59 protein-coding genes and 1 tRNA gene (1 of these 60 cut by a window edge) are annotated in these 57,107 nt (G+C 48.0%); 34 read left to right on the top strand and 26 right to left on the bottom strand.

The window, feature by feature from the left end; translation table 11 throughout:
- The first annotated feature begins 213 nt into the window (after positions 1 to 213).
- The 3 genes from CDA54_RS01060 (at position 214) to CDA54_RS01050 (ending at position 3,621) form a co-directional block, all read left to right on the top strand.
- Positions 214 to 1,878 (top strand): response regulator, encoded by a 1,665-nt coding sequence (locus CDA54_RS01060; protein ID WP_099033138.1) that lies wholly within the window; start codon positions 214 to 216, stop codon positions 1,876 to 1,878.
- A 64-nt stretch (positions 1,879 to 1,942) separates the two neighbouring features.
- Entirely contained in the window at positions 1,943 to 2,746 is an 804-nt protein-coding gene (locus CDA54_RS01055) for an acyl-CoA thioesterase (protein ID WP_099033137.1), read from the top strand.
- A 125-nt stretch (positions 2,747 to 2,871) separates the two neighbouring features.
- Positions 2,872 to 3,621 (top strand): metallophosphoesterase, encoded by a 750-nt coding sequence (locus CDA54_RS01050; RefSeq protein WP_099033136.1) that lies wholly within the window; start codon positions 2,872 to 2,874, stop codon positions 3,619 to 3,621.
- Here CDA54_RS01050 and CDA54_RS01045 read toward each other — a convergent pair.
- Together CDA54_RS01045 and CDA54_RS01040 are read right to left on the bottom strand one after the other, a co-directional pair.
- Positions 3,611 to 4,141 (bottom strand): DUF2937 family protein, encoded by a 531-nt coding sequence (locus CDA54_RS01045; protein WP_099033135.1) that lies wholly within the window; start codon positions 4,139 to 4,141, stop codon positions 3,611 to 3,613. The genes CDA54_RS01050 and CDA54_RS01045 overlap by 11 nt on opposite strands.
- On the bottom strand, positions 4,138 to 4,530 hold the full coding sequence (locus CDA54_RS01040) for an MAPEG family protein (protein ID WP_099033134.1): 393 nt from the start codon (positions 4,528 to 4,530) through the stop codon (positions 4,138 to 4,140). The genes CDA54_RS01045 and CDA54_RS01040 overlap by 4 nt, the downstream gene beginning before the upstream one ends.
- A gap of 289 nt (positions 4,531 to 4,819) precedes the next feature.
- On the opposite strand from CDA54_RS01040, the gene xthA reads away from it, so the two are divergent.
- From xthA to CDA54_RS01020, 4 genes are all read left to right on the top strand, one after another.
- Positions 4,820 to 5,626 (top strand): exodeoxyribonuclease III, encoded by an 807-nt coding sequence (gene xthA / locus CDA54_RS01035; protein ID WP_099033133.1) that lies wholly within the window; start codon positions 4,820 to 4,822, stop codon positions 5,624 to 5,626.
- Positions 5,627 to 5,641: 15 nt separating this feature from the next.
- Positions 5,642 to 6,301, top strand: a complete 660-nt coding sequence (locus CDA54_RS01030; protein WP_099033132.1) for an energy-coupling factor ABC transporter permease — start codon at positions 5,642 to 5,644, stop codon at positions 6,299 to 6,301.
- Between the two features lie 10 nt (positions 6,302 to 6,311).
- The gene (locus CDA54_RS01025) at positions 6,312 to 7,640 is read left to right on the top strand and encodes a hypothetical protein (RefSeq protein WP_099033131.1); all 1,329 of its coding nucleotides are present in this window, start codon (positions 6,312 to 6,314) and stop codon (positions 7,638 to 7,640) included.
- Between the two features lie 63 nt (positions 7,641 to 7,703).
- On the top strand, positions 7,704 to 8,924 hold the full coding sequence (locus CDA54_RS01020) for a GGDEF domain-containing protein (protein ID WP_099033130.1): 1,221 nt from the start codon (positions 7,704 to 7,706) through the stop codon (positions 8,922 to 8,924).
- Between the two features lie 15 nt (positions 8,925 to 8,939).
- Here CDA54_RS01020 and CDA54_RS01015 read toward each other — a convergent pair whose 3' ends face one another.
- The 5 genes from CDA54_RS01015 to CDA54_RS00995 form a co-directional block, all read right to left on the bottom strand.
- Positions 8,940 to 9,878 (bottom strand): glutaminase, encoded by a 939-nt coding sequence (locus CDA54_RS01015; protein WP_099033129.1) that lies wholly within the window; start codon positions 9,876 to 9,878, stop codon positions 8,940 to 8,942.
- On the bottom strand, positions 9,878 to 10,927 hold the full coding sequence (locus tag CDA54_RS01010; RefSeq protein WP_099033128.1) for a CNNM domain-containing protein: 1,050 nt from the start codon (positions 10,925 to 10,927) through the stop codon (positions 9,878 to 9,880). The genes CDA54_RS01015 and CDA54_RS01010 overlap by 1 nt, the downstream gene beginning before the upstream one ends.
- Positions 10,928 to 11,009: 82 nt before the next feature.
- The gene (locus tag CDA54_RS01005; protein ID WP_099033127.1) at positions 11,010 to 13,052 is read right to left on the bottom strand and encodes a S9 family peptidase; all 2,043 of its coding nucleotides are present in this window, start codon (positions 13,050 to 13,052) and stop codon (positions 11,010 to 11,012) included.
- 99 nt (positions 13,053 to 13,151) lie between these two features.
- Positions 13,152 to 13,598: a terminus macrodomain insulation protein YfbV gene (gene yfbV, locus CDA54_RS01000; RefSeq protein WP_099033126.1), complete on the bottom strand. Its 447-nt coding sequence runs from the start codon at positions 13,596 to 13,598 to the stop codon at positions 13,152 to 13,154.
- A gap of 172 nt (positions 13,599 to 13,770) precedes the next feature.
- Entirely contained in the window at positions 13,771 to 14,874 is a 1,104-nt protein-coding gene (locus CDA54_RS00995; protein ID WP_218962356.1) for a GNAT family N-acetyltransferase/peptidase C39 family protein, read from the bottom strand.
- Between the two features lie 171 nt (positions 14,875 to 15,045).
- Between CDA54_RS00995 and CDA54_RS00990 the strand changes: the two genes are divergently transcribed.
- From CDA54_RS00990 to infA, 5 genes are all read left to right on the top strand, one after another.
- Positions 15,046 to 16,512, top strand: coding sequence for a RimK family protein (locus tag CDA54_RS00990; RefSeq protein WP_099033124.1), 1,467 nt, complete (start codon positions 15,046 to 15,048; stop codon positions 16,510 to 16,512).
- Between the two features lie 73 nt (positions 16,513 to 16,585).
- Positions 16,586 to 17,539: a thioredoxin-disulfide reductase gene (gene trxB / locus CDA54_RS00985; protein ID WP_099033123.1), complete on the top strand. Its 954-nt coding sequence runs from the start codon at positions 16,586 to 16,588 to the stop codon at positions 17,537 to 17,539.
- A gap of 39 nt (positions 17,540 to 17,578) precedes the next feature.
- The gene (aat, locus tag CDA54_RS00980; protein WP_099033122.1) at positions 17,579 to 18,295 is read left to right on the top strand and encodes a leucyl/phenylalanyl-tRNA--protein transferase; all 717 of its coding nucleotides are present in this window, start codon (positions 17,579 to 17,581) and stop codon (positions 18,293 to 18,295) included.
- Positions 18,292 to 18,969, top strand: coding sequence for an arginyltransferase (locus tag CDA54_RS00975; RefSeq protein WP_099033121.1), 678 nt, complete (start codon positions 18,292 to 18,294; stop codon positions 18,967 to 18,969). Before aat ends, CDA54_RS00975 begins: the two co-directional genes overlap by 4 nt.
- A gap of 251 nt (positions 18,970 to 19,220) precedes the next feature.
- Positions 19,221 to 19,439 carry a translation initiation factor IF-1 gene (gene infA / locus CDA54_RS00970; protein ID WP_062479992.1) on the top strand — a complete coding sequence of 73 codons (219 nt, stop codon included), beginning with the start codon at positions 19,221 to 19,223 and terminating at the stop codon, positions 19,437 to 19,439.
- 74 nt (positions 19,440 to 19,513) lie between these two features.
- Here infA and clpA read toward each other — a convergent pair whose 3' ends face one another.
- Complete coding sequence (gene clpA, locus CDA54_RS00965; RefSeq protein WP_099033120.1) at positions 19,514 to 21,778, bottom strand: ATP-dependent Clp protease ATP-binding subunit ClpA; 2,265 nt, start codon at positions 21,776 to 21,778, stop codon at positions 19,514 to 19,516.
- A gap of 31 nt (positions 21,779 to 21,809) precedes the next feature.
- Positions 21,810 to 22,127, bottom strand: a complete 318-nt coding sequence (gene clpS / locus CDA54_RS00960; protein WP_099033333.1) for an ATP-dependent Clp protease adapter ClpS — start codon at positions 22,125 to 22,127, stop codon at positions 21,810 to 21,812.
- Positions 22,128 to 22,329: 202 nt separating this feature from the next.
- Between clpS and cspD the strand changes: the two genes are divergently transcribed.
- A complete protein-coding gene (gene cspD / locus CDA54_RS00955) occupies positions 22,330 to 22,548 on the top strand; it encodes a cold shock domain-containing protein CspD (RefSeq protein ID WP_088328783.1) in 219 nt (72 codons plus the stop codon).
- Positions 22,549 to 22,684: 136 nt separating this feature from the next.
- Here the strand turns inward: cspD and CDA54_RS00950 are convergent, their stop codons facing one another.
- Positions 22,685 to 24,925, bottom strand: coding sequence for an NADP-dependent isocitrate dehydrogenase (locus CDA54_RS00950; protein ID WP_099033119.1), 2,241 nt, complete (start codon positions 24,923 to 24,925; stop codon positions 22,685 to 22,687).
- A 264-nt stretch (positions 24,926 to 25,189) separates the two neighbouring features.
- Here CDA54_RS00950 and CDA54_RS00945 point away from each other — a divergent pair, with 264 nt between their 5' ends.
- From CDA54_RS00945 to CDA54_RS00920, 6 genes are all read left to right on the top strand, one after another.
- On the top strand, positions 25,190 to 25,729 hold the full coding sequence (locus CDA54_RS00945; RefSeq protein ID WP_229748050.1) for a pseudouridine synthase: 540 nt from the start codon (positions 25,190 to 25,192) through the stop codon (positions 25,727 to 25,729).
- Positions 25,730 to 25,826: 97 nt separating this feature from the next.
- On the top strand, positions 25,827 to 26,945 hold the full coding sequence (gene mnmA / locus CDA54_RS00940; protein ID WP_099033117.1) for a tRNA 2-thiouridine(34) synthase MnmA: 1,119 nt from the start codon (positions 25,827 to 25,829) through the stop codon (positions 26,943 to 26,945).
- 12 nt (positions 26,946 to 26,957) lie between these two features.
- Positions 26,958 to 27,596 (top strand): high frequency lysogenization protein HflD, encoded by a 639-nt coding sequence (hflD, locus tag CDA54_RS00935; protein WP_099033116.1) that lies wholly within the window; start codon positions 26,958 to 26,960, stop codon positions 27,594 to 27,596.
- A gap of 3 nt (positions 27,597 to 27,599) precedes the next feature.
- Entirely contained in the window at positions 27,600 to 28,973 is a 1,374-nt protein-coding gene (purB, locus tag CDA54_RS00930) for an adenylosuccinate lyase (RefSeq protein ID WP_099033115.1), read from the top strand.
- 70 nt (positions 28,974 to 29,043) lie between these two features.
- Positions 29,044 to 30,315, top strand: coding sequence for an adenylate/guanylate cyclase domain-containing protein (locus CDA54_RS00925; RefSeq protein ID WP_099033114.1), 1,272 nt, complete (start codon positions 29,044 to 29,046; stop codon positions 30,313 to 30,315).
- A gap of 73 nt (positions 30,316 to 30,388) precedes the next feature.
- Positions 30,389 to 30,847: a GNAT family N-acetyltransferase gene (locus CDA54_RS00920; protein ID WP_099033113.1), complete on the top strand. Its 459-nt coding sequence runs from the start codon at positions 30,389 to 30,391 to the stop codon at positions 30,845 to 30,847.
- Positions 30,848 to 30,912: 65 nt separating this feature from the next.
- On the opposite strand, the gene CDA54_RS00915 is transcribed toward CDA54_RS00920, so the two are convergent.
- On the bottom strand, positions 30,913 to 31,332 hold the full coding sequence (locus CDA54_RS00915; protein ID WP_099033112.1) for a DUF4826 family protein: 420 nt from the start codon (positions 31,330 to 31,332) through the stop codon (positions 30,913 to 30,915).
- Between the two features lie 5 nt (positions 31,333 to 31,337).
- Entirely contained in the window at positions 31,338 to 34,364 is a 3,027-nt protein-coding gene (gene ydiJ / locus CDA54_RS00910; RefSeq protein WP_099033332.1) for a D-2-hydroxyglutarate dehydrogenase YdiJ, read from the bottom strand.
- Positions 34,365 to 34,548: 184 nt separating this feature from the next.
- On the opposite strand from ydiJ, the gene CDA54_RS00905 reads away from it, so the two are divergent.
- Complete coding sequence (locus CDA54_RS00905; protein WP_180237076.1) at positions 34,549 to 34,791, top strand: tellurium resistance protein TerC; 243 nt, start codon at positions 34,549 to 34,551, stop codon at positions 34,789 to 34,791.
- A 396-nt stretch (positions 34,792 to 35,187) separates the two neighbouring features.
- A tRNA-Val gene (locus CDA54_RS00900) sits at positions 35,188 to 35,264 on the top strand.
- Between the two features lie 94 nt (positions 35,265 to 35,358).
- On the opposite strand, the gene CDA54_RS00895 is transcribed toward CDA54_RS00900, so the two are convergent.
- The 5 genes from CDA54_RS00895 to CDA54_RS00875 form a co-directional block, all read right to left on the bottom strand.
- Positions 35,359 to 35,586 carry a hypothetical protein gene (locus CDA54_RS00895; RefSeq protein WP_099033111.1) on the bottom strand — a complete coding sequence of 76 codons (228 nt, stop codon included), beginning with the start codon at positions 35,584 to 35,586 and terminating at the stop codon, positions 35,359 to 35,361.
- On the bottom strand, positions 35,583 to 35,780 hold the full coding sequence (locus CDA54_RS00890; protein WP_099033110.1) for a type II toxin-antitoxin system HicA family toxin: 198 nt from the start codon (positions 35,778 to 35,780) through the stop codon (positions 35,583 to 35,585). The genes CDA54_RS00895 and CDA54_RS00890 overlap by 4 nt, the downstream gene beginning before the upstream one ends.
- A gap of 140 nt (positions 35,781 to 35,920) precedes the next feature.
- A complete protein-coding gene (locus CDA54_RS00885; RefSeq protein WP_099033109.1) occupies positions 35,921 to 36,724 on the bottom strand; it encodes a GIY-YIG nuclease family protein in 804 nt (267 codons plus the stop codon).
- Positions 36,725 to 36,810: 86 nt separating this feature from the next.
- Positions 36,811 to 37,230: a hypothetical protein gene (locus CDA54_RS00880; RefSeq protein ID WP_099033108.1), complete on the bottom strand. Its 420-nt coding sequence runs from the start codon at positions 37,228 to 37,230 to the stop codon at positions 36,811 to 36,813.
- 353 nt (positions 37,231 to 37,583) lie between these two features.
- On the bottom strand, positions 37,584 to 38,648 hold the full coding sequence (locus CDA54_RS00875) for a hypothetical protein (protein WP_099033107.1): 1,065 nt from the start codon (positions 38,646 to 38,648) through the stop codon (positions 37,584 to 37,586).
- Between the two features lie 257 nt (positions 38,649 to 38,905).
- Between CDA54_RS00875 and CDA54_RS00870 the strand changes: the two genes are divergently transcribed.
- The 7 genes from CDA54_RS00870 (at position 38,906) to CDA54_RS00840 (ending at position 42,638) form a co-directional block, all read left to right on the top strand.
- The gene (locus tag CDA54_RS00870; protein ID WP_099033106.1) at positions 38,906 to 39,424 is read left to right on the top strand and encodes a PTS sugar transporter subunit IIA; all 519 of its coding nucleotides are present in this window, start codon (positions 38,906 to 38,908) and stop codon (positions 39,422 to 39,424) included.
- A gap of 106 nt (positions 39,425 to 39,530) precedes the next feature.
- The gene (locus CDA54_RS00865; protein ID WP_180237075.1) at positions 39,531 to 39,890 is read left to right on the top strand and encodes an ArsC family reductase; all 360 of its coding nucleotides are present in this window, start codon (positions 39,531 to 39,533) and stop codon (positions 39,888 to 39,890) included.
- Positions 39,880 to 41,010 (top strand): succinyl-diaminopimelate desuccinylase, encoded by a 1,131-nt coding sequence (dapE, locus tag CDA54_RS00860; protein WP_099033104.1) that lies wholly within the window; start codon positions 39,880 to 39,882, stop codon positions 41,008 to 41,010. Before CDA54_RS00865 ends, dapE begins: the two co-directional genes overlap by 11 nt.
- Positions 41,004 to 41,675 carry a M15 family metallopeptidase gene (locus CDA54_RS00855; protein WP_099033103.1) on the top strand — a complete coding sequence of 224 codons (672 nt, stop codon included), beginning with the start codon at positions 41,004 to 41,006 and terminating at the stop codon, positions 41,673 to 41,675. The genes dapE and CDA54_RS00855 overlap by 7 nt, the downstream gene beginning before the upstream one ends.
- A 42-nt stretch (positions 41,676 to 41,717) precedes the next feature.
- Positions 41,718 to 41,912 carry a DUF2897 family protein gene (locus tag CDA54_RS00850; protein WP_099033102.1) on the top strand — a complete coding sequence of 65 codons (195 nt, stop codon included), beginning with the start codon at positions 41,718 to 41,720 and terminating at the stop codon, positions 41,910 to 41,912.
- Positions 41,913 to 42,075: 163 nt separating this feature from the next.
- Positions 42,076 to 42,339: a YlcI/YnfO family protein gene (locus CDA54_RS00845; protein WP_099033101.1), complete on the top strand. Its 264-nt coding sequence runs from the start codon at positions 42,076 to 42,078 to the stop codon at positions 42,337 to 42,339.
- Positions 42,339 to 42,638, top strand: coding sequence for a type II toxin-antitoxin system RelE/ParE family toxin (locus CDA54_RS00840; RefSeq protein ID WP_099033100.1), 300 nt, complete (start codon positions 42,339 to 42,341; stop codon positions 42,636 to 42,638). Before CDA54_RS00845 ends, CDA54_RS00840 begins: the two co-directional genes overlap by 1 nt.
- 3 nt (positions 42,639 to 42,641) lie before the next feature.
- Here the strand turns inward: CDA54_RS00840 and CDA54_RS00835 are convergent, their stop codons facing one another.
- Entirely contained in the window at positions 42,642 to 42,965 is a 324-nt protein-coding gene (locus tag CDA54_RS00835) for a heavy metal-binding domain-containing protein (protein WP_099033099.1), read from the bottom strand.
- Complete coding sequence (locus tag CDA54_RS00830) at positions 42,962 to 43,381, bottom strand: HIT domain-containing protein (RefSeq protein WP_099033098.1); 420 nt, start codon at positions 43,379 to 43,381, stop codon at positions 42,962 to 42,964. Before CDA54_RS00830 ends, CDA54_RS00835 begins: the two co-directional genes overlap by 4 nt.
- Positions 43,382 to 43,461: 80 nt before the next feature.
- Here CDA54_RS00830 and CDA54_RS00825 point away from each other — a divergent pair, with 80 nt between their 5' ends.
- A complete protein-coding gene (locus tag CDA54_RS00825; protein ID WP_180237074.1) occupies positions 43,462 to 44,181 on the top strand; it encodes a substrate-binding periplasmic protein in 720 nt (239 codons plus the stop codon).
- Between the two features lie 6 nt (positions 44,182 to 44,187).
- Here CDA54_RS00825 and astE read toward each other — a convergent pair whose 3' ends face one another.
- The 5 genes from astE to seqA all read right to left on the bottom strand — a co-directional run bounded on the left by astE (position 44,188) and on the right by seqA (position 51,819).
- Positions 44,188 to 45,228 carry a succinylglutamate desuccinylase gene (gene astE, locus CDA54_RS00820; RefSeq protein ID WP_099033096.1) on the bottom strand — a complete coding sequence of 347 codons (1,041 nt, stop codon included), beginning with the start codon at positions 45,226 to 45,228 and terminating at the stop codon, positions 44,188 to 44,190.
- A 61-nt stretch (positions 45,229 to 45,289) separates the two neighbouring features.
- Positions 45,290 to 46,603 (bottom strand): putative bifunctional diguanylate cyclase/phosphodiesterase, encoded by a 1,314-nt coding sequence (locus tag CDA54_RS00815; protein WP_099033095.1) that lies wholly within the window; start codon positions 46,601 to 46,603, stop codon positions 45,290 to 45,292.
- Between the two features lie 281 nt (positions 46,604 to 46,884).
- A complete protein-coding gene (locus CDA54_RS00810) occupies positions 46,885 to 49,377 on the bottom strand; it encodes a glycogen/starch/alpha-glucan phosphorylase (protein ID WP_099033094.1) in 2,493 nt (830 codons plus the stop codon).
- Between the two features lie 229 nt (positions 49,378 to 49,606).
- Complete coding sequence (gene pgm / locus CDA54_RS00805) at positions 49,607 to 51,250, bottom strand: phosphoglucomutase (alpha-D-glucose-1,6-bisphosphate-dependent) (protein ID WP_099033093.1); 1,644 nt, start codon at positions 51,248 to 51,250, stop codon at positions 49,607 to 49,609.
- A gap of 26 nt (positions 51,251 to 51,276) precedes the next feature.
- Positions 51,277 to 51,819 carry a replication initiation negative regulator SeqA gene (gene seqA / locus CDA54_RS00800; protein ID WP_099033092.1) on the bottom strand — a complete coding sequence of 181 codons (543 nt, stop codon included), beginning with the start codon at positions 51,817 to 51,819 and terminating at the stop codon, positions 51,277 to 51,279.
- 108 nt (positions 51,820 to 51,927) lie between these two features.
- On the opposite strand from seqA, the gene CDA54_RS00795 reads away from it, so the two are divergent.
- From CDA54_RS00795 to fldA, 3 genes are all read left to right on the top strand, one after another.
- Positions 51,928 to 52,692, top strand: a complete 765-nt coding sequence (locus CDA54_RS00795; protein WP_099033091.1) for an alpha/beta fold hydrolase — start codon at positions 51,928 to 51,930, stop codon at positions 52,690 to 52,692.
- Between the two features lie 68 nt (positions 52,693 to 52,760).
- On the top strand, positions 52,761 to 52,982 hold the full coding sequence (locus CDA54_RS00790; RefSeq protein WP_099033090.1) for a DUF2788 domain-containing protein: 222 nt from the start codon (positions 52,761 to 52,763) through the stop codon (positions 52,980 to 52,982).
- Between the two features lie 27 nt (positions 52,983 to 53,009).
- The gene (gene fldA, locus CDA54_RS00785) at positions 53,010 to 53,534 is read left to right on the top strand and encodes a flavodoxin FldA (protein ID WP_099033089.1); all 525 of its coding nucleotides are present in this window, start codon (positions 53,010 to 53,012) and stop codon (positions 53,532 to 53,534) included.
- Between the two features lie 70 nt (positions 53,535 to 53,604).
- On the opposite strand, the gene cysB is transcribed toward fldA, so the two are convergent.
- A complete protein-coding gene (cysB, locus tag CDA54_RS00780) occupies positions 53,605 to 54,579 on the bottom strand; it encodes an HTH-type transcriptional regulator CysB (protein ID WP_099033088.1) in 975 nt (324 codons plus the stop codon).
- Between the two features lie 227 nt (positions 54,580 to 54,806).
- Here cysB and CDA54_RS00775 point away from each other — a divergent pair, with 227 nt between their 5' ends.
- Both CDA54_RS00775 and CDA54_RS00770 read left to right on the top strand, forming a co-directional pair.
- Positions 54,807 to 55,499, top strand: a complete 693-nt coding sequence (locus CDA54_RS00775; protein ID WP_099033087.1) for a sensor histidine kinase — start codon at positions 54,807 to 54,809, stop codon at positions 55,497 to 55,499.
- 44 nt (positions 55,500 to 55,543) lie between these two features.
- Positions 55,544 to 56,308 carry a hypothetical protein gene (locus tag CDA54_RS00770; protein WP_099033086.1) on the top strand — a complete coding sequence of 255 codons (765 nt, stop codon included), beginning with the start codon at positions 55,544 to 55,546 and terminating at the stop codon, positions 56,306 to 56,308.
- On the opposite strand, the gene CDA54_RS00765 is transcribed toward CDA54_RS00770, so the two are convergent.
- Positions 56,309 to 57,107, bottom strand: the 3' portion of a protein-coding gene (locus CDA54_RS00765; protein WP_099033085.1) for a LysR family transcriptional regulator. 155 nt of this gene lie beyond the right edge of the window; the window shows 799 of its 954 coding nt (coding positions 156–954); its start codon lies off the right edge, out of view — the gene reads right to left on this strand; it ends in the stop codon at positions 56,309 to 56,311.

Raw genomic sequence — 57,107 nt, 5'->3', positions numbered from 1 at the left:
AATTAAAGTCGAAAATTCTCTTTTCTGTCAGGTCAGGGTTAACGCTATCCTGCTATATGCCCTGGCTTCAGATCAGACTCACTAACACTTCATCATTAAGTTTATCCAGCGGAAATATGGGTTCAACCTACGTGAATATCTATTAAGTTCGTTTGGTATAAGCCGATTGATTGCTATGCTAGAGCTTGTTGCAATTGAGAATGGCCTTTACCTTTGGATAGAAACAAAATCAATATTGCGGTGGTAGAAGATAACGGCGTTGCCCGTATCAATCTGCGCAACCATCTTCTGGAAATGGGGTTTTCTGATATTGGTTGTTACAGTCAGGGTAGAGAACTCAAACCTGCTCTCAAACAGCGTCACTTTCACCTTCTGCTTATGGACTTTCATCTCGGGTTATATAAAAACGGCGTAGAAGTGATCAACGAAATGCAAAAAGAAGGTTTGCTCAAGCCCTCCACCTGCATTGTCTTTGTCACCTCAGATCGGGTTCCCATGATAGTCGGTCAGATTATGGATGTGCATCCTGATGCACTGGTGCTTAAGCCCTACACTATCCGAAACCTGGAAAAGACCCTTTTATCTTGTATGCGGTTCCATCATTTTATGAAGCCGGTAATGCAATTGATGGATAAAGATGATTACTCCAGAGCGCTGGAAAGTCTTGAACTGCTGATGAAAAGCAACAAAGAGCCAAAATATCGCACCAATATGATCAAACTTAAGGCCAGGATCCTGACCAAGTTGAAGCGCTATAAGGAAAGCGCCGAAATTTATCAGGAGGTACTTAAAACGTCGGATAAGATTATCTGGGCAAAATGGGGGCTGATTCAAAGTACTCATCTTATGGGGGAAACCGAGGAAAGTGAAAAAATGCTTGGAGCGATGCTCAACACGCACCTTACCAGCGATAAAGCCTGTGAATGGCTGGCCAGAATCAATATCGATAAAGAAGATTATGATAAAGCCCAGACCTACATGGACAGAATAAAAGACGGTGAACTGTCTCTCTCTGCAGCGCGTCTTAAAGCCTATCTTTACCAAACACAGGATCAAATGGATGAAGCCATTAATCTTCTTGAAAAAAAGCGCGAGTCCAACCGCAATATCCGTGAGCGATTTACTGAATTATCTCTGGACCTGGCACGTTGCTATCTGACAAAAGCCCGTGATACGCCAATCAATGAACGTGGTAAACATTTGCAAGTGGCCCGCTATTTAATTGGTGGTGCAGGTCGCAATATGCAGGGAAGTGACATTGACATTAAGCGCAACTATATGACCGCACTGGCCGCAGTGCTTGAAGATGACAAAGCCAGGGCCCGTGAGCTTTTGTCACAGGAAGGCCTCGAAGATACGGAGTTTATGGACATTCCAACTCTTTCGGACGCAGTCAGCACCTGGCACGATCTCGGCGAAAAAGGCAAAGCCTCCGAAATGCTGCACGAACTGGAACAGAAACTGGCCAATCTGCCAGATGAAAATGAACGGACGGTTTCCAGTCTGATGATGCGGAAAAATGAACAGGCTCTGGGCGATAAAAAATCGCGTTCGCTGGAGTTTAACAAGCGCGGGCTGGCATTTTACGTAAAAGATAACTTCAGTGACGCCATCGACCTGTTTTATCAAGCGTATATACTTTTCCCCAGCGAACCCGCTTTTAGTCTCAACTTATTACAATCCATGGTCGAGGCAAAAAAACTGGTGCATAAAAAAATCAGTATTGCCGCACTGCAACAGGAGCTTACCGACCAGCCCCTTTCCTCTGCTAACGCCAAACGCTTTGACGGAATTGTACAAAAAATCAAAAAAGATCAACTAGATACTCTGTCAATTGAGGAAGTAGCTTCTTCCGACAACGCTGAGTCAGACGAATAGACCTACTTTACTCATCTCATCTGACCAGTTAGGCTTGGTATTTTTATACTGAGTGAAAAGTACCATGCATATAGACCAGCTTTTGCAGCAAATACGCGAGAATTCGATTGACGGAAACTGTCTGCTGACGGTACCCAAAAGCTGGGCTCAGGGCAGAACCGTATTCGGTGGTTTATCTGCGGCCCTCCTTTACGAGGCGATAAAAAATACGGTTAAACCGGATAGGGTTCTGAGGTCACTAACCACCAATTTTGTCGGCCCTCTGAATGCCGGAGCCGAACTTGAAATTCAGGTACAGGTACTGCGCGAAGGAAAAAATGTGACTCAGGTAACAGCCCGCGCATTACAGAATGACCAGGTCGCAGTATTCTGCCAGGCCTGCTTTGGTACTCACAGAGACTCCAAAGTGCGGGTCGACAATCAGACACAACACAATATGGCGCTGCCTGAAAAGGCAAAATTTATCCCGCAAATCCCCAAAGTCACCCCTAAATTTTTAAAACATATAGATCTTTTCCTGGTTGAGGGTGGCCTGCCCTTTACCGGTAAAAAAACGGCAAGAACCTGCGGCTGGATGCGGTTTACTGACACGCCGGAACAGGTCAGCGATGCCCACCTGATCGCGCTGATTGATGCCTGGCCACCGACCATATTACAGATGCTGCGCTGGCCTGCACCGGCAAGCACCATGAGCTGGAACCTGGAGTTTATCCATCCCCATCAGCCCGTAGCAGCCGATGACTGGTTTGCTTATCAGGCAGATACCCGCCAGGCCGCCGATGGCTATTGCCACAGCGAGGCCAACATCTGGGATGCCAGAGGGGATTTGGTGGCCATCAGTCGCCAGATTATCGCTGTATTCGATTAACGCAAAATCTGGCCTGAGATTGTGAAGCCTGGATGAATTATTTGTGACCAGTGTTAATCCTGTCTGTTCAAGACCGGGCGTATATTTTATGGTCATGATGCGTTTTTCCGATTTATGGATTCGTCATGCAACAAGCGTCACTGCAAAGGCTGCTATCCGGTATTTGCCGTCTGAAAATAGTCGCCGAAAATCAATGTGGTAAAGACTATTTTGTCGGGGATATCTGCGGACAGTTCGACGCACTGCAACGGGCATTGACTAAGGCCGGGTTTGATCCTCGCTGTGATCGGCTATTCTGCACCGGAAACCTGATTAACTATGGTAAAGACAGCCTCAAAGTACTGCACTTATTGTCATCGCATTGGTTTTTCCCGGTGATAGGCCCCAACGAACTGTATATGCTCGAAGCACTGCAACGGAAGCATTACCTGAATTGGTATACCCATGGAGGAGATTGGGCTTTCGATGCAAAGTTACAATTAAAGGAAGACCTGTCACAGTTCAGTGACAGTCTCGCTAAAGTACCCATTGCTTTTCGCATTCAGCAACAATCTTATGCGGATGTTGGTGTTACCAACGGTTTGCCCTTATTGCCTTTTACACCCGAAAGGTATCAGCAAGCCAGTATGAACGAACTTTGTGACTGTCTGCAAACAGGTATATCACAGGAAAGCAAAGCGGTAGTTTACCCACCAATGAGCTGTATCGTAACTGCAGGTGAGCCCGCTCAGAAAATTTGGGTTAAAGGCAATACTGTAGCCATAAATCAGGGAGCCAGATTTCTGCCAGGCAAAGGCAGGTTGAAATTATGGAAGCTAAAAAAGCTGCTTAAAACGGTGCAAAAGCAAACCCGTTTTCAACCCGTTATTGGTTGATCATAAATGGTCGGCGACGGAAAGGTAATGTACAGAGTGCAGAGAGCAAATCAAACAACACCATCACCAGCAGACCACTTACCAGTCCCCAGCCAATTGCCGTTGCGTTAAGCACAATCTGATAGTCGTAATGTTCTCTTGCCTCGGCGAAAAGCCGTGGATCGGTATCAAAAAGCCCGTGCCAGATACGGTGCCATTGTGATGCCTGCAATCTCATTGCCAGTTCTTCCAGGTAATCACGACGCTTCACCAGGGTATTCACACTGATACCGCCAGCGCGCACCGCGGCGTCAGCGTTTTGCCGATAACGTTGAATAAGCTTGTTCAGGTCACCATCCGTATGGACTCTGGCATCCGCTATAAACGGTTGCAGACTCTGGCGTGCCTCACTCAGGTGTGCCAAAACGGTATTTTCATAATGCAAAATAAACGCTGGGAGCTGCAGGCCCGCCAGTAACGCGGCCATAAAAAGGGTTATGCGGAAATAGCCGTGGCAGGTTCTCAGCAGGCCTTTAATCATATTAACAGGCCTAACCGGGGCAAGGCGTAGCCAATTGCGATTCCGGCTGCGGCGAGTAACACCAGAAATGTCAGTAACATCCCCACCACCCTTAGACGCAGGTTTTTCGCCGGGATAGCATAAGCATGAACCAGCCGGCCAACCAGCAAAATCAGACAAAGAACCTGAATGATGAGCGGGGACAGCCCGGCAGCTTCGATCATAAAGATCAACAGCAATGTCAGAGGCAGATACTCTAACGCATTACCCTGTGCCCGAATGGCAAGTTGTAACTCGGTATTGCCACCGTCACCTATGGCAACCTTATGCTTGTTTCTCAGCACGATGACTCTGGCAGAGAGAAATACCACCAACAAGGCTAATAATCCAGTGTAAAAAAGAGTGTTCATAGCGATCCTTATCCATTTTCAGTTCTGTTCATAACAGCCGCAAAGCTAACTGATAGTTAAAATTATGCTAACCGTGATGGTTAATGTAATAGGTATTACTTATTAAGTAAAAAATCTTAACTTTCAGTGGGATACAAATTGTATGTTGTGGATTTCTATTCACTGTAAATACATCAGCGTTTGGCATAGCTTTGAGTATAGCGTTCATAAAACTATTCGCTCTAAACAGGGTTACTGCTACCAGCTGGATTTGCTAACATAGTTCAACTTTTCAGAAACAGCGAACATCATGAAGTTTATTTCCTTTAATATCAATGGACTAAGAGCCAGGCTGCACCAACTTCAGGCACTGATTGATAAGCATCAACCGTATGTGATTGGCTTGCAGGAAACCAAAGTACATGACGATATGTTTCCATTGGCCGATGTCCAGGCGATGGGCTATGAAGTGCACTACCATGGCCAGAAAGGTCACTATGGTGTAGCCCTTTTGTCTAAACACGCCCCTTCGTCAGTTCAGTGTGGCTACCCGGGCGATGACCCTGAAGCCCAGCGCCGTATGATTATGGCCAGCTATACTATGCCTGATGGCCAGTCTGTACGCGTTCTCAATGGTTATTTCCCACAGGGGGAAAATCAGGAACACGAGACCAAATTCCCCGCCAAACGCAAGTTTTACGCTGATCTGATGAATTACCTGAACAATCATCATAGCCCGGATGAAAACCTGGTCGTTATGGGCGATGTGAATATTTCTCATCAGGATCAGGATATCGGTATTGGCGAAGCTAACAGGCTGCGCTGGCTGAAAACAGGCAAATGCAGTTTTCTCCCCGAAGAACGGGTCTGGCTGAATACCTTGCTTGATTGGGGCCTGAAGGACAGCTTTCGTAGCTTGCACCCGGACACCGAAGATCAATACAGTTGGTTTGATTATCGTTCACGTGGTTTTGATGATAACCGCGGTTTACGTATCGACCTGATTCTTGCGACGCAACCATTACACCAACGACTGGTGGATGCTGGTATTGATTACCAGCTCAGGGGTATCGAAAAACCTTCAGATCATGCCCCGATCTGGGCTGAGTATCAGTAACAGGACACATAATCTTTGTTTGAGACTATAACGCTGCTTCAGGGGCTCTCATGGTTTTTTTATCTGGCTGTATTGTTCGTTGCAGTCAGAACCATACCGGTTCAGATCCTGATAGAGAACAGAAAACTCCAGCATTTACTGTTCGGATCGGCGGCTTGTTTATTTGTACTTTGGTTATTCCGGGCCGGAATCTATACTGGCCTGAATGTTCATTTCTTGTGGTTGACTGCACTGACACTGGTTATGGGCTTTCGGGGGGCAATGTTAAGTGCATCACTTGCACTACTGGGTGTTACCCTGGTTGGAAAAGAAAGTTGGAACCTGTTTGGTATCAATGGGTTATTGGGTATATTTTTGCCAATAGGCCTGAGTTACTGCTGTTACAATCTCGCCTTTCATAAACTTCCCCGGCACTTCTTTATTTATATTTTTGTCTGCGCATTTCTGCCGGGGGCTCTGATGATTGCCTTAAAAATGTTCGCCCTGGGCGGATATTACTGGCTGGAAGGTATTCACGACTGGACGATTATTCAGGAAAATTATCTGATTTTGATTCCCCTGTTGCTGTTCCCCGAAGCCATGCTGAATGGCATGACCATGACCCTGTTGGTGATGTATAAACCCAGTTGGGTTTACACTTTTTATGACAAGTTTTATTTGGATAAAAATCCCTGAGAGTATAAGAATGAATAACAGATACAGAGCACTATGCAGTTTTTTCTTGTTAAGCGGGGTTTCGCAGGTTGCCGCTCAGACACCTTCAGACAATGCCCAGCAACGCGTTGAAGCCAGATTGCAGGATGCACCTTTTTATCAGAATGTGCTAAAAGCCTCTGCACTGCTGCCTGAAAATATGCAGCAGAGATCGATTAGCTGTACGCTTGCACAATCTGAAAAAAACAACCCGGAATATAAATCATCACGACAAAGCCGGTTAAATGAACCGGGATGGGAACAACGCATCAGCGCTGACTGGGACTACTTTGGCGAAACCGAGCCAGACACTAAAGTACTGGTTATTGACCACCGCCAGCAGGGCGACGAAATGGCTTACCGTTACCTTGCCAACGGACATAGTCAGGATACGCTCTATGAGCCCTGGAGCACGTCAAAGGTAATGGCCATTACCGGCGCAATCAGCAAAGCCAGATCGCAGGGGGTTGGCGCCAGGAGCCTTGCCGGGGGCTACGTGCCCGTGGCAGACCTAATTACCAGCATTCACACCTATCAGCCCTTTGGAAAGGCTAACGGTAACTCTAATGCCATCGCAACGTACATGGTAAATGCTGCCGGCCGTGATTACATCACCGGCCTGTTTCAGGGTAACTGGCTAAAACTGTCGAATTCCACTGTTGGCTTGCGGGGGGGCTACTATGTGGAAATTTTTAATCCCGGGGCACCATTTTGGCTCGATACAGAATCCGAAAAACAAGCCGCGATGCCCATACTGACAGCCAATACCGCAGATCCTGGCTATCGAAGCTACCGCTGTGAAACCTGCGGTCTGACCGGTAACAAGCCGATGACGACACTGGCGCAGGCAGAGTGGCTAAAACGGCTTGCAGTTCACGAACGAGATAAAATGACCCGCCATCCTAATCTTACCGGGGAAGATGTTCAGACACTGTTTTATGGCGATGGTCACTCTGATAGTGAACATCCTCATGGTGGAATGATCATGGGCATTTCCCGCCTCATCCCTCATGCGCTCAGTCGGGCGCTGGGAGGTAACGTCAGTAGTGCCAAAAACGTGCTTGATCAGCACAATGAAGGAAACTGGCGAATTTTTCAAAAAATTGGCTGGGGACCCAGTGAGACCCGTGGAAAATCAGAAATGGCCATGCTCGCACACCTGTGTCTTCCAGGTGTAATGGGAGGTCGGGAGTTTACTCTGGCAGCTCACACTGGCGTAGAAGGCGACGCTGAAGTCCGGGTCAATGACGCGGCGAAAAAAATGCAGCGTTTGCTTGATCTGACCATGAAAACGCTGCTGACAATGTCGCAGGACAAATAATACTGCTGGATTCTTTATTGTTGTCTTTTTACCGCTTTTTTAGCTACTGAGGTCTTTTTTTAGATGCTGTTAAGACTACAGAGTTTAGCCAGCCGTTTATTGCCCGCAATTGTTTTACTGGCGCTGGTCCAGTGGCTGGCACAAAGCAACCATTCCTTGTTGTTCCGGTGGTCTGCTCAACTCAGTTATGTACCCTTAGTAGCCATTCTCTTTGCGATGTTGGTGGCATTAAAATTCGGCCGCAGCCGTATGGTCATCGCCTGTATACTTCTGGCGTATCTGTGTGTTCAGGGCCTCTGGCCTGCACTGGTGCATACTGCAATCAGCAGCAAGCTGACTACTCCGGGTCTGATGGCCCTGTTGTGTGTACTTCTATGGGATAAAGACCGGGGATTCGCCCTGTTCAATATGGGGCTAGCCGTTGTCTGGATGTTAGTGACCCTTCTGGCCACCTATTTATTGTATGAGTACTTTCCAGATGAGTGGCAGCACTGGCTTGTCCCTGTGCATGATCTGTTACCTTCTCCTCTGGACGGTGCGCTATCACCTATGGACTGGTGTTTTTATCTCTTAGTGACCTTACTGGCACTTTTGAAGTTGTTGCTGAATGCCAGCCACAGCCACTGCATGCTCTTTGCCAGCATGTTGGTATTACCGGTGCTGGATTACCAAAACCAGTTTGTTACCACACAGCTTACGGTGTTTACGTTGGCGCTGGTGTTTTTAACTGCCGTTATTATCGACAGTCATAATATGGCTTTCAGAGATGAGTTGACGGGTATCCCCTCTCGCCGTGCGCTGATGCAGTATACACAGACTCTTGGAAGTCGCTATGTGGTGGTAATGGCCGACATTGATCACTTTAAATCCTTTAATGATACCTACGGCCATGATGTAGGCGATCAGGTACTCAAACTGGTCGCCAGTAAGCTGCAAAAAGTCACCGGCGGGGGGAAAGCTTTTCGCTATGGTGGAGAAGAATTCACTCTGGTTTTTGCACGAAAATCCGGGCAACAGGTGTTGCCTCATATCGAATCATTACGGGAACAAATTGCCGGTTACCAGATGGTGATCCGGGCTCATGACAGACCAGTGAAAAAAACGGCAAAGAAAACCAATCCTCATCGACGCACATCAACGCAAAAGCAGGTGGGTGTCACCTGTAGTTTCGGAGTTGCCACCAAATCCCGCAAGCACAGTCAATTCAGTGAAGTGCTTAAACAAGCCGATCAGGCACTTTATGATGCTAAAAAAGCAGGCAGAAATTGTGTAAAAAGCAGATAGACCCACCCGATAATACTAATAGACAGACAAACCCAATTGCTCCGCCAGACCCGTGATCATATGCATTCCCAGGCAGGAGTTACCAAAGTGGTTGAGTCTCGGGCTCCAGGCACAAATCACACCGTAGCCCGGTACAATAGCAACAATGCCGCCGCCTACCCCACTTTTTGCAGGCAGACCAACTGTAAAAGCAAATTCACCTGACTGGTCATACATCCCGCTGGTAGAGAGGATGGCATTCACCCGATGCGCATCGCGACGTGAACAAATCACGCGTTGCGTCACGGGCTGAAGCCCCCGATTGGCGAGGAAAGTAAGGCTTGAGGCTAATTGCTCGCAAGTCATGTTTACCGAGCACTGGTAAAAATAATGATCCAATACCCGGTCTACGTCGCCCTCTACATTACCAAAACTCTTCATCAGGTAGGCCATTGCAGCATTCCGGCTGCCATGTTGTTTTTCAGACTGAAGTACATCTTCGTCAACAAAGATCTGATCACTTCCGGCCAACTTTCGAATGAAACTGATAAATGCCTGACGACTGGCCGAGTAATGACTGGCCAGCACGTCAGCGATCAGAATAGCACCAGCATTAATAAAGGGGTTACGCGGAATACCGTGCTCATACTCAAGTTGAACAATAGAATTAAAGGGTAAACCTGAAGGCTCCATATGCACCCGTTGCCAAAGACTGTCGCCAATTCTGTTCATCGCCATGACCAGGCCCAGTATCTTTGACAAACTCTGAATCGAGAACTCCGTTGTTGAATCACCTGCTGAATAGAGCTTCCCTTCAACCGTGGCCAGCGCCAATCCAACCTTATCAGGGTTTACCTGCGCTAAGGCGGGAATATAGTCAGCTACTTTGCCGCTCACCGGCAAGGCTCTAGCCTCACCCACTAATTGCTGCAAAAAAGGCTCAATCTCAAATCCCTGTTTTACCGTCCAGTCCATTAATCGTCCTTATGGATCATCATTTCGGACTCCCGTCGCCGACTCATCAGATGAGCCAGTTTCTTCATGCTGATATTTTTGTCTTTCTCATCGACAATCTCCATACCCAGCATGGCTTCCAACAGATCTTCAAGGGTCAGGATCCCCTCCAGACCACCATATTCATCGACCACCAATAAGATGTGGGCGCGGTTATCCAGAAAGTAGTCAAAAGTCCGCACCAGTGGCATGCTACTTAACATGGTCACCATATCCTTCCGATATTCTTTTAGCTGACGTTTGCCGTTGCCCCGGGCCTGAGCCAGTAACAAATCGGTTTTCATTACAAAACCCGATACCTGTTCAGGTTCATCTTCGTATACCGGAATGCGGGAGAAGGATGTGCTGTCGTGTTTATGGAAAAAGGTTTCAACGGTCATACTCTCGGGCACAGAGAACACCACAGTTCTGTGAGTCATGGCTTCCCGGATAGACAACTGGTGCAGGTTCAGCAGGTTCTGCATAATATGCGCTTCGCGCATAGCCAGTTGACCTTCGTCTTTTGACAACTCCGCCATTGCCAGCAACTCTGCTCGATTGAGGCCTTTTAGTGGACTATCTTCGGTAAAGTGACGGGTCAGCCAGTTGGACATTTTCACAAAGGGATACATAAAATAAATCAGGTATCTGAGAAAGTAAGCTGTGGCCGGAGCCAGCTTTCGCCAGTAGGTGGCACCAATTGTCTTAGGGATAATTTCAGAGAAAATCAGGATCAACAAGGTCAGTATTACAGAAGCCAGCCCCAGCCAGGCATTACCAAACACTACTGCAGCCTGAGCGCCTGCGCCTGCCGCACCAAAAGTATGAGCAAACGTATTCAGGGTCAGAATCGCTGACAAGGGCCGGTTTATATCGCTGGTTTGTTCCCGCAATAGTTTGCCGCTGGCCTTTCCTTGTTCTTCCTGCACCGAAATATAGGCAGAAGATATACTCAGGATCACCGCCTCGGCCACAGAACATAAAAACGAAAAGACCAGTGCAATAAACACATAGAGCAAAAGCAATAGCATAATGCAGAATCCGGGTTACTAAATAAAAAACAGGCTCCATCATAAATGGAGCCTGCTTTGTATCAAAATTCCTGTTTAAAGGCTAATTTTTAACCGGCCTTTCATCCCGATACTGTTCAAACCACCAGAGAATATACTCCACTTTACTCATCAGGTTACTGGGACGCTTGTAAATACCGTGAGGGGCATCCGGTATCCTCACCATGGCCGTTTCAACGCCCTGTAGCTTAAGCGCCTGGTAGTATTGCTCAGACTCTGAAATAGGCGTCCGATAATCAGCTTCACCCGTTAACAACATTGTTGGTGTAGTCACATTACCCACATAACTGATCGGTGAGCGCTGCATATAACCTTCAAGATCTTCCCAGGGTTTAGCGGCAAACCAGTATTTATAAAAGTACGGATAGAAATCTGATGTCAATACAAAGCTGTACCAGTTTATAACCGGCTTAGCCACCACTGCCGCTTTAAATCTGTCAGTGTGACCAACAATCCAGGCGCTCAGTACTCCCCCACCAGAACCACCGGTAACAAAAAGCTCACGTTCATCAATAAAGCCCTTGTCAATTACCGTATCAACTGCCGACATCAGATCGTCGTAATCCTGGCTTGGGTAATTCAGGTGAATAGTCTGCGCAAATTCCTCTCCATAGCTGGAACTGCCCCTTGGATTTATATACACCACCACGTATCCGGCAGCAGCATAAAGCTGAATTTCAGCAGCGAAATGCGGACCATAGGCGGTTACCGGACCTCCATGGATCTCCAGCACCATAGGGTACTTTTTATCCTTATCAAAGCCCGGGGGGTAAGCAATCCATCCCTGAATATCGCGACCATCTGCTGACGACTTAAACCAAAATTCTTCAACTTTGGCCAGAGTCTTATGCCCCAGCGCGTCGTCATTCAGGTGCGTAAGTTGAATATCCTTGCCACCTGTATGCAGACCTACGTCCGCGGGACGATCTGGTGCCGAATAAGTAAAGGTGACGGTACCGTCACTGGCAACATCGAATTCACTGCTGGTGTAAGGCCTTCCATACGACTGACCACCAAGTTTATCGGTAAGCTGTTTAGCTTTACCTTTCAGTGGCTGATAAGCAACACGTGTCTTGCCCTGGTCATCATACTGAATGTAAAGTCCGCGGCTGCTGCCATCCCAGTGCAGACTATCAACGCTACGATCCAGGTCGGCCGTCAGAGACTGTGTCTTACCCGATGACAAATCGCGTACATAAACCTGAGTATTTTCATAGTTGGTACCTCTATCGTCATATCCCAGATAGGCCAGATAACGGCCGTCAGGAGAGACAGATGGCTGGTTGTCCGGTCCATTTCGATCTGTCACAGCGGATATTTCTCCGCTAGCCAGTTCATAACGGTAAATATCAGTATTCACTGGCTCCAGGCGAAAATTCTGATGACGGTTAGCAGAAAAGTAAAGCTGCTTACCATCCTGACTCCAGCTCATTGCACCATTATTATTAAATTCATCAAAGGTCAGTTGCCTGGGTGTGCCCCCTTGTGCACTGAGCAGAAATATTTGTGTATATCCCGGTTTGGTATAACCACCACCATCAAAACGGTAATAAACATCATCTATATAAATAGCAGGCTCTGCCCACTCGGCACCTTCTGGTTTGCCTGGTAGCGATACCGGTGGGGTGGCCTTTTCAGGCACAAACATCTGGAATGCCAGATATTTACCATCCGCAGACCAGGTGAGTCTGGACGGAGCAGTGGTGAGGTTTGTCATCTGACCGGTGGCGCCGGTTTCCAGCCATTGCATATGGATCTGAGGATTTCCGGACTCTGAAGAGATATAGGCGAGGCGCTTATTATCAGGAGACAACGCCATACCATATTGCTGATGTTTACCCGTAGTAACAGGTGTCAACTCACCATTTTGCGTTACTTTCCAGATATTACCCAGCTTCTTGTCACTGTGAATATCCATGTAATGACGGATAAAATAAACCTCGCTGCCATCATTGGTAATATTAAGATCGGCAGCATATTCAAGATCAAACACATCCTGAGACTGAAGCGTTTCTGACAACTCTGTGGCGAATAGTGTTGAGGAGCAAAGCAGTGCAGATGCACCTAAAGCAGATATTCTTTTCATTATTGGATCTCTGATTATTTGTCCGTAACTAGTGTTGCATCGCTGTATCAACATGTCACCCGAACTTTATCGCAAAAAATCAGGTGTTGGACACAATACCTAGAACCATTGACGGGTAAATACTCTATCCAGTTCTTTGAAAGCTTTACTAAGAAGATTGGCCAACTCTTTATATCGTGGCCGCGCTTTCACACTGTGTAGCTGGCAACCCTGTTGTCGCATCTTCTGATGAATATCCCGGTACCAGCTGGCCATAGCGGGGGGCAACGGTTGATTGGAGCGATGACCCAACCATAGCAACCCTTGCATTGGCAGGCTGATAAAAAATGCGGCAAGCGCGATGGCTTGTGGCAGCGCGCTCTGGCCCATCGTTCCCAGATGTACAAATGCGACAAGGATAGCAAGTGGCGGCATATAACGAATGCTGAAGCGGGTGGCAGCAATCACACGGCACTCCGGAAACAGACCATAAAGCTCCTTTTTCATTGGCCAGGTTTGCAAATAATCCTGACCATCCCTGAATAAAGCTGGAATTGACTGTGCCATAACTGCCTCTCATGATGACTGCCTGATATCGTACTCAGATGACCGATGCTGAGCACGAAAGGTTACTCTTAAGTGTATCAGCTATCTGCCTGTTATCTGCAGAATTTACCAGTCTGGTGCAATAAGATTCAGATTTATAAAATGATTTATACGTATGGCGCGCATAGATAGGTCATTTGCGATTTTGTATTACCAATGTGCTGGTGAGCCTTTCCCTGCCGAACAACGCCATTTTAATAAACTCTTCACGGCTTACCGGCACGTCAATAAAATCAAGCTCTGTCTGCCAGGGCTCCTTATCCATTTCAGGATCGGTTACCGAAACACAGTAGCTATCGGCTGCCGACACCAAAACCCAATGAGGGGCTTTGGTGCGTGTCAGCCGCCAAACACTGATCAGGCTCACTAACACGGCCCCTTCAGCCAGATACTGATCAAGTTGTGGTAACGACAACGGCATATAATGTTGAGTGATATCGGTATGTTTAGCTTCACTGAGAAAATGTTGATGAACCCGTTCCATGACCTCTTTTTTTTGTGGGTCGCGTACTGAATTCAGAAAAGGCACTGACGTCTGACTGACGTACAAATCTACTTTGAATCCCCTGCGCCAGGCACTTAGTGCCAGCCCTAAACCGCTACAACCACCATGGCCTGAAGTCATATAAATCGTGGTGGCTTCACGCCAGATCTGGATCTCTTCCTGCGCCGACATGGAATAGCTTGGCTCGAGCTTATGCATGGCCATCATCAGGCTCGCCGGACCACAGGTAAAATCAAGTGTCTGCTGATACCGGTCTGTAGAAGGCTGATTCAACGACGCCGAACCTAAACTCTTTTCCATCTGCAGAGCATCGCTACCATCCTCATAATAGCCTTTGACCATACCGATACGGTGATAACCCAATTTGCGATAGAGGCCGATGGCAGGCTCATTATCGATGCGTACTTCAAGGCGCATAAACAGGCAAAGTTGTTTAGCAGCAAGCCTTTGAACCTCAGGTAACAAGCTGTTGGCGACGCCTTTGCCGCGAAACTCATCTGCCACAGCAATAGAGTAAAGTCGGGCGAGTTGTGTGCCTTTGCGGTACAGCACCAACGCGTAGCCCGCCAGCCTTTCATCCTGAATCGCCAGAAGCAGACAGCAGTGCCCTTTGCGAATAAAGTAACTGAAACTGCGCCGGGAAATTTTATCAGTACTGAAACTCTGTTTTTCCAACGCCACAAGGGCAGGAATATCAGCAGTTGTGGCGGAACGTAAATGAAGGTTAATCAAGAAGATGACCTGAACAAAAACCAGGCTGCAGTGTATTGGTTCCAGAAAAAAAAACAACATATCAAAAGTGATTTTTCTAATCGATTTATTCCATTATTCAATGTTGTAAATTCCTGTACCTTAGCGCTCATTATCTACACTGATATTGTTTCAGTATTTCTGAGGAAAAATATGTCTGGATATTATGTGGTTGTTGACGATCTTGATGACTGGAGTCCATATTTCCCCAGCCGGGAAATCATTTCCTTTGACCAGTATCTGGCAAAAACAGATGTCAAATCTGAGCGCACTGTACGCATACTGAACCTGTGCCGTAACAAGCGTTCACTGGGACGTGGATACTACTGTTCACTGCTCGCAGAGGCGCGCGGTCACAAAGTGATTCCGGACATCAATACCATCAACGATTTACGTCGGAAAAAGCTTTACAGCTTAAGGCTCGAAGAAATTGCCAAATCTCTTAATAAGCTCCAGACAGAAGATAATAGTAACAAGCTGACAGTTAGGGTCTTTCTTGGTGAAACCCGTTCAAAAGATTTCACAGAACTGGGCAAAGCCGTATTTGAACGTTTTCCAACACCAATTCTGGAAATCGTACTGGTAAAGAATCGTCATTGGTCACTGGATAAAATTCAGCCGCTTTCGCTGCAGGATATCCACAGTGATGAAGAGCAGGAATTCCTGGCCAATACCCTGGAGCGTTTCAGCAACAGATTGTGGCGTAAACCCAAAGCCCGGAAGCACTACCGTTACGATGTGGCAATGCTATGTGATGATCAGGAAGCGATGCCGCCAAGTGACAAAAAGGCTCTGAATCATTTTGTTAAAGCAGCGGATAAATTAGGGATAAATCTTGAACCAATTAACAAGAAAGATTACGTAAGACTGGCTGAATACGATGGGCTGTTTATCCGGGAAACCACCTCTATCGATCATCATACCTATCGTTTTGCCAAAAAAGCCGAAGCAGAAGGCATGGTGGTGATAGATGATCCCAGATCCATTTTACGTTGTACTAACAAAGTGTATCTGGCTGATTTACTGCGTACCAATAAAGTTCCCACGCCAAAAACCTTATTGCTCAGTCATACCGATAAACAGAGCCTTAAATATGCAATCGAGTATCTGGGCTTTCCCATTGTGCTGAAAATTCCCGATGGCGCCTTCTCCAGGGGGATGTTTAAAGCCACTGATATGGATGAGCTGGTTGATGCAATGAAACAATTAACTCGCACTTCGGCCTTGGTTTTAGCTCAGGAGTTCTTATATACCGACTATGACTGGCGAATCGGTGTTCTGAATAACAAACCTTTGTATGCCTGTCGTTATTTTATGGTTAAAGGTCATTGGCAAATCTACCGCCATGATGATGCGAAAAATGTAGCCACTGGTGGTTTTGAAACGATGCCAACCTATGAGGTACCGCCCAAAGTTCTGGATGCTGCTCTGCGGGCCTGCAAACTCATCGGTGATGGTTTTTATGGTGTCGATATCAAGCAGACCGCTGAAGGAAAGGTCGCGGTTATAGAAGTGAATGACAACCCAAGTATAGATTCTGGTGTAGAAGATAAATTTCTCGGCCAAGCTCTGTATCATGAAGTGATGGCAGAATTTTTGCGCCGGATGGAGTTACAATAGAGAGTCTGATTAACGCCGATTCCATTGCGGTACAAGATCAAATAGATAAAACCTTAAACAAGTTGGAGTAATTATGGCTGAATCAAGACATAGCCGCCTGATGATATTGGGCTCTGGCCCCGCTGGCTACACGGCTGCTGTTTACGCGGCGCGGGCAAACCTTAACCCTGTATTGATCACGGGTATGCAACAGGGTGGACAGTTAACCACCACTACGGATGTCGAGAATTGGCCGGGTGATGCTGAAGGCCTTCAAGGCCCTGATCTGATGGTCAGAATGCAAAAACACGCCGAGCGTTTCGATACGGAAATTCTCTTTGATCACATCAATGAAGTAGACTTTACCAAACGCCCCTTCACACTCAAAGGTGACAGCGGCTCTTATACCTGTGACGCGCTGATCATTTCTACAGGCGCATCGGCTAAATATCTCGGCCTCGAGAGCGAACAGGCATTTATGGGCAAAGGTGTATCCGCCTGCGCGACCTGCGATGGCTTTTTCTATCGCAATCAGAAAGTCGCCGTTGTCGGTGGTGGTAATACTGCCGTCGAAGAGGCACTGTACCTGTCTAATATCGCCTCAGAGGTGCATGTGATTCACCGTCGTGAATTCTTTCGCAGTGAAAAAATTCTTTCCGATCGACTGATGGAGAAAGCGAAAAACGGTAATGTCGTACTGCATCTGAATAAAACTCTGGATGAAGTACTGGGTGATGATATGGGTGTTAACAAGATACGCATTCGCGATACTCAGAACGATAATACAGAAGAGCTGGATGTCACCGGTGTGTTTATTGCCATAGGTCATAAACCTAACACCGACATGTTTGAAGGCCAGCTGTCGATGAAAGACGGCTATATAAAGATTAAAAGTGGTCTGGACGGCGGCGCCACAGCCACCAGTGTTGAAGGAGTATTTGCTTCCGGTGATGTGTGTGACCATGTTTACAGACAGGCAATCACCTCAGCAGGAACTGGCTGCATGGCGGCTCTGGATGCAGAAAAGTATCTTGATGGTCTGGAATAATCCGGTAACAGGCCCACTGAGGGCCTGTTTCTTCCTGCTATGAATCTCACATTACCTAAGTTAGATCATCGCCTCGAATTCCCCTCTCCTCAACACGCTTTGGTGGATCCTGACGGACTGCTTGCCTTTGGCGGAGATTTGTCAGTAGATCGTTTGTGCCTGGCTTACAGTAATGGCATTTTTCCCTGGTTCAGCGAGGGCGAACCCTTACTGTGGTGGTCGCCGGCTGTCCGCGGAATACTGGAGCTGGATAATTTTGTCTGTCATAAAAGTCTGAGTAAGCTGGCTCGTTCAGGTCGCTATCGGGTGACCCTCAATCATGCCTTTGAAGCTGTAATCCACAGTTGCGCCAAAATTCCGCGAACAGATCAGGGAACCTGGATCACCGACGCCATGATAGCTGCCTATATCAGGCTTCATAAACAGGGTTACAGTCACTCTGTGGAAGTCTGGGAAAAGGATAAACTAGTAGGCGGATTATATGGTGTGAGTATTGGCAGGGTGTTTTGTGGAGAATCCATGTTTCACCTTAAAAATAATACCTCTAAACTCGCGTTCTACTATTTGGTTTTGTGGTTGAAGAAGCACCGTTTCGATTTTATCGATTGCCAGTTACCCAACCCTCATCTGAACAGCCTGGGCTGCAGCACCCTGCCCCGGCCGACTTTTTTACAGCGCCTGACACAAGCCTGTGCCCAAAGTGTTGAACCGCAATGCTGGCAGTCAACAACCGTATCAGATGCACTTCAACCATGAGGTTTGGGCTGACCGAGGCTTTCCCCTGCAGTTATCTGCCTGAACAGCAGGAACAGGTTCTGCTGCATCTGAATGACGAACCTGTCAGCAATGAGGTTTACGCAAAACTCCTACAGAATGGTTTCCGGCGCAGTGCCGATAGTATTTACCGGCCCTATTGCCCGGCCTGCAATGCGTGCCAGTCACTGCGTATTGACGTGGAGCATTTCAGACCAACCCGGAACCAGCGGAAAGTTATAAACAGGAATAAAGATCTAGATTTTTCTCTGAGTACTCAGGATAAAGAACAGTACTACGCATTATATGAGCGTTATATAAACACCAGGCATGCCAACGGTAGTATGTATCCGCCGAGCCCGGAACAGTATCGCCATTTTATTTCCAGCCTATGGGCAGAAACACAATTTATGGAGATCAGGCTCAATCAACAGCTGATCGGCGTTGCTATAACCGACAGCATCGATGATGGTCTGTCTGCCTTTTATACATTCTTTGAGCCGGAACTGGAGAAACGCTCATTAGGGACGCTGGCTATACTTAAACAAATCGAACTGACCCGGCAACAGTGCAAGCGCTATCTTTATCTGGGATATCAAATTGATGACTGTAGTAAAATGAATTATAAAGCCCGGTTTGGTCCTCATCAGCGCTTTATTGATAATAAATGGCAGTAATTCTCTGATTATGAATAAAAAAGCGGGCTTTAGCTTTACACTGGCGCCGATATTGGGCAAAATCTGCGCGGCATTTTTATATAAAGCTGATTCCGCGTTATAGGTAACTCAGCGAACTACTTCACAAGGAAAGCGTTCAGACCGGCAGCGATCCGGATTTATCTCTGAGGCAGAAGTATATAAATAACGTTCTGGCAGGCAGGATAACCTGTTGCAGATGACTCTGAATTAAAAAAAGGTAATATTTTTAGATGGCGAAAGAAGACTGTATTGAAATGGAAGGCACGGTTTTGGATACCCTTCCAAATACTATGTTTCGTGTTGAGTTGGAAAATGGTCATGTGGTTACCGCACACATCTCCGGTAAGATGCGTAAGAACTACATCCGAATTCTCACCGGTGATAAAGTCACGGTAGAACTGACACCTTATGACCTCACCAAGGGCCGTATTGTTTATCGCGCCCGTTAGTCTTCAGTCAGAAATAAAAAAAGCCCAACCATAAGTTGGGCTTTTTTCGTTTCAGGAGCTGATATCAAGCAGCACTAGGCCTCCACCTCACTATCGTCAGTGGCGTAGTCGAAATGCAACTTGTCATTCAGCAAATCTATCCTCACGTTTCCGCCGGATAATAGCTCTCCAAACAGTAACTGATTGGCCAGCTCTTTTTTGATTTTCTCCTGAATGAGACGAGCCATTGGCCGTGCACCCATTGTCTTGTCATAACCTTGTTCCGCCAACCACGCCCTGGCCGCAGTAGAGACTTCCAGCGATACACCTTTAGCGTCAAGCTGTACCTGAAGCTCAACAATGAACTTATCCACCACTTGAAGGATCACTTCTGATTCAAGGTGATTAAACCAGATGATACCATCCAGCCGGTTTCTGAACTCAGGACTAAATACCCGGTTTATTTCATCCATGGCGTCATAGCTATGATCCTGCTGCTTAAATCCGATGGATTTACGGACCGTCTCCTGTACACCAGCATTGGTGGTCATCACCAGTACAACATTGCGGAAATCAACTTTGCGGCCATTGTTATCCGTCAGGGTGCCGTGGTCCATCACCTGCAGCAAAATATTATAAATATCACTGTGCGCTTTTTCGATTTCATCCAGCAGCACCACTGAATAAGGATGTTTAATTACAGCGTCTGTGAGCAAGCCACCCTGATCAAAGCCTACATAGCCGGGAGGCGCACCAATCAGACGACTGACCGCATGACGCTCCATATACTCAGACATGTCGAAACGCTGTAGTTCTACGCCCATAATTTTTGCTAGTTGTTGGGTTACTTCAGTCTTACCGACTCCGGTTGGGCCAGCAAAAAGGAAACTACCGATGGGCTTGGTTTCATTACCAAGTCCAGAACGGGACAAGCGAATGGCATCAGTCAGAGTGCTGATTGCATTGTCCTGGCCAAATACCACCATTTTAAGATCTCTGTCCAGACTCTTAAGTACTTCCTTGTCGGAAGCCGATACCGACTTTTCCGGAATCCGAGCCATCTTGGCAATGATGTGCTCAATCTCGTTGACACCGATTGTTTTCTTGCGTTTTGACACCGGCAGCAATCGCTGACTGGCACCGGCTTCGTCCATCACATCGATAGCCTTATCCGGCAAATGGCGTTCATTGATGTATTTAGCAGAGAGCTCTGCCGCAGCCTTGACGGCTTTTTGAGTAAAACGTACACCATGATGCGCTTCGTAACGGGATTTCAGCCCCATTAAAATCTTGGTGGTATCCTCTACACTTGGCTCATTCACATCAATTTTCTGGAAGCGACGGGCCAGCGCGCGGTCCTTTTCAAAAATGCCCTGGTACTCCTGATAGGTCGTAGAGCCTATACAGCGCAACTCACCACTGGAGAGCTTGGGCTTAAGCAGGTTCGAGGCATCCATCACCCCGCCGGATGCCGCACCTGCACCAATAATCGTGTGAATTTCATCAATAAACAGAATGGCATGCTCGTCTTTCTCCAAATCCCGGAGTATAGACTTCAGACGTTTCTCAAAATCTCCACGATATTTGGTACCAGCCAGCAACCCGCCCAGATCCAGTGAGTAAACGGTTGCCTGAGAAATGACTTCCGGGACTTCCTCATTAACGATCCGGTAAGCCAGCCCTTCAGCAATAGCCGTCTTACCCACGCCGGCCTCACCTACCAATAGCGGATTATTTTTACGACGGCGACACAGAATCTGGATGGTTCGCTCGAGTTCCAGATTGCGGCCAATAAGCGGGTCAACTTTGCCTTCTTTTACCATCAGATTAAGATTACTGGCATACTTTTCCAGTGTAGTGCTACCTTCCTCTGCCTCCTGAACATCCTCTTCCCGATCTGTTTGGGGGGCATTCTCGTCTTCAGACTTGGTGACGCCATGTGAAATATAGTTGACCACATCAAGGCGGGTCACATCAGCCTTTTTGAGGATATATACGGCCTGCGACTCCTGTTCACTAAAAATAGCCACCAGAACATTGGCGCCGGATACTTCATCCTTACCGGATGACTGGACATGAAAAACTGCCCGCTGGAGTACCCGCTGAAAGCCCAATGTGGGTTGGGTTTCTCTGTCAGATTCAGGACCATCAAGGATTAAAGGCGTGGTATCTTTTACAAAGTCTGTTAACTCAGACTTCAGCGAGTCAATATTCGCCCCACACGCCCTGAGTGCATCACGAGCGGATATATTATCCAGCAGCGCAAGCAGCAGATGTTCTACCGTCATAAACTCATGACGATGCTCTCTGGCAAACACAAATGCCTGATTTAATGTCTGCTCCAAGTCTTTATTTAACATACCCGACCCTCTTACTACTGACGATGCGCGTCTACGCCTGCTCCATAAAACACATCAGCGGATGCTGGTGCTTTCTGGAGAACTGATTAACCTGCATAACTTTGGTTTCGGCAACTTCAGCAGTAAAAACACCACAGATTGCTTTTCCATCATAATGCACTGTTAACATTAACTGGTTTGCCTTTTCGGCACTCATATTGAAAAAACGCATCAACACTTCAACGACAAAGTCCATTGGCGTGTAATCATCGTTATTGAGCAACACCTTATACATTGGTGGAGGCTGTAGCTTTTTCTTTACTGCCTCTAGCTGCTTATCATGACTGATGATGCTGCTGTCTTTACCCATACAGAAATAATAGCCGTTGTTTGCCAAATCCATCAGTGGATCTGTGATTTTTTAATGAAATATAGAAATTAGCCTTGACATAAACAGGTTAAAAAATCTACATTTTTGACTGCACCCGAAAATTGTTGGGTGTTTTTAGTCCCATACACTCATTGTGGGGGCTAAATCAGGACAGTTCAAGGGATTAAGAGGAAGCAGAAGTATGACAGTTGGTAAGGTCAAATGGTTCAATAACGCAAAAGGGTTTGGATTTATCGTCCCTGAAGATGGTGGCGAAGACGTTTTTGCACATTATTCGACAATCCAGATGGACGGTTATCGTTCCCTGAAAGCAGGCCAGGAAGTTAAATTTGAAGTTCAGCAGGGTCCTAAAGGGCTTCATGCAGAGAATATAGAGCTCTCTGACGAACCGGAACGATAATAACCCGTCACCTTGTGGCCATGGGTTACAAAAATTAAATTATCTTCAGATAATAAAAAAGCAGATATAGGACTATCTGCTTTTTTCTTGTGTGTTTTATTCCGGGCTGGCTGATACCTGCCCGGACAATTCACCATTACGCCTGCTTTTTAAGCTCGGCGAGAATGCTGTTGAAGGTTTCACTGGGGAACATGGCCTTACGGGTTTTGTCTTCGTCGGGGTAGTAGTATCCGCCGATATCCGCAGGTTTGCCCTGAGTGGCATCAATCTCAGTAAGAATCTGCTGTTCATTCTCCCTGAGCTTGTCAGCCAGCGGTTTGAACAACGCTGCCATTTCCGCATCTTCTGTTTGTTTAACCACTTCATCTGCCCAGAACATGGCCAGATAGAAGTGCTCACCGCGATTATCAAGTTCACCGGCTTTACGCAGAGGCGATTTGCCTTCATTCAGCAAGGTCTCAGTGGCTTTATCCAGTGCCGTTGCCAGCACTTTAGCTTTGCCATTGCCCTGTTTGATAGCCAGATCTTCAAACGAAACGGCCAGTGCCAGAAACTCACCCAGTGAGTCCCAGCGCAAATGCCCTTCTTCAACAAATTGCTGCACATGCTTGGGCGCGGAGCCACCGGCTCCGGTCTCGAACAACCCACCACCAGCCATTAATGGCACGATAGACAGCATTTTGGCACTGGTACCCAGTTCCAGAATCGGGAACAGATCGGTCAGGTAATCACGCAATACATTCCCGGTAACAGAAATCGTATCCAGACCGCGGATACAACGCTCCATGGTATAGCGAATGGCTCTGACCGGTGACATGATCTGAATATCCAGCCCCTTGGTGTCATGATCTTTCAGATAAGCGTTGACCTTCTCAATCAACTGAGCGTCATGTGCCCGCTCGTCATCCAGCCAGAAAATTGCCGGCATACCGGAGTGACGAGCACGAGTGACAGCCAGTTTGACCCAGTCACGGATCGGCGCATCTTTGGCCTGACACATCCGCCAGATATCGCCCTCTTCGACATTGTGTTCCATCAGCACATTATCGTCCTGATCGATAATTCTTACCACGCCATCACCTTTCACTTCGAAGGTTTTGTCATGAGAGCCATACTCTTCGGCTTTTTGTGCCATCAGCCCTACATTCGGCACTGTACCCATGGTCGTCGGATCAAAAGCACCGTGGGTCTTACAGAAATTGATCACTTCCTGATAAATCGTGGCGTAAGTACTTTCAGGGATCACCGCTTTGGTGTCGTGCAGTTTACCATCCGGACCCCACATCTTACCTGAGCTGCGAATCATTGCCGGCATGGACGCATCCACGATCACATCGCTGGGCACGTGCAGGTTGGATATCCCTTTATCCGAATTAACCATGGCAATCGGCGGGCGGTTAGCATAAACCGCGTTGATATCCTTTTGGATCTCTGAACGCTGAGACTCCGGCAGACTTTCAATTTTGTCATACACACTGCCCAATCCATCATTAGGATTCACACCTAATTCATCGAACAGATCTGCATATTTATCAAACAGTTCTTTGTAGAACACTTTAACGCAATGCCCGAAAACAATGGGGTGAGACACCTTCATCATGGTGGCTTTTACATGCAGCGAAAACAGTACACCGGTTTCTTTGGCATCTTCAATTTGTTCTTCAAAAAAGCGACATAGCGCTTTCTTACTCATAAACATGCCGTCAATGACCTCTCCTTCCAGGAGGTCTACACGAGGTTTTAATACGCTCTTCTGTCCATTATTATCAGTAAACTCAATACGAACATGTCCCGCCTTGCTAACCGTCAGGGATTTTTCGCCTGAGTAAAAGTCACCTCCGCGCATATGTGCCACGTGTGAGCGGGATGCCTGGCTCCACTCTCCCATAGAGTGAGGGTGTTTTTTGGCATAATTTTTTACCGCAGTGGGAGCACGACGATCCGAGTTACCTTCCCGTAATACCGGATTTACAGCACTACCTAAGACTTTAGAGTATCGTTCTTTAATTTCTTTTTCGTTGTCATCTTTAGGTTCTGCCGGATAAGGAGGAACCATCAAGCCTTTATTCCTTAATTCCTTAATTGCTGCATTTAGCTGAGGAATCGAGGCACTGATATTCGGCAGTTTAATAATATTGGTTTCTGCTTCCTGAGTCAGCTCACCTAAGATAGACAGCGCGTCTGGCACTTTTTGCTCTTCCTTCAGGTAGTCAGGAAAAAGAGCCAGAATGCGGGCGGCCAGTGAAATATCGCTGGTTTCTACGTCAATGCCGGCTGGGGCTGCAAATGAACGGATAATGGGAAGCAAGGAATAGGTTGCCAGCGCAGGGGCTTCGTCCGTCTTGGTGTAGATAATCTTAGACTTGGATGTCGTCATGGTATACCTCGGTTAAGGCAGCCCGTCTCAGGCTGCTATGTGTTTCCGGGCCAGCATAACGGCTGATGTTATGCCTTCCCTGAGTTATATTGAAGCTCGATATTTTTGCGAAGCCACAACAAAATACGAAATACTACAATGGTTATCTTACAAGGTTACCCTTGCGTAAGGATTTGTGTTGGCTGATCATATATGGTCATTTTAATGAATACCAACCCTGCTTGGAATATCAGATATAGACTTTGGTACAACCCGGGAGCCCCCATGAATAAAAAGCAGGTATTGTTATTCAACAAACCTTTTGGTGTTCTGACCCAGTTTACGGATCAGGAACACCGGCCTACCCTGAAAGATTTCATCAAGATCCCCGGCGTCTATGCGGCCGGAAGACTTGATAAAGACAGCGAAGGGCTGTTGGTGCTTACCAATGACGGAAAACTTCAGCACAAACTCGCAGACCCTAAAAATAAAACCAGCAAAACTTACTGGGTTCAGGTAGAAGGCGAACCACAGGAGGCCGATCTGAAAAAACTTCGCGACGGTATTGAGTTAAAAGATGGTTTTACATTACCCGCCAGAGTAAATGTTATACCAGAGCCCGAATTGTGGCCCAGAAATCCGCCGGTCAGATTCAGAAAGTCGATTCCCACCACCTGGCTCAGTATCAGCATTATCGAAGGGCGAAATCGTCAGGTCAGACGAATGACTGCCCACATCGGTTTCCCGACTTTGCGACTGGTGCGTTACCGGATTGGCAACTGGACCCTGGATGGCATCGCCAGCGGAGAATACCTGCAACTCTGAACACCACCACAACACCCTCATTACAGATGCGCGGCGCAGTCAATTCTGCTAGAATTCGCGCTCTTTTAATTCGGCCTGTATGGTGAATCCGTTTTCTATGTCAGATAACAGTCAGATTAAAGTCATTGTCGGCATGTCCGGAGGTGTAGATTCCTCGGTTTCCGCTTACCTGCTCAAACAGCAGGGATATAAGGTGGAAGGCCTGTTTATGAAAAACTGGGAAGAAGACGACAATGACGAATACTGCGCCGCAGCCGAAGATCTGAAGGACGCCCAGGCGGTCGCCGACAAACTTGATATCCCCTTACGCAGCATTAATTTTGCTGCGGAATACTGGGATCATGTATTTGAGTATTTTCTTGCCGAGTATAAAGCCGGTCGCACCCCGAATCCGGATATTATGTGCAACAAGGAAATTAAATTTAAGGCCTTTCTGGAGTTCGCCACGGAAGATCTCGGCGCCGATTATATCGCCACAGGCCACTATGTGCGTCGCATCCAGCAACAGGGTCACTGGCAGTTAAGACGTGGTCTGGACGACAATAAAGATCAAAGCTATTTCCTGTATACCTTGAAAGAACAGCAACTGGCGCAAACACTGTTTCCCGTTGGTGATCTGGAAAAACCACGGGTACGGGAAATCGCCGCAGAGCAGGATCTGATCACCCACGACAAGAAAGACAGCACTGGCATCTGTTTTATCGGTGAGCGTAAATTTAAAGACTTTCTCAGCCGCTACCTGCCCGCTCAGCCCGGGCTGATTGAAACCGCCGAAGGTGAAGTCATCGGTGAGCATGAAGGCCTGATGTATCACACACTAGGACAGCGCAAGGGCTTGCACATTGGTGGTCTTAAAGATCATGGCGATCAGCCCTGGTATGTGGTGGACAAAGATGTTGAGCGTAATGTACTGATCGTCGGTCAGGGTGATGATCACCCAAGGCTGTATTCAAAAGGTCTTATGGCCAAGCAGCTTGAGTGGACAGACGGCAAGGGGCCGGGCCAGGCTATGCGCTGCACCGTGAAAACACGTTATCGGCAGCAGGATATCCCCTGCACTGTTACGCCGATAAAAAAAGGGACGCCAACGGAAGACGACCAGCTTGAGGTTCATTTTGACCAACCACAAAAGGCGGTCACACCAGGCCAGTCTGCCGTATTTTATCAGGATGACATCTGCCTCGGTGGCGGCATCATCGAAAATACCATCCGCTAATTTGACGACATAATGAATAATACTGAATTCGATAAAGCACTGGCTCTGGCCGGGGTCTGTCAGGCAGCCAGCCTGGTAAAACAATTTGCCCGACAGGGTAAAGCAGATGAGCAAGCCTTTAAAGCCAGCATTAACAGCCTGCTGATTACCGATCCTGAACAGATTGAAGATGTATTTGGTGAGCTACCGGGTCTGGTTCTGGGTTTCACGACTCTGGAGGCCCAGCTGAGTAATAAACCGGCCGCCAAGGATGCCGAAATTACCCGCTATATTGCCAGCATTCTGGGGTTAGAGCGCAAGTTAAGCCGCAACCGCAAAAGCCTGAATGAACTGGGTGAGCGCATCTCCCATATCAAACGTCAGCAAAGTCTGTATGACCTGATGGATGAACCGTCGCTGGCCAATCTGGCCAGAATATACTCAGATGTGATCAGCCCCATTGGCCCGAAAATCCAGGTAGCGGGTGAACCTGACTTACTCAAACAGAACAGTATTCAGCACCGGGTGAGAGCCTGCTTGCTGGCCGGTGTTCGTGCCGCCGTGTTGTGGCGTCAGTTGGGTGGCAAACGCAGACAGATATTATTTTCCCGTAAAAGCATACTTAGCTGTGCCGAACAGGCACTTCAACGACTTAACGCTTCAGGAGCCTAACCCATGGAACTCTCATCACTAACAGCTGTGTCACCGGTCGACGGACGCTATGGCAGCAAAACCCTTGAACTTCGATCTATCTTCAGCGAATTCGGACTGATCAAATTCCGGGTTCAGGTTGAAGTGCGCTGGCTGCAAAAACTGGCCGGGATTGAGGGCATTCCTGAAGTGCCGGCATTCAGTGCTGAAGCAAATACATTGCTGGATAAGATAGTTGAGGACTTTTCTGAGGCGGATGCACAGCGGATCAAGGACATTGAGCGCACCACCAATCACGACGTCAAAGCCGTAGAATACTTCCTCAAAGAAAAAGTGGCAGGCAGTACCGAGCTGAATAATGTTACCGAGTTTATTCACTTCGCCTGTACCTCAGAAGATATCAATAACCTCTCTCACGCACTGATGCTCAAAACAGCCCGTGATGAGGTGATTCTGCCTTACTTTGACAAGCTCATCGGCGAGCTTGGGCGCATGGCCAAAGAGTATAAATCCATTGCCATGATGGCCCGCACCCACGGTCAGCCCGCCTCCCCGACCACCATGGGTAAAGAAATGGCCAACGTGATGGTCAGACTGAAGCGCCAGCGTGATCAGTTAGCTCAGGTTGAATTATTAGGTAAACTCAATGGTGCCGTAGGTAACTACAATGCCCATTTGTCAGCTTACCCGCAGCTTGATTGGGAACACATCTCAGAGCAGTTTGTGACCAGCCTGGGAGTTCAGTGGAATGCCTATACCACGCAAATTGAACCCCATGATTATATCGCCGAGATGTTTGATGCCATCGCCCGCTTCAATACCATCCTTATGGATTTTGACCGTGATATCTGGGCCTATATCGCTTTGGGGCACTTTAAGCAAAAAACCGTGGCCGGTGAAATTGGTTCATCCACCATGCCGCATAAGGTTAACCCCATTGATTTTGAAAACTCAGAAGGGAACCTTGGGCTGGCCAATGCCATTTTTGATCATCTGTCAGCCAAATTACCCATCTCGCGCTGGCAACGGGATCTGACCGACTCCACCGTACTGCGTAATCTTGGCGTTGCCGTGGGCTACTCGCTGATTGCCTATCAGGCCAGTCTGAAAGGGATCAGCAAGCTCGAAGTCAACGAGGCCAGTTTAGCCGCCGAGCTGGACGCCAACTGGGAATTGCTGGCCGAGCCAGTACAGACAGTAATGCGCCGCTACGGCATTGAAAAACCCTATGAAAAACTCAAAGAGCTGACCCGTGGTAAACGCATCAATCAGCAAAAGCTGGCGGAATTTATTGAGACGCTGGAATTACCGCAAGCCGCAAAAGCCGAACTTAAAGCACTGACACCGGCCGGGTATGTGGGTAAAGCCGAGGCGCTGGTAGATAAATTATTTAGCTAGCTCTGGTCAGCCTGAACTATACTTACAAGCCCGGTTTAACCGGGCTTTTTTATTGGCAGAAGGACCTGGCATGACTATTCATTTACTCAGAGCGTGGATTTGGGCCGGCATTGATAAAAACTGGCGGCAGGATGTGAGCCCGGCCAGACTGACCAACCTGTTGGCACTGCTGGTGTTGATCGTTTTACTGATGCATTTGCCCCTGCATCTGATGTACTGGTCACAAGGCGGTGATCTGCAGTCGATATTACTGCTCATTCACTGTCTTATCTGCCCGCTGGTGCCCCTGGCAAGCCATCTGGGCAAACCCGCACTCGCCCGGCGTATTCTTATCCTCTGTTTTGCCAGCTTTATTATCCTATCCAGCCTGTATCTCGGCCACTACAGCGCCACCCATTTGTTTCTGATTCAGGGCTGTGTGATCAGCCCTTTTCTGTATAAGGCCGATGAAAACCGTCTTATCTGGCTTAGTGTCAGCATCTTTGTGCTGTTGTTTGTGGTGCTGGCCTATGAGGAGATTAATTATCTTGGCATCACCTATCAGGGAGAGTATCAACAGGCGGTGAGACAGGTCACTCATATCAGCTTTGCCCTGGCCTCCCTGCTCTGCGCCTATTTTATCCGCCGTGACCATATCAGCAGCTGGAGTAAGCTTTACAAGGAACAAAGCCGTTCACACAAGCTGCTTTTAAATATTCTGCCCGAATCCATTGCTGAACGCCTCAAGAGCAGCCCCAAAACCCTGGCTGATTACCACAGCAGCGCCACCATACTGTTTGCCGATATCAGTCATTTTACCGATATTACTAACAGCCGCTCACCGGAACAGCTGGTCGCTTTTTTGAGTGAATTGTACGGCGAATTCGATACCTTGCTGAAAACCCACGGTCTGGAAAAAATTAAAACCAATGGCGATGAGTATATGGCCGTTTGCGGCGTTCCTGATTACAGACCCGACCATGCACTGCGCACCTGCCGCTGTGCACTGGATATTCTGGAGTGTTTTGACAGAGTCAGCGGCCTGTACAACATTTCCAATGGCCTGCGCATCGGTATCAATACCGGTGAAGTGGTGGCTGGGGTAATAGGCACCAACAAGTTCAGCTATGACCTGTGGGGTGACAGCGTCAATCTGGCATCACGAATGGAAAGCCAGGGCGTCAGCAATCGCATTCAGGTCTCCGAATACACCTACAGGCTGGTACGGCATCACTTTGACTTCAGTCACAGGGGCAAAATTCTGATTAAGGGTATGGGTAAATACCATACTTACTGGCTGGATCGGAAGGCAGAACCCGACACCCACAGTATAAGAGCCGGCCAGCGGCAGCTGGCCATTTGATTATTTTTTAATCAGATCTTACACTCAAAGATCGGGGCAATTAAGCGCCGTGTGAATACCGGAGGCCAGTTCGATGTCTTTAACTACCAAAAATGTCGACTGGATGAGTGCCAGAAAAGAGCTCACTAAACTCAGAGAAAAAGTGTTTGTCTGTGAATGGCGCATCCCCAAGGACGTGGAGTTTGACCAGCAGGATCACAATGCCTGCCACGTGCTGATCTGCGATGAGCAGGGGGAAGAAATCGCCACAGGGCGCATCACTCCTGCCGGAGAGATTGGTCGGATAGCCGTTATCAATGGTTGTCGCAAGCCGCAAGTGTATCAGAAGTTATTTTCTGCATTGCTGTCGATAGCCAGAGCACAGGGACTAGAAAGTGTCAGCATACAGTGTGAGCTGGAAGGCGTGAATGATTATCAAAAAAGAGGGTTTCATCCGGTCGGTGCCGTTTATATGGATGCAGGTATTCCCCGCCAGAGAATGGTTTGCAATATCGAAGCATTCAGTTTGCCGAAGGTGGAATTAACCCACTGAACGGATTTTCATGTTTTTTATTATTACCACAGGGGCCAGACTGGCCCCTTTTTTGTGTTCAGAGACTACTGACTTTTCGCCCAGACCTGATCCTGCTCTGTCATCTGGTACAAAAGCTGTGATTTATTGTCCAGCAAATCGGCAAACTCCTGCTGAGTCTTATCATCGGCCGATGCGTGACGGATATTTTCTGATTTCATCTGCCAGCCCAGAGCCAGATGGCGCAATGCGGCTCTGGCGTCTTTGGCCGCTGACAGCGGCAACACATCAGTAGGCAGATCTCCGGCTACCGCCCAGTAATATTTACCATCAGTGCTCTGCACTTTCCAGGCGGTAACCCAGGGCACCAGATAACGGCTGTCTTCCATTTTTACACTGGCGACGATGATGCCTTTTTCCGCCAGAAACTTAGTGCACTTCTGCAACTGTTGTTTAACCCACGCGGAAACGTCCTGTTCGCTCATTGGCTGTTGTTGTTGTGTCATTATTATTATTCCTCAATTACTGCCAGCAAGGCCTGTAGCGGATGCTTAGGTTTAAAGCCCTCTATTCTAGCGGTTTGGCTACGGCATGAATAGCCTGTAGCCAGCACCTGGTGCGGCTGATATTCATTTATCGCCTGCTGCCAGCTCAGATTAAAAATACCCACAGAATGCTCGAAGTGTGCTGTTTCATGACCATAAGTACCGGCCATGCCACAACAACCCACCGACACCGGAGTCAGCTTTATTCCTGCATTGGCAAACAGTTGTTGCCACTGTTTCTCTGCACCGGGTAGCGCCGTTTTCTCTGTGCAATGGGCAAACAGTGCGTAGTCAGTCTCTGCCTTTTGTTTCACTTTGGGAAGCTCAAGACGCTGTAACCATTCATGCACCAGCAATACCTGAAAATCGCCCCGCTCTTTGCCAAAAACCTTGCTGTATTCATCCCGGTAACAGAGCACCATGGAAGGATCGATGCCCACCAGAGGAATACCTAGCTGATTTACCTGATTGAGGAAATCCGCAGAATTTCTCGCAGTGGATGCAAACTCCTTTAAAAATCCCTTAACATGCTGAGGTTTACCGTTGGGTTTAAAGGGCAAGACTGCAGGTTTCAGCCCCAGTTTCTCAGCCAGCTTCACCAAGTCGGCCACCACTTCGGCTTCATAAAAGCTGGTAAAAGGATCCTGCACAATCAGCACATATTGCTGACGCTCATCCTCACTTAAACGCTGCAGGGCTGACAGATCAAATTTTGTGGCGGCAGGAATACGCCGGGTCAGCACTGGCGTAGATAACACCGGCGCATCTACATAGCCGATACGGTTTTTAAGCAACCCTTTGACCGGTTTAAGGCCCATAATGCCATTTACCAGCGCGGGCATTTTCGCCAGCAGCGGCGCCATTTTTTCAATATTAGCTACCAGATAATCTTTCATGGGTCTGGCATAACGACTGTAATACAGACTTAAAAAGCGGGCACGAAATCCCGGCACATCCACATTCACCGGGCACTGACTGGCGCAGGCTTTACAGGCCAGACAGCCGTCCATGGCTTCCATCACCTGATGAGAGAAGTCGTCATTTTGCGACTTATCACCACTGTTTCGCAGACGTTTCCATAACGATGGCGTTACCTGCGATTGCTCCAGCTGATTGATATCGCTGCCCTGATTCGACAGCAACCGCAGCCATTCGCGCATCAGACCGGCCCGGCCTTTGGGGCTATGGCGCCGGTCGCGGGTGATTTTACTCGACGGGCACATGGGTGAGGTAGTGTCGTAATTAAAACACAGGCCATTACCGTTACAACTCATGGCCGGTTCAAACGCCTCGCGTACTGCAACCGGGATCTGTCTGTCATAGCTGCCACGTTTGGTATCCCCCACTCTGACCAGTGATTCTTCAGAGCCAAAAGGCGTGCAGATTTTACCCGGGTTCATTTTATTTAAGGGATCAAAGGCGTCTTTAATGTGCCGAAGCTCAGTAAATAATTCCTCACCAAAAAACGCCGGGCCGTATTCACTGCGATAGCCCTTGCCGTGCTCACCCCACATCAGGCCGCCATATTTGGCCACCAGGGCCACCACCTGATCGGAAATTTCCTGCATCAGTTTTTCCTGCTGTGGATCGCAGAGATCCAGTGCCGGGCGCACATGCAACACGCCGGCATCCACATGGCCGAACATGCCGTAATTAAGGCCTTTACTATCCAGTAGTGCGCGGAACTCCATAATAAAATCGGCCAGCTTCTCCGGTGGCACCGCTGTATCCTCGGCAAAGGCCACCGGCTTTTGTTCACCTTTGGTTTTACCCAACAGGCCCACGGCTTTTTTGCGCATGGCATAGATTTTATTAATCTGGGAGACGTCATGGGTCAGCTGATAGCCAATCACCCCGGCCTCGCCGTCTTCAATACAATGATCCAGACGGGCACAGAGGTTTTCCACCTTGGCGTCCATATCATCAGCATCTTCGCTGTTGTACTCCACCATATTCAGGCCCAGCAGCGTCTTATTCGGCACATCCTCGATCAGTTCGCTGACCGAATGCCAGATAATGTCCTCTCTGGCCAGATTAAGTACTTTGCTGTCGACGGTTTCCACAGAAGTCGCTTGTGCGGCTACCATTTCTGGTGCGTGGCGCAGGGCCGATTCAAAAGAGTCGTATTTTACGTTTACCAGAGTCTTGTACCTCGCAATAGGCGTTACATTGAGTTTTGCCTCTGCCACAAAAGCCAGCGAACCCTCAGAGCCTGTGATAACGCGGCTGAGGTCAAAGTGCTGCATCGACTCATCAAACACATGCTCAAGATCGTAGCCGGTCAGAAAACGGTTCAGGCGCGGAAATTTAGCCAGGATCTGCTCACGCTTTTGCTCACAGCTTTGGAGTACCTGTTTAACCACCTTGCCAACAGGCGTGTTCTGACTAGCCTGTTCTCTGGCCTGTTCAATGGGTATGGGGTGAGTGTCCAGCAGGCTGCCATCAGCCAGCACAGATCGGAGGGAGAGTACATGATCACTGGTTTTACCGTACACCAGTGAGCCCTGCCCTGAGGCATCGGTATTGATCATACCGCCAATGGTGGCGCGGTTACTGGTGGAAAGATCCGGTGCAAAAAAGAACCCGTGCGGGCGCAGAAAGTCATTGAGCTGGTCTTTGACCACCCCGGCCTCAACTTTTACCCAGCCCTGTTCGGCATTGAAATCCAGAATGCGGTTCATATACCGCGACAGATCCACCACAATTCCGGAGGTCAGAGACTGACCATTGGTACCGGTACCGCCACCACGGGCCGAAAAGCGCACATCCCCATGCAACTCAGCCAACTGGCCAATACACTGCAGATCCTCAACACTGCGGGGAAATACCACCGCCTGTGGTAGTTTCTGATACACCGAGTTATCCGTTGCCACGGCCAGCCGGCTGGCATAACTGGTTTCAATATCACCACTAAAGCCTGCCGCTGGCAGCGCCTTCAGATAGTCCAGATAGTTTTTTTCAACAGATGACAGGGCGTCGACTTGGGGTAACATCGGCAACTTTATGTTATTCAAAGTGGGCGGCATTATATCATAAGGAGTTGATTACGCATGATTTCAGTACTGGGTTCTGCGGTGCTTTTTAGTCTATTTTGACATCAGTTGTAACAGTTATGAGGGTGCATATTGATCAGGCTTTGGTTAGGGTTGAACCTGACACAGGTTCGGGAGATTGATAATGTTAAGAACACTGCACCATGTGGCAAGACCACTGCGTATAGCCATTGGCGCGCTGTTTACTCTGGTGGGCGTTGTTTTTGCCATCCTGCCCGGTTCCATCTTATTTTTACTCAGCGGCCTGGTATTACTGAGTATGGAATTTCCAAAAATGCGCAAAGCATTGGGGCGTTGCCAGAAAGCCATGCAAAACAGCGCCCGAAAACTGGACCGTTACCTGCTTAAACGAAAACTCAGCCGCTAGGTGGTTCCTCATATACTGCTGTAAGATTTGCGGCAACTGACAAGTGCATGAAAGATGATGTCACAGCAATTGAAACACGCGGTAAATCCTCTTACGCTACGCTGTCCTGCTCCGCTAAGAGCCCAGCCATGTCATCCATGACATGTCGTTCTCTGAACTGCGAAGCTGCGCTTCGGTTTCAGGTCACCCCTGGACGCTCCGCTACAGCTTCCCTGCTGTGGAGGGTATTCAATTACTGCAACACCATCTTCTAAAACTAAACTCTCAACAACGACAGGACACTGCGCAGAAATACAGCAGTTAAGCCGCCAAGACGAAAAAGCACTTGCACCGGATAAGCCCCGTGGCTATTATACGCGCCGTTTCCGGTAATCACCGAAAACGAGTTTCTATTGTGCGTCCGTAGCTCAGTTGGTTAGAGCGCTGCCTTGACATGGCAGAGGTCGGTAGTTCGAGTCTACTCGGACGCACCACTCCCCTGATTTTTCGACAATACCCGCAAAGCATTTTCTATTCAGATAAACAGATGCCTGAGAGTTGGTCACTGTGACCTTTGTTTCAGGGGCTTCATGCTACGTTAGCAAAATCTTTTCCGGAAGTGGCCGGAGGTAAGGCTTTACCATCGGCTTTATAGAGGGATATGGTTTCTTCGACAATCTGACACAGTTCATGGAATACTGATTCTTCGTCAGCACCATGACAACCTGCCATAAACAGCCCAGGACAAGATCCCACATAGCACTGGTCTTTTTCAGACCACTCTACAATTTTTATATATCTTGCACTGTCTTTCATTGCTGTGACTCCTCAATGGCTTTTCTGACAGCCTTTACCTGGTAAATCTTAGCATCATCACCCGGGTTACCTGAAATGGTAATGGGTCTGACAACATTCGGATGAGTAAAGTTTCGATGACTTCCTTTACCACCCCTGTCTTCAAATCCATTTTCCTTAAGCTTAGAGATTAACTCTCGGACTTTTGGTGGCATTACCTTGCCTCCTTAATAAATCAAGTGTTACGACCCTTTGATTTCCCTTTGATTTCCAGCGGTGCCCTTGGAATCGAGGCAAAGCGGTAATGAAAAGGGCGTAAGGTGGCATCGGCCGCGGAGCGATCTGTTGCGACTTGTCATGCCAAAAGTTCTGCAAAATCAACGGCAAACTCCTGCTCTAAATACTTTACAGTTTCTGGCTGCCCATCCAGCGAGGCTCGAACTAGCTGTGACGTGAACAATCCACCCTTTGATTTCCACTTTGCCGCATTCCGGGGGAAAGTCCTGATCCAATCTACAAGAGCCACATACTCCGACTTGTCAAGATTGTTCGAATTTTCAGCAATATTTGGGCAAACCAATTCTTTCTGTAGAAGCGGGATGTTATCAATCAAAACGTCGCGAACTGGCCTCGCACCCTGAGTGATTTGACCAACCCCAACAAAACCACGGCCTTTGAGATACGCCGCGACAAAATCCCCTGTTTGCAAACCTAACATGGCATCCCGGAATCTTGGTGCTTGGCCTGCGGAGATAAATCCATGAGCAACATAATCGTCCCAGTTGCGATGAGGACCCTCCCCAACGTTGTAGTAGTACAGCCCATTATGAAAATCGAACCCCGAAAGATACTTGTGTAAGGAATCGTGAGGACGAAAATTGTCTGCGTAGTGGCCCGAGGAAATATTCGTCAACTGCTTTCCCAGCTTCCAGAGTAGCGTCTTCTCAACCAGTAGTGCATCGTGCTCGGATAGATTGCGAGCGATCACCCTGATAATTGGCTCCAAACCTTCTTTTTTGATTGCCTCTATCCGTCTGGATTTTTCACTATCTGAATCGTCATTCAGATGAGAGTGTTTCCTGGAACCTTTACCTTTTCCAAAGTAAAACTCCTCGAAATTCCGTGGGTCAATGTACACGTAGACGTAGTAGTTAGTCATAGCACCTTTCGGCTGTTCTTACCCATAAAAGGCGCGCCGTCAGGTGCGTCCAGCGTAACGAAGTGGAGCGATTTTTGATGTGTTTGTTAGGCATTTGACTCAGGCCTAAATGCAAGCTCAGGATAAATTAGATACGCCAAGAAGAACCCACCCCCCGCTGAACTGAAAAACGATAATAAAAATAAAACACTATCAGGGCCGCCAACTACCCAATAGTAAGTAAAACCGGATATTCCTGTGCATATGCCGAATGCCACCATTAAGAAAATGGTATTAACGTACTTTCCAATTGCCTTATAGAATCCCGGCATTGGTAGCGGCAAATATTTATTTAGAAGAGCCAAAATTGGAGGCCCGAATAAACCAAATAGAATCACTGGCCATATTTCTGCATTATCCAAGCCTCGACCTATCTCGCTATCAAAAACTACGATACCTTGATAAAGGCCAATGAGTGCTCCAAGGCCAATTCCTATCCAGTCACTTTTTAAAATCTCGATCTTCATTTAGATGCTAACGCATTCATGTTAAGAAAGACTCCGTTCTTAAGCGCGGGACTCATTCCTGTTAGTGCTTTTTTAGCATGTATGTCTGATGGATACCAGTTCGCTGCTGGCCTGCCCTGACTGCGGCGTTGCGGGTTATGGCGATGGCACCTTGGCTGGGTAAAGTTGCACAATTGCGGAAAAGGTTTGTTATTTTGCTGTTTGGCGGAGGTGGAGCCATCACTGTGTTTAGACGGTACCTGTCCGGAAATCGCGGGCACTAAATAGTCGGTTCCGATTTCCTCAATCTGTCAGTCAGACATTCTCTGGCCTACAGAGGCAACAATATCCTCGCCTAGCAATTTTCCTGCCTATTAAAAAGCCAAAGGCTTTATCTTATCGGCCACATCAGGGTCTTGTGTCAGCTCCATAAACGCCTCGCCAAGGCGGTCAGATTCGCTGATCACCTTTTGCCAGTATGGGATGCGCTGCTCAGGTTGCATGGTTTCAAAGTCTTTTCTGTCGGGGATTTTTCCGTAAGGCAGTGAGGCTACAAATTTATCCGAGGGCACCAGCATCAGGGTGTTGGCATAGCTTTTCGCGCCGGGCATGCGGGATTTAAGGTTTTTATCAAACCAGCCGGGCACCGGCTTTTTATAAAAATGGGGATAAAACACCAGCCCGGGTTTGGGGCCAAACTGCAGATCAAAATGGTAGTCAATAATGCCGCCGTCACGGTACATGCCTGGCGGTGCACCGGGGATATTTTTTACCCCTTCGAGCACCACAGGAATCGACCCTGAGGCCAGCAGTGCGGCCTTAAGGTTCGCCTCTGACAGCGCTACGCTATAACTGGGCATGCCGTGTGGGTCAGTAATACTGAGCTGCGCATCAGGCGCCGAAAAAATATAGCGCTGATAAAAGCGGGCCAGATGTTTACGTTTTATCAGGTTGGCACCGGCACTGGCGAGTAAGCCGCCAAGCTGCAATGGTTTAGACTCCAGCGCAGTGGCGCCGCGGCAGCGGGCCACAATAAAATGGGCCTGAATAGCCGGGTTGTGCAGTATTTCATGAATCCCATTATCGCCCAGCACAACATTAAGCAGTTCCCTGCCCTTGTCGGTAATTTCCCTGGCATCGGGTTTATCGGAGTACACCGTCTGTGAATAACGTTCTACCAGCCGGTTAATGGCCGCGAGCGGGTTCTGCTGGGCAAAACAGGCAAAACGAAAGGCTCCGGCAGAGGAGCCTATGGCCTGTAATGGCGTCTCACGATTGCTGAAAAACTCAGAAAACACCACCCGGTCAAGCCCGGCCAGCACAAACCATTTGGGGCCGCCCGATGCCCCCAAAGCGTAGTCAAACAGCTGTTGTTTTAATCCCTGCTCGCGAATTGCTTTTAACGCATCGGGCCCTGCATATAACTCCAGATCAGCCATTTATTCTCCTGCACGACTTAGTTACCGGCTGGATTATACAAAAAACCAGCGGCAAGTTTGGCGAATATGCACACAAACTCTGATCACTTTTCAGCTGTTGGGGAAAAACCGTACACCGGGTTATTTTTGATTTTAAACATGCACTTAGAGCACTTATAAAGAGTACTTAACAAGGTTATCCACAGATAGTGTGGATATGTAGAAAACTATTCACAGCTGCGGTTATACTGGGGCCAACCTTTATAAACAGAAAACTTATGACACTGCCACCGCCTTTTTCCTTGTCCATTTCTGCCCAGCACGCCGAAGACTGCAGGGTTACCTTGCCTGTACCGGCACCTGTAAGCGGTAAGGTTGAGCCCATGGCACAGGTGCCCTCTGCACTGGTAACAAGCGGGCTGCTCGGTGCCGGCGTGGCTATCTCGCCCACGGGTCATACTGTGCTGGCGCCATTTTCCGGTACGGTGGTGTCTGTCAGTTCCACTAAAGAACAAATACGCCTTAAGAGCCGTCAGGGCCTGGAGCTGTTAATTCAGATTGGGCTCAACAGCCATAAGATGATGTCTGAAGGTTTTAAATCCCCCATCAAAGCCGGGGATAAGATTACCCAGGGGCAACTGTTGATGGAGTTTGATCTGCGCAAGCTCCGTCTTGGTTGCACCTCTCCTTTATGCCTGGTGCTGGTGCCGGTATTACCACGCCTGAAACATATTCAGGGCCATTACCATAGTCTGATGGCCGGTGAGGAGCCCTGTATGACATTATTTTTAAGCTAAGTGATTTGGATTATCCGCCTGTGCATAGCTTATAGCCCGGTTATATCGAACTCAGGTTTAAAATCGGCTAAGCTGTATCCCCCGTTAAACTGACTCAAATTAGATTATGACCACGCTGTACGGTATTAAAAATTGCGACACCATCAAAAAAGCCCGCAAATGGCTGGAACAACATCATATTCCTTTTACCTTTCACGATTACAGAACTGACGGCCTCGACACAGCCTGGCTGGCGCAGCGCATTGACGAGTTGGGCATTGAGGCACTGGTGAATAAACGGGGCACCACTTATCGTCAGCTTGATGAAGCACAGAAAGCCGCCATTGAAGATCAGAACAAGCAAGAAACCCTTGAGATACTGATCGCAATGCCAGCCATCATTAAACGCCCGCTGCTGCGCTATCAGGATAAATCTTACCTGGGTTTTAAAGCCGATCATTACGCGAGCCTGTTCAATGCAAACTGATGTGTTAGCCCTGGCCAAAGCCCTGATCAGCAAAGATTCCGTTACTCCTGACGATGCAGGTTGTCAGACCATGATGGCTCAGATACTAAAGCCCTTAGGCTTTGATATCGAAATGCTACCTTTTGAAGATACCCTGAATATGTGGGCGCGGCGTAATAATAACGGACCGCTGCTGTGCTTCGCCGGGCATACCGATGTGGTACCGGCCGGGCCACTGGAACAATGGCATACGCCGCCCTTTAAACCGGTGGAAAAGGACGGCTACCTCTATGGCCGTGGCGCCGCCGATATGAAAGGCAGCCTGGCGGCAATGCTGTCTGCGGTGCATAGCTTTGTCAGCAAACACCCGCAGCATAAAGGCTCTATTGCTTTTTTAATTACCAGTGACGAAGAAGGCCCTTTTATCAACGGTACCACCAGGGTGATCGATACCCTTGAAGCACGTAATGAAAAAATCGACTGGTGTATCGTGGGTGAGCCTTCCAGCACTGAGCTTTTGGGCGATGTGGTTAAAAATGGCCGCCGCGGCTCCTTAACCGGCCATTTGCAGGTAAAAGGTATTCAGGGCCATGTGGCCTACCCTCACCTTGCCCGTAACCCGGTGCATCAGGCAGCACCGGCTTTGGCAGAGCTGACTTCAACGACCTGGGATGAGGGTAATGAGTTCTTTCCGCCCACCAGTTTTCAGATATCCAACTTAAGTGCCGGTACCGGTGCGGGCAATGTTATCCCCGGTGAAATGCAGATTCAGTTTAACTTTCGCTTTTCCACCGAAGTCACAGATCAGCAACTGATTGAGCGTACCCGAGCCATTCTGGATAAACATCAGCTCGAATACAGCCTGGACTGGACCTTTAACGGCCAGCCGTTTCTGACCGATAGCGGCGAGCTGGTCAGCGCCACCACAGCCGCGATAGAGAAGATCTGCGCCAGGAAAACCCAACTTTCTACCGCAGGCGGCACCTCTGACGGGCGTTTTATTGCCCCCACCGGTGCCCAGGTTATTGAGCTTGGCCCGGTCAACGCCACCATTCATAAGGTCAATGAGTGTGTGAAAATTGACGATTTATACCTGTTGGCCAAGACCTACGAAGCCATACTCGAAAATCTGCTATGTTAAATTTCGAGCAACTTAGCGGCCAGCGTGACGATCACCTGGTCGAGGCCGAGCCCGGGCATAAATTGCTTAAGCAGGTGGCCGGTGCACTCAGCACCATGCGCGAGGCTGCCGCAGAAGATGACGTCAGCCTGGATCTGGTCAGCAGTTTTCGCAGTTTCAGCCGCCAGTTACGTATCTGGAATGAAAAATGGCATGGCCTTCGGCCGATACTGGATGAGCAGCACCAGCCACTGGACCCACAGTTGCTCGGCGAGTCAGAAAAGCTGTTCGCCATATTGCGCTTTTCCGCCCTGCCCGGCACCAGCCGCCATCACTGGGGCTCTGACTTTGATGTGTTTGATGCCAAAGCGATACATAATTATGAGCAACCGTTTCAGCTGATCAGCAGTGAGTACGAACCCGGCGGTCCCTGTTATGGGCTGTCACAATGGCTGGATAAACATGCCGCAGAATTTGGCTTTTACCGGCCCTACAACGGCCAGAATGCGGTTGCGCCGGAGCCCTGGCATCTCAGCCACAAGCAGAGTTCAGACCCATTGCCCCGGCTGCTGGAAAAAGCGCCCCTGCAAAAGCTGATAGAGTGCTCAGAGATTGCAGGTAAAGAAAGTATACTTGAGCATCTTGATGAGATTATTCGCCGCTATATCCAACTGGAACAACCCTGAGTGGCAAGGGTGCCCCTTAAACAAGGAACCGGAGTAACAAATATGAGCTGGGAAGTTGCGCTATATATCGCCCTGCCGCTGTTTTTTATGATCGGCAATATTATGATGGTGAAACATTCGGCAAAAATGAAGATGCCGTCGTTAAAAGATCATATGCCTGATAAGAAAAAAGAGCCTGATTCAGAACCCTCTGCGCATAAGGCTAAGAACAAGAAAACTCCACCTGAGCAAGATTGATAATGAATTACACAATATGGGTTTTGCAACGCTTCCCCGAACTACAAAAAGCGCTTGATGAAACATAATTGCTGCAGTCTGCCTTAAACTCTGAACAGGGAGTTGCAGATAAGGATTAACAGGCCTAGAATGTATTGCAAATGCAATACATTGTGTGTTTACTATGAAATCAGCGACCATTCCACCACTTCGGGTCACAACCGAACTACGTAATGATGCGGAAAGTGTGCTTCTTGAAGGGGAATCCCTGAGCAGTTTTGTGGAAGAGTCCTTGCGGCGGCAAATTGTTCGCCGAAAGATGAATCAGGAATTTGTAGCCCGGGGGCTGGCTGCTGGCGAGAAAGCTAAATCCACAGGGCAATACGCCTCAAAAGATGAGGTGATACATTCTCTGCACTCAATCCTTGAAGGATCTGAGCAGAAATAATGAGTTACCGGATTCGCTTCACCCTGGAAGCCAGAGAGGATATCGAACGACTATATAAATTCCTGGTAGAGCGGGATCCTGATACAGCACACAGGGCGCTAAGAATCATTGAACAAGCTTTATCCTTTCTGGAAGAATTTCCTTTTTCTTGCAGGAAGGTAGAGAAAACCAACCCCTTCTTAAGAGAACTCATTATTCCATTCGGTAGCGCTGGTTACGTGGCTTTGTTTGAAATTGAGAATCAGCAATGGGTGACTATTCTCGCTGTCCGGCACCAGCATGAGGATGACTATCACTAGGCCTTAGTCCCGATATCTCACCGCCGTACCGCTGATGCTTACCATCAGCATGCTGCCTTGTTTACCCACCACTTCGTAGTCAATATCCACACCAATCACGGCGTTGGCACCCATTTGCCGGGCCTCGTTTTCCAGCTCGGCAAAAGCGATTTTACGGGCCCGGGTCAGCTCGTCTTCATAGGAGCCGGAGCGCCCGCCCACAATATCGCGGATAGAGGCAAAAATATCTTTGAACAGGTTGGCGCCCATCACGGCTTCCCCTACCACTACACCTAGGTAGGCTTCTACGGTTTTGTTGTCCAGAGTATGAGTTGTACTGATGATCATATTACTTCCTTAACCTTTTCTAGTTGTGTTCTTATGGCGTCAATCTGTGTGTTTGCCTCGCTTTGTGTATAAGGCACCGGTGGAAACTTCCCCCACACAGGCTGAGGCCAGGCGGCATCCAGTTTAAAGCGGGCGATATGATGAATATGCAACTGCGGTACCATATTGCCCAGCGCGGCGATATTGAGTTTATCGGGATGGTACTGTTGCTGCAGTGCCCGGCTTAACCAGGCAGATTCACACCACAGTTGTTGCTGCTGCTCAGTACTGAGATCAATAACTTCCTTCACCTGTTCGACTCTGGGTACCAGAATCGTCCAGGGATACTGGCTATCATTCATAAACAGCACCAGAGATAAGGGTAATTCTGTCACAACAAAACAATCCTTTTGCAGTTGCTGATTCAATATAAACATAAGTTTTTCTATGCTGGCTCTGTGGTGCTTAATAATTTATTCTAATCTTTGTTGTTATACCAGCCGTCAAAGAGGTCAGATTGTTACCGGACATAAATGCTCTGCGTATTGTTTTTATCCTAAGCCTGCTGGTGCCCTTTACTGCCCAGAGCGCACAACCCGTGCTGCAGGTTGTCACTGAACTCTCACCACCAGCCCAGACCATAATAGATAATAAGGTCTCGGGATCCGTCACCGACAAAGTCCGGCAAATACTCACCAAAGCGGAGCTTAAGGGTGATTTTTATATTTATCCCTGGGCCAGAGCATTTAATCTGGCCAGCAAACAGCCCAACACCCTGATCTACGCGATGGCCCGCACGCCGGAACGGGAGCAACAATTTCAATGGATTGGGCAAGTCGGTGAATATCGGCTGGGTCTTTTGAGGCTGGCATCAAACAATGAGGCTGCCATCAGCTCCCTTGAAAATGCAAAAAGCTTCGTCACCGCAGTACAACGAGAAGATGTTGCGGTTGAGTTTCTGCGTAAAAAGGGCTTTGAAGAGGGAAAGTCTTTGTTGATCACCCCGGATATTACCGCCTCATGGGAGTTATTACTCAAAGGCAAAGTGGATTTTATTATCGAAGATCCTGACGCCAAGCAGGGCATGCTGGCAGATTTCGGCCTTAACCAGGCCCATGTGACGATGGCCTGGATGATCCCCGAACTGGCCAAACCCACCTGGCTGGCTGCCAGCCTTAGTACCGACAGCAGCCTGGTTGAGCGTCTTCGACAGGCGTCCTTATCCGTTCAGCCCTGACAGGCCTTACTCTGCACTGATTCGGGTTGGCACTACCGTTAACAGCGCCCGTTGTCCCAGAGCCACTTTGGCATTGGGAAATACAATGGCCTCTCCTTGCTGCTGTACTTTATACACCGCACCCGGCTCTTCAGCCAACACATAATCAACGGGAAAATCAGTGAAATTAGGGGTATCATCGTCAAAGTTAAGGCGAAAATCTTCTTTTGTTCGATTGATTATCTGGTTGATCGTAAAAATATGAAAGTCGGCTTCGTTGTATTCCGGCAGGGCTAATTCGGGCTCAGTAATCAGCGCTGTGAGGGTTTCTCTGACCTTCTGAAAACGGCTCATATCATTTTCACCAAAGGGCCTGACTTTACCTAACTCGACGGTAAAGGCATCGGCATCAAATTCATTGGAGGAAAAATAACTGAAGGTGGTCGTCGGACTGTTTGACAACAAAATGGTATTTACCCCACAGGCAAGCAAAAAGCAAAGCTGACGGGTTTTCCAGGGTTTACCATGTCGGTATGGGTAAACCGCAAATTTTTCATTTTTGGATGCGCGGATTGCGGTGTGCAAATCATAATGGCAACGGTAATTCTGCCCCAACCCATCACCTTCGGCATAGAAGTGCCGGATGGCATCTTCCAGCGCTTTGGCCCGTCTACGTTCATCATTAACCAGCCCCGGCCCCTTCGAATGGGCGCCGCTGAAAAGCCGGTTCATGTTTTCTTCGACAAAACGCTCACCGATGTCCATAGCCGGCAGGTTGCCAAACAGGAAAAGCACACGATGGCTGGCGCTGAGTTTTCCGGTCAGCAGTGCCACCACCAGATCACCACAGATTTCTATCGGTGCGGTTTCATTACCATGCACACCGCAGGAAAGCACGATATCTTTGCCCTTTGGCTGTGGCGGTGTAAAAGTGATAATACCGGGAGCACTGATGAAAATCCGGGTCCCGTTTTCCAGTTCAAAAGTCTGGGGTTGGAAGAAAAGTTCAGGCTGTGTCCGACTCAGGTGTAAAAACTGACCTTGGTCAATCAATTGCTGTTTGCTCATGGATGATCATTATGAGGGTTCGACAAGGCGTGCAAGTTTAGCAGAAATAACTGCCGTTGTGTCAGCCAACCCGGTCTTGGTAGGCCAGTGAGGTGCCAACAATCAAATCGGTCTGGGTCAGTTCAATCAGGTCATTAAAGGGCACCGCTTTGGCAAACAGAAAGCCTTGCCCTCGCAATATGCCCATTTCTCTCAGCAAGTGTAACTGCTCAACGGTTTCGATACCCTCGGCAATGACCTGACAATTGATAGATTCGGCGATTAACTGCGAGGCCTGAATAATGGCTTTATTGACCGGGTTTTGTTCCAGCTCCATGACAAACGTCTTGTCTATTTTTATGGTGTCCAGTTTAATATCCCGGATATAGGCCAGATTTGAATAACCTTTACCGAAATCATCTACGGCAATACTCAAGCCCAGCGTCTTGATATCGGCCAGTTGGCGCTTGACTAACAACGAATTAGACAGCGCCACATCCTCAGTCAGCTCCAGCTCAATCTGACTAAGGTCAACCTGATAGACCTCTGCCAGTTGTCTGACTTTTGCAACAAATTTAGAATCGTACAATTGAGTGGGTGAAATATTCACCGACACTTGCAGTTCCAGTCCCTGGCTTTGCAATATATGTGCACTGTCAAAGGCCTTTTCCAGCACCCAATAGCCCACTTCATTCATCATATTGTAAGACTCAGCCGCCTCAATAAAAGAGCCGGGCACAATAATCCCGTCCAAAGGATGATTCCAGCGCAATAAGCATTCGGCACCAACAATTTTCAGGGACTGCAAATCCACCTTAGGCTGAAAATACAGCTCCAGCTCATCATTGGCAAAAGCGCGTTTCAGATCGGCTTTGAGTGCCAGGGAGCGGCCAGATTCTGGTTTTTGTGTGAGACTGATAATCTGGAAATTATCATACTTGTTCTGCTTGGCCTGTTTCAGCGCGGCTTCGGCGGCCGAAAATACCCGGCTGATATCCGTATTGGCAGGCAAGTTAGACACCGCGCCAACATTAAAATCGGCCACAAAGGCATTGTCTTCGAAACTAATGGGGGTTTTGAAATGTTCAATAAGGTGGCTGTAAAAACCATGTAACTGCGATTCTGAATGGGTTCCAGGCAACATTAAACCAAAGATATCACCACTGATTCGGCCGAGCAGACAGCGATCACCAAACAGCAGTTCGATACGTTTAGCCACTTCAGCCAGAATAATGTCGCCAATGCGATAACCAAAACTGCTGCTGACATCCGAGAAGCGCACCACATCAACCAGCAACAACGACAGGCACTGATCCGCCTGAATCGCATGCTCGATACGATCCAGAAACGCATACCTGTTTGGAATGGCAGCCAATGGCTGGTTGTGAAGACTCATTGAGTAATGCAACGCCTCTTATATTTATACCAAACCACATAGATAATTGTTCACTTTGCAAGACTAAAATGGCCTATTTCTGTGTCGCCACTTCTTTACGCAGAACCACTATGCCTGCAAAGCCCCGCTTTGATCTAAACCCTTCTGACTCGCTCTGAAGAGCAATTATCTATGTGGCTTCGTATTATCCTTCTAATCTGGCAAAAAAAAAGCTCAAACCTGTATTTTTGAGCTTTTCCTATTTAAACAACTGTAAAGCTGTTAAAAATACATGTATTGCTTCACTCTACATGACAAGGTGTCAGCCTCCAAATTCTCTCTACATACTCACGTATAGATCTGTCAGAGGTAAACTTACCCATACGAGCAGTATTAATGATCGCTTTACGCGCCCAGCCTGCTTTATCACGGTATGCCCGGTCGGCTTTCTGTTGTGCTTCGGAGTATGCGTCGAAGTCAGCCAATACCAGATAAGGGTCGCCCCCATCCAGTAAACTCTGCTTTACAGACGCCAGTTCACCTGGTTTTCCCGGAGTGAAGTAATCTGTTTCAAGCCAGTCAAGAATAGCCTTTATTTCCCGACTGTTATCGTAGATATCATAGGGGTTGTAACCGCCAGCGTGGAGTTTTTGTACCTGTTCTACAGTGAGACCAAAAATAAAGATATTTTCCTCCCCCACTTCCTCGGCAATCTCAATATTGGCCCCATCCAATGTTCCCACTGTCAGCGCACCGTTCAGCGATAGCTTCATATTACCGGTTCCTGAAGCTTCCTTACCTGCTGTCGATATCTGCTCGGAAATATCAGCCGCCGGGATCATTTTTTCTGCCAGACTGACACGGTAATTAGGCAGAAATACCACCTTAAGTTTGTGATTAACCCGTACATCATTGTTGATTTTATCTGCCACTTTATTAATTGCATAGATAATATCCTTTGCCAACTTGTATCCCGGTGCAGCCTTGGCACCAAACAGAAAGGCTCTGGGGTGCATGTCATAATCAGGGTCTTCCAGCAACCGCCGATAAAGGGCCAGAATATGCAGCAGATTCAGATGCTGACGTTTATATTCATGCAAGCGTTTGATCTGAATATCAAAAATCATATTCGGGTCAAGTTCGACACCGGTCAGAGTTTTAACCTCTGCTGCCAGCCTGACCTTGTTATCATGCTTGATTTGCATAAATTGCTGCTGGAACTCTTTGTCATCAGCGAAGTTTGCCAGCCCCTGAAGCTTGTACAGTTCTGTTGGCCACTTATCCCCGATACGCTCGCTGATCAGTTTTGACAATGCCGGGTTACAGGCCTTCAGCCAACGTCTGGGGGTAATGCCGTTAGTGACATTGGTCAGCTTCCCGGGCCATAGCTTTTCAAACTCCGGAAACAGGTTTTCTTTAACCAGCCGGGAGTGTATCTCAGCCACACCGTTAACGGCGAAGGAACCGATTACTGACAGATTTCCCATACGGATCATCTTTTCACTGCTCTCTTCGATGATCGACAGCTTTCTCTTGATCGCATCATCACCCGGCCACTTTTCTTCTACTTTGCGCATAAACCTGTGATTTATTTCATAAATAATTTCAAGATGACGGGGCAGAATTTTCTCCAGCATGCGCGCTGGCCATTTTTCCAGAGCTTCAGGAAGTAACGTGTGATTAGTATATGCAAAGGTTTTACTGCTGATCTCCCAGGCTGCGCCCCAGTCCATTCCGGCTCTGTCTACCAGTATCCGAATCAATTCAGGAATGGCGATAGCCGGGTGAGTGTCGTTTAGCTGAATTACCACCTGATCGGCAAAACGGCTCCAGTCATCACCATGAGCACGTTTATAGCGGCGAATAATGTCTTTCAGTGAACAGGCACAGAAAAAGTACTGTTGTATCAGACGAAGTTCTTTGCCTGCCTCTGTTTCGTCATTGGGATACAAGACCTTGGAGATCGTCTCAGCCTGCACATTTTCACGTTGTGCGTCTACATATCCGCCGGCATTGAAGACATCCCAGTTAAAATAATCTGATGCCTGACTCTCCCACAATCGCAACACGTTAACGGTTTTACCGCCATACCCCACCACAGGAATGTCCCAGGGCACCCCTTTGACAATAGAGCCCGGATGCCACTCTTTGTTTATTTGTCCTTTGTCTCCATATTTGGTTTCAACATAACCATACAAAGGAATTTCCTGAATCGACTCGGGCCGGCATATTTCCCAAGGGTTACCATAGTCACGCCAGCTATCCGGACGCTCAATCTGCGCCCCACTGCGAATTTCCTGACGGAACAAGCCGTGTTCATAATGCAGGCCGTAGCCAATGGCCGGTAAATCCAGAGTCGCCAGAGAATCAATAAAACAGGCTGCCAATCGCCCCAGACCACCGTTGCCCAGCGCCATATCCGGCTCCTGCTCCATCACGTCGGTGAGATCCACGCCCAGTTCACGCATAGCCTGGTGGGTTTTCTCGTATAAACCGAGATTATGCAGATTATTCGACATCAGACGGCCCATAAGAAATTCGGCCGAAAAATAATGTACTGCCCGGGTATCATTCATATAGTGGGCCTTCTGGGTACTGCGCAGTCTTTCCAACACCTGCTCCTGCACCGCCGCGCAGGCTGCCTTCCACCATGCGTGATCATTAGCCTTATTCTCATCGGTACCCATGGAGCAATGCAGGTGCCTTACAATCGCCTGCTTAATATCATCTTTACTGAGGCCATTGAGTGACGCAGTAGCTGATGTTGCCGAATTTGTTTGCTTCGCCTTTTTCATTAATCTGTCTCCGCAGGTAAACCTTACGTTCAGTGACAATTGTTACGCAGACACCAAACTCAATCCTGTAATTAAATTACATGAGCAATTTAAGTCTACCCCTTTTACCGGCAAATAAAATGGCATAAATGTTGTTTTTTGGTTAAAAAAAAGCCCGAATCAGAGTTCGGGCCATTTTTCGTTATAAATTTACATTATATATACAAAATTCTGTCGACTCGTTCTCATTCTATGATTCGAATACGCCAGCAACAAGATCCTGAGCTTCATCTAATAACAGATTGAGGTGCTGCTCATCCTTAAAACTCTCCGCATAGATCTTGTAAACGGATTCAGTACCCGATGGCCTTGCAGCAAACCATCCATTTTGGGTGCTCACTTTTAACCCACCAATCGATGCACCATTTCCCGGTGCATTGGTGAGTACCTGCGAGATAGGCTCTGCTGCTAGTTGTGTTGATGTGATCACTTCCGCCGTCATTTTACTCAGTTTAGATTTCTGAGTGGCTGTAGCGCCAACATCCAATCTTTTATAGCAAGGTCTGCCAAGCTTATCGGTTAACCTGTCATAATGTGTCGCAGGGTCTTTTCCGGTTACAGCCAGAATTTCAGCACCAAGCAGAGACATAATAATGCCGTCTTTATCTGTTGCCCAGGTGCTACCATCCCGACGCAAAAAGATCCCCCCAGCGCTCTCTTCGCCCGCGAACCCCATACTGCCTTCAAGCAGATAAGGAACAAACCATTTAAAACCTACCGGCATTTCAGCAAGTTCACGATCCAGATCTGCTGCTACCCGATCGATCAAGGCACTGGATACCAGAGTCTTGCCAATTTTCATCTGGTCATGCCATTGACCACGATGGCGATAAAGATAATCAATGGCCACGGCCAGGTAGTGATTCGGGTTCATCAGCCCACTCCCACGACAGACAATCCCATGACGATCAAAATCTGCATCATTGCCGAACGCTAAATCGAACCGATCCTTAAGAGTAATAAGACCTGTCATGGCAGAGGCTGACGAGCAATCCATGCGAATTTTTCCGTCTTTATCCAGATGCATAAAACGAAAGGTGGGATCCTGATGGGGATTTACCACTTCAATATTCAGCTTGTACTTCTCAGCAATACGATGCCAGTAGTGTAACCCCGCACCACCGAGGGGGTCAGTGCCAAGCTTCAGGTTGGCAGTACTGATCGCCTGCATATCAACGACCTGATCCAGTTCATCAATATAGCTTTGGGCAAAGTCTCTTTCATGCACCAGACCACTGCGCAACGCCGCCGCAAAGGTTATGCGCTTCACGCCATTAAGACCGGAGGCAATCAGATCATTGGCACGTGTCTGAATGGCATCGGTGACCAGAGTATCTGCAGGCCCGCCGTGAGGAGGATTATATTTGAAGCCGCCATCCTGCGGCGGATTATGCGACGGTGTAATCACCACACCATCTCCCAGACCGCTTTTGTTACCAAGATTATGGCTAAGAATGGCATGAGAGACAGCCGGAGTTGGGGTATAACCGCGATCGACTTCCACTACCACTGTCACATCGTTGGCACAGAGTACTTCCAGCGCAGTAATAAAGGCGGGTTCAGACAACGCGTGCGTATCCATGCCCATGAACAATGGGCCGCTAATCTGATTGGCCTGACGATATTCCGCCAGCGCCTGGCAAATAGCCGCGATATGCCAATCATTAAACGTGCACAACAGTGAACTGCCACGGTGACCTGAGGTTCCAAACGCAACAGCATGAGCTGGCTCTGCTTTATCCGGTTGATTGCTGTAATAAGCCGCAACCAGCCGGGGAATATTGACTAAATCTTGCGGACCGGCGAGTTGCCCGGCTCTGGGATCAGGTAGCATCTGGTTTTCCTATGTTTAAAAGTGCTCTACTCACTAACTACGGATGACGGATCCAACAGCGCCGTCAACTTCTGACTGTCAGCATCACTGTATCCAAGTACCCGAACCACTTCCTGTAACATGGTCACCTTTTTACCTGTATTGTTGTTAGTAACAACCCAGTAATGGCTTTCGGGCAATTGTTTGGGGTTGGTACTACTGCCACTTGCCAGCAACTGTTCCTTGCTGGTTGCAAAGTACACTCTGTTGCGGCCCCGCAACTCCAGCACTTTTGGAAACCTCTCAGGATTAAACCTGGCCATCGCTGCAAGAATTGTTAAAAAGCGATCAACCGTACGCTTTTGTCTGACCACACCGACCCTATCGAGGTGAGCGAACACATCCTGTTGTGCTTTGTCTTTGTCTGCAGTGGGCGCCACCGCCTGCTCTGCTACTGCGCGATCGCCACTGCCGGCGTCTTTCTCACCGAGTAACAGGCGGCGCAGAATATCCGATGCACTCTCACCAATGTCCTGAGTTTGCATGGCGATATAACGGTACAAATCTTCATCAACTTCAATGGTTTTCATTTATCACTACCGGTGTGCTTGCTAATCTGACTTGGTATTATACGTAGACGGAGTGTTGGTTACAGTACAGCATTTGCTCAATTTATGCTTTTTTAACGGGAGCGTCGAATGGACCTCAATTATCAGACAAGTGGTGAAGGCAGCCCGGTTATATTGTTACATGGCTTATTTGGTAGCCTGGAAAACCTCAACGGTATAAGACGTGCGCTGGAAACTTGTCATACCGTGATCAGTGTTGATTTACCGGATCATGGCGACTCCCCCCACTCCAGTCATTTCAGCTATGCCAACTATGCCGGCAAGATACATGAACTGATGAATACGCTGGCGCTGGATAAAGCCGCTGTCCTTGGCCATTCAATGGGTGGAAAAGTGGCTATGACTCTGGCGCTCCGGTACCCGGACAGAGTCAGTAAGCTTGTTATCGCCGACATTGCCCCGGTAAAGTATCCGGACAGACATGGCAGCATTATTGAAGCGCTGAAATCAGTTAAACTATCGGGCCTTGAAAACCGGACCGACGCGGATAAACAACTGGCGAGACAGATTAGTGAAAAAGGTATACGTCAGTTTTTGCTGAAAAGCCTGCAAAAAACAGATAAGGGTTGGGCATGGAAATTTAACCTTCCCCTGCTGGAAAGTGACTACCCTGAAATAACCGACTGGGCGGACTCCGACAAACACTATGACGGACCGGTGTTGTTTATTAAAGGCGAGCGTTCTGATTACTTGCAAGCCGGGCATAAACCAGTGATCGGTCGTTTATTCCCAAACAGCCGGGGAGCAATAATTGAGGGTGCAGGGCACTGGCTGCATGCGGAAAAACCCGCCCGGTTTAATGAAATTGTGTTAGATTTTCTTAATCAGGAGTGATTCTCAATAGCAACAAAACGCCCTGTATGCTATAGTCCGCGCCGTTTTTAACCGGCGCAGATTCTGGCATGCTGAGTGAATATTACGAACAGATAGAGGCAGTAGCCTTAAACCTGTCCCTGGCAATCCTTTTTCTTCTGATGGCTTATGCCGTGCACGATGTGCTGAAGAAAAATGATGTTCCCATGGTGGGACGTTTTGTGGTCTATCTGGTATTGTTTCTCGGTGCCACCGGATTTCTGGCAAAAGGGTTAATTCAAGTATTCTGGCAATCTTCAGGTGTGGGGTAATCCCGCAGGACAGAGGTATCTGAACATATGGCAAGCGTGGGTCTATTTTTTGGTAGTGACACCGGCAACACCGAACATGTTGCCAAGATGATACAAAAAGAACTGGGCAAACAACTTATTGAAGTTCATGACATCGCCAAAAGCAGCAAAGAAAGCATTGCTGATTTTGATTTACTGATGTTTGGTATTCCGACCTGGTATTACGGCGAAGCACAATGTGACTGGGATGATTTTTTTCCGGAACTCGAAGAGATTGATTTCACCGATAAGCTGGTGGCGATTTTCGGCTGTGGCGATCAGGAGGATTACGCCGAGTATTTCCTTGATGCCATGGGCATGATCCGTGATATCGTCGAAGCCCGTGGCGCCATCGTTATCGGCCACTGGCCCGCCGAAGGCTACAATTTTGAAGCCAGTAAAGGCATGGCCGATGATGATCATTTTGTTGGTCTGGGTATCGATGAAGATCGTCAGCCAGAGTTAACCGAACAACGAGTCAAAAACTGGTGCAAGCAGGTCTATGAAGAAATGTGCCTGGCCGAACTAGAGTAACCCGTATCAGTATAAAAAAAGGCCATCCGGGGTATCCTGATGGCCTTTTTTTTTGCCTGGACGGGGTATTCTACTTAACCGGCAACGTCAGGCCCTTAAACATTTTTTCTACCTCTTCATTGCTTTTCTGCATCATCGCTTTTTCCACCACGTCCTTAGTCAGATGTGGAGCAAAACGCTCAATAAAGTCATACATGTAACTGCGCAGGAATGAGCCTTTCCTGAATCCGATCTTGGTGGTGCTGTATTGAAATAAATGGCTGGCATCTATTTTCACCAAATCCCCGTCCAGCTTCTCGTCCAGCGCCATGGAAGCAATTACGCCAATACCCACGCCGAGTCGAACATATGTCTTGATCACGTCAGCATCGGTGGCGGTGAAAACGATCTTCGGCTCCAGTCCTGCGCGGTTAAATGCATCGTCCAGTTCAGAACGCCCGGTGAAACCAAATACATAGGTCACCAGAGAATACTGCGCAATGTCTTCGATGGTAATAGAGGTTTTATTCGCCAATGGATGTTCGCGATTAACAATAATACTGCGATTCCAGTGATAGCAAGGCAACATCACCAGGTCGTTATACAAATGCAGTGCTTCTGTAGCAATAGCAAAGTCTGCTTCACCTTTAGCGGCAAGATCACTAATCTGCGAAGGCGTCCCCTGATGCATGTGCAGTGACACCCGCGGATATTTATTCATAAAACCCTGAATCACTGGTGGCAAAGCGTAACGTGCCTGTGTATGGGTAGTGGCAATGTTCAGTTTGCCCTGATCCGGCAACGTGTGTTCACGCGCTACGGCTTTGATGCTTTCAACCTTGGCAAGAATTTGCCGCGAAATATTAATCACATCCTGTCCGGCTTCGGTAACATGAGTCAAATGCTTACCACTGCGGCCGAAAATCTGAACCCCTAGTTCATCTTCAAGCATCCGAACCTGCTTACTAATACCTGGCTGTGAGGTATACAAGCTCTCGGCGGTTGCTGACACGTTGAGGTTATTGTTAAGGACTTCGACGATATATCGCAGTTGTTGTAATTTCATTGTGACCCGGATTTATCCTGTTATTAATTTATCTATATGCAAAATTTATATACTGAACGAGAGATTAATTCCATAAAATTTTAGAAAAAACGCCAGCCAAATTATTGATAAAAAGGGTAAGCCACTGTCATACCTAATATTTCAGGTGGTTACCCGTTATTTATTCCATTTGGTATAGACACTGTTACCTGTTATAACAACAATATCAAATCAACGCTGTCCCCACTATGCCAAATTCAAATAAGCAGATCGATTTCTCTACCGTACTGGCAGCCGGTGTGCATGATATGAAAAATTCACTGTGCCTGTTAATACAATCCATTGAAAACCTGTCGCGGGAGCTGCCTCAGCATGACGATAATATCAATGGCAACCTGGCCAGTCTTCAGTATGAAGCCTTTCGCCTGAACACTGGCCTGATGCAATTGCTGTCCTTATATCGGGCGGAAAAACAACAGCTACCAGTAAGTATTGACGAAGTCTATGTTGAAGATATCATTGACGATATTCTTGCCACCAATGAAACCTACATTAGTAACAAGCAGATAGAACTGGAAGTCGAGCAGCCTGACGAGCTGGGCTGGTACCTTGACGGAGATCTGGTTAACCTCCTGCTTAATGACATTCTGATCAATGCTATGCGCTACAGTAATAAAAAGCTCAGACTCAGCTGCTTCGAAGAAAATGGTTTTCTCAATTTCACCATAGAAGATGACGGCCCGGGCTATCCTGAATCTATGCTGATAGCCGGTAATACGGATATGCAGGATTTTGATATCAGCACCGGACGCACCGGTTTGGGCTTGTTTTTTGCGAGGATGATTGCCCAGGCACATACCAATAACGACAAAACCGGCTCTATCCACCTGCAAAATGGCGGTAGTCTGGGGGGGAGTGTTTTTACTCTGAAAATACCCTAATATGCGTCTAGTCGTATGTAGTTATATAACAAAGTGAAAAACATATGTTCACCATAGTAATTGTACTGATTGTTGCTCTTATCATTATTGCCATCATCATCAATGCGATACAGCAACATAGAGAGCAGGTCGAAGCCGAGCGACGCGCCGAGTTGGCCAAGCAAAAAGCCATCGTAGATGAGACGGAAGATGCGTTGATGGCAGCGGCCCATATCCCCGTTTCCCAACATATGATTTTGATATTGAACAAACGTATCCTCAATGGCCTGAAGGAAATGCAGGAGCATAATCCTAAAGCCAGAGATCTTAAGCAACGGATTAAAGATGCCGAAGAACGGGTGAAATCCATTGATACTAACCAACCCGCACCCGGCAATGAAAACTTTTCTCTGCCAGACAACGACAAACAGATTATCGTACTGATTCAGGGCATCAAAAAATTGCGTACCATTCTCAGATCAGAGAACTCTAAAGGCAAAGTGGATTCTCAGATCTTTCTTACCGAAGATAAACGGATGGCCCGGCTACAATTGAAAATTAATGTGGAAACACTGGTTAAACGCGGGCGCAGCGCGATTAAATCAGAGATGCTCGGCTCAGCCCGCCAGTACTTTGAAAAAGCCATCGCCGCCCTGAATGCGTCTTCTGAGCAGGATGACTACACCATCGCCAGGAAACAAGAGCTGGAACAAAATCTGGAGTCTATTCAAAACAACCTGCGAAATGCCAATGCTGAAGACAGAGCCCGCAAGAAAGAAGAAGAGCGTGATGAACTGGACGAGCTCTTTGCACCAAAGAAGAAGTGGTAATCAGACTGATTTGGTTAACAGAGTTTGCCAGTCCATCTGATGTAATTGTTCCAACAGTCTGGCTGCAGGCACTGATAAACTGCCACGGCTGCGTTTAATTACACCAACCCGCTTCCCCTGCGCCGCATTTAGCGGCACACAACACAGGCCCCTGCCCTGCATTTCCTGACGGCAGATAGCCGGCACCACAGAAACGCCCATCCCCGTGGCCACCAGTTGGCCCACTGTAGACAGCTGACTGGCTTCAGCTACAAGGGTGATCTCTATGCCCTCCGCCTGCAGGGTCTGATCACACCAATTACGTATGTTGGAGCCACGATTCATAGCCACATAGCTAAGGTGCTGTAGATCCTGCCAATGTAGCCCCGGTTTATCCGCCAGTGGATGGTCCGTCGACATGATCACTAGAAAGCTGTCATTAAATAATGGTAAAAAATCCAACCCTTCCATTTGCCGGGCTTCAAAAATAATACCCAGCTCAGCCCTTTCATCCCGCACCGCTTCAACAACCCTTTCCATAACCACATCCAGTATTGCGATATTAATACTGTCATAATGTTGATGGAAGGTGCTCAGCACATTGGGCAGCAAGCTATTTGCAAAGGATGGCATAGCCGCTACGGTCAGTTTCCCCCTTTGCATGGCAAACAGATTGTGCAGATCGGTAAAGGCCTCGTCCCAGTCTCGCAATAATCGCTGTGCCACAGGTAGAAAGCTTCGCCCTTCGACAGTCAGCTTCACGGCCCGGGTTGTGCGGGATAACAGCGCACCACCAATTAGCTGTTCGAATTTCTTAATT

This window comes from Lacimicrobium alkaliphilum (assembly GCF_002591895.1).
Classification (GTDB): Bacteria; Pseudomonadota; Gammaproteobacteria; order Enterobacterales; family Alteromonadaceae; genus Lacimicrobium; species Lacimicrobium alkaliphilum.
The sequence above is the reverse complement of the archived record's forward strand: the minus strand, read 5'-3'. Positions and strand labels throughout refer to the sequence as shown.

Coding starts and splice junctions, on each gene's coding strand:
- CDA54_RS01055 (WP_099033137.1), top strand. CDS start 1,943: ATGCATATAGACCAGCTTTTGCAGCAAATACGCGAGAATTCGATTGAC.
- CDA54_RS01050 (WP_099033136.1), top strand. CDS start 2,872: ATGCAACAAGCGTCACTGCAAAGGCTGCTATCCGGTATTTGCCGTCTG.
- CDA54_RS01045 (WP_099033135.1), bottom strand. CDS start 4,141: ATGATTAAAGGCCTGCTGAGAACCTGCCACGGCTATTTCCGCATAACC.
- CDA54_RS01040 (WP_099033134.1), bottom strand. CDS start 4,530: ATGAACACTCTTTTTTACACTGGATTATTAGCCTTGTTGGTGGTATTT.
- xthA (WP_099033133.1), top strand. CDS start 4,820: ATGAAGTTTATTTCCTTTAATATCAATGGACTAAGAGCCAGGCTGCAC.
- CDA54_RS01025 (WP_099033131.1), top strand. CDS start 6,312: ATGAATAACAGATACAGAGCACTATGCAGTTTTTTCTTGTTAAGCGGG.
- CDA54_RS01020 (WP_099033130.1), top strand. CDS start 7,704: ATGCTGTTAAGACTACAGAGTTTAGCCAGCCGTTTATTGCCCGCAATT.
- CDA54_RS01015 (WP_099033129.1), bottom strand. CDS start 9,878: ATGGACTGGACGGTAAAACAGGGATTTGAGATTGAGCCTTTTTTGCAG.
- CDA54_RS01010 (WP_099033128.1), bottom strand. CDS start 10,927: ATGCTATTGCTTTTGCTCTATGTGTTTATTGCACTGGTCTTTTCGTTT.
- CDA54_RS01005 (WP_099033127.1), bottom strand. CDS start 13,052: ATGAAAAGAATATCTGCTTTAGGTGCATCTGCACTGCTTTGCTCCTCA.
- yfbV (WP_099033126.1), bottom strand. CDS start 13,598: ATGGCACAGTCAATTCCAGCTTTATTCAGGGATGGTCAGGATTATTTG.
- CDA54_RS00990 (WP_099033124.1), top strand. CDS start 15,046: ATGTCTGGATATTATGTGGTTGTTGACGATCTTGATGACTGGAGTCCA.
- trxB (WP_099033123.1), top strand. CDS start 16,586: ATGGCTGAATCAAGACATAGCCGCCTGATGATATTGGGCTCTGGCCCC.
- aat (WP_099033122.1), top strand. CDS start 17,579: ATGAATCTCACATTACCTAAGTTAGATCATCGCCTCGAATTCCCCTCT.
- CDA54_RS00975 (WP_099033121.1), top strand. CDS start 18,292: ATGAGGTTTGGGCTGACCGAGGCTTTCCCCTGCAGTTATCTGCCTGAA.
- infA (WP_062479992.1), top strand. CDS start 19,221: ATGGCGAAAGAAGACTGTATTGAAATGGAAGGCACGGTTTTGGATACC.
- clpA (WP_099033120.1), bottom strand. CDS start 21,778: ATGTTAAATAAAGACTTGGAGCAGACATTAAATCAGGCATTTGTGTTT.
- clpS (WP_099033333.1), bottom strand. CDS start 22,127: ATGGGTAAAGACAGCAGCATCATCAGTCATGATAAGCAGCTAGAGGCA.
- cspD (WP_088328783.1), top strand. CDS start 22,330: ATGACAGTTGGTAAGGTCAAATGGTTCAATAACGCAAAAGGGTTTGGA.
- CDA54_RS00950 (WP_099033119.1), bottom strand. CDS start 24,925: ATGACGACATCCAAGTCTAAGATTATCTACACCAAGACGGACGAAGCC.
- CDA54_RS00945 (WP_229748050.1), top strand. CDS start 25,190: ATGAATAAAAAGCAGGTATTGTTATTCAACAAACCTTTTGGTGTTCTG.
- mnmA (WP_099033117.1), top strand. CDS start 25,827: ATGTCAGATAACAGTCAGATTAAAGTCATTGTCGGCATGTCCGGAGGT.
- hflD (WP_099033116.1), top strand. CDS start 26,958: ATGAATAATACTGAATTCGATAAAGCACTGGCTCTGGCCGGGGTCTGT.
- purB (WP_099033115.1), top strand. CDS start 27,600: ATGGAACTCTCATCACTAACAGCTGTGTCACCGGTCGACGGACGCTAT.
- CDA54_RS00925 (WP_099033114.1), top strand. CDS start 29,044: ATGACTATTCATTTACTCAGAGCGTGGATTTGGGCCGGCATTGATAAA.
- CDA54_RS00920 (WP_099033113.1), top strand. CDS start 30,389: ATGTCTTTAACTACCAAAAATGTCGACTGGATGAGTGCCAGAAAAGAG.
- CDA54_RS00915 (WP_099033112.1), bottom strand. CDS start 31,332: ATGACACAACAACAACAGCCAATGAGCGAACAGGACGTTTCCGCGTGG.
- ydiJ (WP_099033332.1), bottom strand. CDS start 34,364: ATGTTACCCCAAGTCGACGCCCTGTCATCTGTTGAAAAAAACTATCTG.
- CDA54_RS00905 (WP_180237076.1), top strand. CDS start 34,549: ATGTTAAGAACACTGCACCATGTGGCAAGACCACTGCGTATAGCCATT.
- CDA54_RS00895 (WP_099033111.1), bottom strand. CDS start 35,586: ATGAAAGACAGTGCAAGATATATAAAAATTGTAGAGTGGTCTGAAAAA.
- CDA54_RS00890 (WP_099033110.1), bottom strand. CDS start 35,780: ATGCCACCAAAAGTCCGAGAGTTAATCTCTAAGCTTAAGGAAAATGGA.
- CDA54_RS00885 (WP_099033109.1), bottom strand. CDS start 36,724: ATGACTAACTACTACGTCTACGTGTACATTGACCCACGGAATTTCGAG.
- CDA54_RS00880 (WP_099033108.1), bottom strand. CDS start 37,230: ATGAAGATCGAGATTTTAAAAAGTGACTGGATAGGAATTGGCCTTGGA.
- CDA54_RS00875 (WP_099033107.1), bottom strand. CDS start 38,648: ATGGCTGATCTGGAGTTATATGCAGGGCCCGATGCGTTAAAAGCAATT.
- CDA54_RS00870 (WP_099033106.1), top strand. CDS start 38,906: ATGACACTGCCACCGCCTTTTTCCTTGTCCATTTCTGCCCAGCACGCC.
- CDA54_RS00865 (WP_180237075.1), top strand. CDS start 39,531: ATGACCACGCTGTACGGTATTAAAAATTGCGACACCATCAAAAAAGCC.
- dapE (WP_099033104.1), top strand. CDS start 39,880: ATGCAAACTGATGTGTTAGCCCTGGCCAAAGCCCTGATCAGCAAAGAT.
- CDA54_RS00855 (WP_099033103.1), top strand. CDS start 41,004: ATGTTAAATTTCGAGCAACTTAGCGGCCAGCGTGACGATCACCTGGTC.
- CDA54_RS00850 (WP_099033102.1), top strand. CDS start 41,718: ATGAGCTGGGAAGTTGCGCTATATATCGCCCTGCCGCTGTTTTTTATG.
- CDA54_RS00845 (WP_099033101.1), top strand. CDS start 42,076: ATGAAATCAGCGACCATTCCACCACTTCGGGTCACAACCGAACTACGT.
- CDA54_RS00840 (WP_099033100.1), top strand. CDS start 42,339: ATGAGTTACCGGATTCGCTTCACCCTGGAAGCCAGAGAGGATATCGAA.
- CDA54_RS00835 (WP_099033099.1), bottom strand. CDS start 42,965: ATGATCATCAGTACAACTCATACTCTGGACAACAAAACCGTAGAAGCC.
- CDA54_RS00830 (WP_099033098.1), bottom strand. CDS start 43,381: ATGTTTATATTGAATCAGCAACTGCAAAAGGATTGTTTTGTTGTGACA.
- astE (WP_099033096.1), bottom strand. CDS start 45,228: ATGAGCAAACAGCAATTGATTGACCAAGGTCAGTTTTTACACCTGAGT.
- CDA54_RS00815 (WP_099033095.1), bottom strand. CDS start 46,603: ATGAGTCTTCACAACCAGCCATTGGCTGCCATTCCAAACAGGTATGCG.
- CDA54_RS00810 (WP_099033094.1), bottom strand. CDS start 49,377: ATGAAAAAGGCGAAGCAAACAAATTCGGCAACATCAGCTACTGCGTCA.
- pgm (WP_099033093.1), bottom strand. CDS start 51,250: ATGCTACCTGATCCCAGAGCCGGGCAACTCGCCGGTCCGCAAGATTTA.
- seqA (WP_099033092.1), bottom strand. CDS start 51,819: ATGAAAACCATTGAAGTTGATGAAGATTTGTACCGTTATATCGCCATG.
- CDA54_RS00795 (WP_099033091.1), top strand. CDS start 51,928: ATGGACCTCAATTATCAGACAAGTGGTGAAGGCAGCCCGGTTATATTG.
- CDA54_RS00790 (WP_099033090.1), top strand. CDS start 52,761: ATGCTGAGTGAATATTACGAACAGATAGAGGCAGTAGCCTTAAACCTG.
- fldA (WP_099033089.1), top strand. CDS start 53,010: ATGGCAAGCGTGGGTCTATTTTTTGGTAGTGACACCGGCAACACCGAA.
- cysB (WP_099033088.1), bottom strand. CDS start 54,579: ATGAAATTACAACAACTGCGATATATCGTCGAAGTCCTTAACAATAAC.
- CDA54_RS00775 (WP_099033087.1), top strand. CDS start 54,807: ATGCCAAATTCAAATAAGCAGATCGATTTCTCTACCGTACTGGCAGCC.
- CDA54_RS00770 (WP_099033086.1), top strand. CDS start 55,544: ATGTTCACCATAGTAATTGTACTGATTGTTGCTCTTATCATTATTGCC.